Source organism: Maribacter sp. BPC-D8 (assembly GCF_035207705.1).
Classification (GTDB): Bacteria; Bacteroidota; Bacteroidia; order Flavobacteriales; family Flavobacteriaceae; genus Maribacter.
In genome coordinates this window covers 2,479,872-2,537,297 of the sequence record NZ_CP128187.1, presented here as the reverse complement: position 1 = coordinate 2,537,297, position 57,426 = coordinate 2,479,872, and the positions used below count along the sequence as shown (strand labels likewise).

Sequence of the window (57,426 nt, the reverse complement as noted above, 5' to 3'; positions counted from 1 at the left end):
ACTCGCCTACACAAAACCGTACAAAATTACTTTTTATGGCGTTGCTTTGGCTGCCATATTATTGTCTTGTTTTGCGATTCTTACTCCCCTAATTGTCAAGAAAATTATTGATGAAGCTATAAAAGAAAGCAATGCAGAAATGTTGCTTAATTTAACCATTGCTATGTTAGTGGTGTTACTTGGTCAAGTAATTTGTCAGCTAGCTTTTAATTATTATGCAAACTGGTTAGGCGAATCTGTAATTAAAGATGTTCGTATAAGTCTCTTCAAGAAAATGCTTTCTTTTAAAATGAAGTATTTCGATAATTCTTCGTTGGGCGTTTTGGTAACGAGAGCTGTTGCAGATATGCAACGAATTGGCGAGATATTTAGTCAAGGTTTTTTCGTGATTGTGGCAGATTTGCTAAAAATGGTGGTTGCCGCTATTGTTATGCTCTTTATAAATTGGAAACTCGCTTTAATAGTTTTTGCGCTGTTACCTATAATAATGTATGCTACAAGATGGTTTCAAAAGGCTATGAAAGTGGCTTTTACAGAAGTTAGGGCAGAGGTTTCTAATCTGAATTCTTTTGTACAAGAGCGTATTACGGGTATGAAAATAGTACAGCTATTTACTCGAGAAAAAATAGAAAGCGATAAGTTTAGAGAAATTAACGAAAAGCATAAAAAAGCTTGGTTAAAAACGGTTTGGTATAACTCCATTTTCTTCCCGATTGCTGAAATTGTTTCTTCACTTACCGTAGGATTAATTGTTTGGTATGGCGGATTGCAAAATGTTGCTAATATATCTACGGATATAGCAGGTACAATTTTCGCTTTTATTATGTTGATCGATTTGCTTTTTAGACCACTTCGTCAAATTGCAGATAAGTTTAATACTCTACAAATGGGGATGGTTGCTGCCAACAGAGTTTTTAAAATTTTAGATACCGATAGTCATATTCAAAATGTAGGTTCTTTTGAGAAAGATGTAGTTAATGGCGATATCAAATTTGATGATGTTCATTTTGGGTACTTAGAAGATGAAGAGGTTTTACACGGAATTTCATTCGATGTAAAAGCTGGGGAAACAGTTGCTATTGTAGGTGCTACAGGTGCAGGTAAGAGTACAATAATTAATTTATTGAACAGGTTTTACGAGATTAATTCCGGTTCTATTTTGGTTGATGGTGTAGATATTAAAGAGTACAATTTGTCATCATTACGCACGCATATAGCCGTGGTATTACAAGATGTCTTTTTGTTTGCCGATACGATTGCGAATAATATATCTTTAAAAAACCCTGCGATAAGTGTTTCTGATATTGAGAATGCTGCTAAAGCTATTGGTGTAGACGAGTTTATAACGAGTTTGCCAGGCGGTTATCAGTATAATGTGAAAGAGAGAGGTACCATGCTTTCAAGCGGTCAGCGTCAATTAATTGCATTTTTACGAGCTTATGTGAGTAATCCTAGCATACTAATCTTAGATGAAGCTACATCATCTGTAGACACGTATTCTGAGCAGTTAATTCAGTCGGCTACAGATAAAATTACGCAAGGGAGAACTTCAATAGTCATTGCCCACCGTTTGGCTACTATTAAAAAAGCGGATAAAATTATTGTGATGGATGCCGGTAATATTGTAGAGACAGGTACACACAAGCAACTGCTTAAAAAAGGTGGTTACTACAGTAATCTTTATGAAGCTCAGTTCTTAGCTGAGGAGGTAGCTTAATTACGGTGCCATTTTTTGAAATGAGTCTGTAAATAGAGCTATGTACACTGTGGCAATTATTATAATAATAAAAAATATTGCTGCGAATAAAACAAGAAATAGTAGCAGTTTTAATACTGTTTGCTTTATGGTCAGATTAAATAGTTTGTAAAATACCCAAGTAAAGAATCCTATTTGGAATATCATATTACCCATAGAAACATAATAAATAATTTTTGAGTTCCAAATGGTCAGTAAGTAGGCAATATTTATAATTATAGATAAATGTGAGTAAGCATAAATGTTAATTACAAAATGCTCACTTAAATTAAATTGCTTTTTATTGATAAATACAAGTCTAGAAATTAATGCCAAAAAGGGCAGCATAGCCATGTAAAAAAGACTTTGATATTTTATTAGGTAAGCATTCCATTGTTTTTGAAAATCCTGTCCTAATTTTTCTGCCTCGGTAATTGAATCTCCAGATTTATATAGAAAATCAAAATCTAGAGCATTTGGGAAAAACTCAGAATATACATAAGCAAATAACCCTCCAAGGGTAATGGCTATAGTAAAATAGCTAATGGGGTTTAAATACTTCTTTCTAACACCATTAATATAACCACCAATTACTTCGTCTGGTTTTGTAAACAGATGTTTAAAGGTTATAAGAAAGGTATTGTCAACATTGAAAAAACGTTCAGTGGCATCACTAATAAGATTCTTCACTGTAAGTCTGTTTCGAATTACCTTAGCTCCACAATCAGGACAATAACTGAAATCGGTTCTTAGGTTGGTATGGCAGTTTTTGCATTCCACTATATCAAATCTTGTTTAAGCATATTCCCTAATTGGGTGATGGAGTCGTACAGCACAAATTCTCCATTTTTTATATAAGAGATTAATCCGGTTTCTTCACTTACTACAATACTTAAAGCATCGGTCTTTTCACTTATTCCCACAGCAGCTCTATGTCGTAATCCGAAACGCAGCGGAATATTACGCTCGTTAGAAACAGGTAAAATTACTCTCGTAGCAACTATATAATTTCCAACAATAACAGCCGCTCCATCATGAAGTGTACTGTTCTTGTAAAAGATACTTTCAAGAATAGGTTGGTTAATCTCAATATTCATTCGATCACCTGTACTCTTTATAAAATCTAAGGAGTTGCTACGTTCAATAACCAAAATAGCACCTGTTTTGGTACTCGCCATTTTCTCGCATGCTTTTAATATGGCATCAACATCTGTGTCTGTCGATAAGCCTTCTTGCTTTAAGAATTTAAAATGCTTTACAAAATTTCTCTTGTTTGCGAAATTGGTAGAGCCTATCATTAATAGAAACTTTCTAATCTCTTGCTGAAAAACTATAATCAGTGCAATAAGTCCGACTTGCATAAATGCACCGACCATACTACTGATCATTTGCATGTCTAGCAATTCGGTCAGTTTCCAAAAAGCCCATACGATAACAATTCCGATAAAAATATTGATGGCAACTGATCCTCTAACTAGTTTATAGATGTAGTATAGCAGTACGGCAACAAATATGATGTCTAAAACATCTGTAATCTTAAAGTCAATAAAATTTAGAAAATCCAATCAGTACCGTTTTAGTAAAATTAAGAAAATTGATGACAACAAATTAATATAAACTTAGGCATTTAATTGTTCATAGAGTTTTACACATTCCATGGCTTCTTTAACATCGTGAACTCGTAATATTTTTGCTCCCTTTTGTAAGCAGACCATATGTAATGCCGTTGTTCCATTTAATGCTTGGCCGGCAGTGGTGTCCAATGTTTTGTAAATCATTGATTTTCTGCTAATTCCTGCTAATAATGGGTGTTCAATGATATTCATGACTTCCATATGATTCAAAAGCTCATAGTTCTGTTCTAGATTCTTTGCAAAGCCAAAACCTGGGTCAATGATAATATCTTTTATTCCTAAGGACTTAGCTGCAACTAATCTTTCAGAAAAAAATGAAAGAACCTCTTTCAAAATATCTGTGTAATCTGTTTGTTGCTGCATGTTTTGTGGCGTGCCGCGCATATGCATCATAATGTATGGTACGTATAATTTTGCTACGGTGGGTAACATATTGTCATCTTGTAATCCCGCAGAAATATCATTAATTATGGCAGCGCCATTTTCAATACATGCTTTGGCAATGCTGCTTCTAAACGTATCTATAGAGAGTATGGTTTCTGGAAAATTCTTAAGAATTAAACTTACAATTGGTACTATACGTTTTAACTCGGTAGCCTCGTCAACTTCTAAAGCACCAGGTCTTGAACTATAAGCACCAATGTCAATAAAACTAGCACCTTCGATCAGCATTTTTTCAACCTGATTTAGTATACTCTTTTCGTCTTTGTATTTTCCGCCGTCAAAAAAAGAATCGGGCGTAACGTTTAAAATACCCGTTACCTTGGGCTGATCTAATGATAAAAGTTTACCGTTGCAATTTATGGTCATTATCAATTTTTAAAAGGAATTTGTGGCATTTTCCAAGTTTAAACCGTCAATCTTGATGGTTCCAATTTTTTAAGCGAAATTTACACAAATTAGATAGAATTACATGCTAGATACGGCAAAGGAATACGATGAGGTTATTGAGGTTTGTTTAAATCTTTACCAGAAAAAAATGACAGATTATGGTAGCGCGTGGCGAATTTTAAGATTGCCGTCGCTAACAGATCAAATATTTATTAAGGCACAACGCATACGTAGTCTTCAAGAGAACGATGTTCGTAAGGTTGATGAAGGTGAACGTTCAGAGTTTATAGGGATTATCAATTATTCGGTAATGGCATTAATTCAATTAGAACTTGGTGTTGCTGATCAGCCCGATTTAAATACCGAAAAAGCGGTAGAATTATACGAAAAGCATATTAAGATTACCAAAGAATTGATGTTGAACAAGAACCATGATTATGGTGAGGCTTGGCGAGATATGAGAGTGAGTTCTCTTACAGATTTAATTTTACAGAAATTACTTCGAGTAAAACAGATAGAAGATAATAAAGGTAAAACTTTGGTAAGCGAAGGTATAGATGCCAATTATCAAGACATGATTAATTATGCTGTTTTTGCATTGATACATTTAGGTTCAGAATTAAAATAAGAATAAGGATGAGGTATTTAGTAGGTGTCGTAAGAATTTTTGTTGGTATACTTTTTATTATAAGCGGATTTATAAAACTGAACGATCCTGTTGGTTTTTCTTTTAAGTTAGAAGAGTATTTTAGTCAGGGTGTGTTAGATCTGCCTTTTCTAACTCCTTTTGCTTTGGCAATTTCAATTTTAGTGGTGATCGTTGAGGTTATGGTTGGTGTTATGCTAATACTGGGCTACAAACGAAAAATCACTATATGGACGCTGATCGCTATGATCGTGTTTTTTACATTTCTAACCTTTTATTCCGCTTACTTCAATAAAGTAACCGATTGTGGTTGTTTTGGCGATGCGATAAAGCTTACCCCTTGGGAGTCTTTTACGAAAGATGTCGTGCTGTTAGTACTTATTTTAATCATATATGTCGGTAGAAAATATATTACACCGTTAGTAAATTCGAAAGTATTGACGACAGTTTTAGCAACGTCGTTTTTTGCTTGTATTGGTTACGTGTATTATGTATTAAACCACTTGCCAGTAATAGATTTTAGACCTTATGAAATAGGTAAGAACATCGAAGATGGTATGAGTACACCAGATGACGCGCCTAAAGCTATTTTTGAATACAGATGGAAGTTCGATGTAAACGGTACTGAAGAAATTCATATTAGTAATGGAGATTACCCCACTGTAGATGGTGAGTTTATTGATGTTGAAACAGAAGAGATACAAGCGGGTTATGAACCACCAGTTCATGATTTTACCATCGAGCAGGCGGGAGAAGATTTTGCAAGTTCATTGTTGCAAGAACCTAAATTGGTTATGGTCATAGCCTACGATTTAAGAAAATCGAATTTAGAAGAATTCAAGAATATTAAAACAGTAGCCGACAAGGCTTTAAAAGCTGGATATAAAGTAATAGGTATGTCAGCCTCTGGACCAGATCAAACTGATGCTTTGGTGAAAGAGAATAACCTAGGTTTTGATTTTTACTTTACTGATGAGACGACACTGAAGACTATTGTTAGGTCTAACCCCGGAGTTTTGGTTTTAGAAAAAGGAACCATAAAACAGAAAGTACATTACAACGATTTAGAAGATTTAATCTTCAATTAAGATAATAAACTGAAATAGTATAATTACAAATAAAACAACATGAGAGCAAAGATAGTAGCAGGTAACTGGAAGATGAATAAGAATTTGGCAGAGACTGAAACACTTTTAGCAGAGCTATCGGCAAAATTGCCAGATACCAATGCAGAAGTTATGGTAGCGCCAACATATGTAAACTTGGCTAGTGCAGTACATGCTTTAGAAAGTTCTAAAATTGAAGTTATTGCACAAAACATGCATTATGCTGAAAGTGGTGCTTTTACTGGTGAAATTTCGGCAGATATGTTATTGAACATTGGTATTGATACTGCAATCATCGGACACTCTGAAAGAAGAGCGTATTTTGGTGAAGGCGATGAGATACTTTCAAAGAAAGTAATTACAGCTTTAAATAAAGGCATTCGTGTAATGTTCTGTTTCGGTGAGGAATTAGAAGATCGAAAATCTGGTAATCATTTCAATTTAGTTGAAAGCCAGTTAAAAAATGTACTTTTTAGTTTAGAACCATCAGCGTGGACTAATATTGTTTTGGCATACGAGCCGGTTTGGGCAATTGGTACGGGTGAGACTGCTTCTCCTGAACAAGCGCAAGAAATGCATGCATTTATTCGTAAAACTATTTCAGAAGCATTTGATGCTACTATAGCTAATAATGTAACTATTCTTTACGGTGGTAGTGTTAAACCAGGTAATGCAGAAGAGATTTTTTCTAAACCAGATGTTGACGGTGGTTTAATCGGTGGGGCTTCATTAGTTGCTGACGATTTTATTGCAATCATTAAAGCTATTTAAGCGAAGTATTTTAAAATGAGCGATACAGTATATATTGAATACCGTTTTACGGTAAAACCTAAAGGTCCGGCTTCAGATCTTCTCATTGCAGAATTGGGTGAAGTCGGTTTTGAAAGTTTTGTTGAAGAAGATGATGATGTGTTGGCATACATTCAAAAAACTGATTGGTCTGAAGGTATGTTAGAGGATCTTCCTATTTTAGAGAATCCTCGTTATAAATTTACTTACGACTATAAAGAAATAGAGCAAGAGAACTGGAACGCTACTTGGGAACAAAATTTTCAACCTATTATCGTTGATGATATTTGTATGATTAGAGCCCCTTTTCATGAGGCTATTGATGTGGATTATGACATTGTTATTGAACCAAAAATGAGTTTCGGTACAGGTCATCATGAAACAACTCATATGATGCTACAACATATTTTACAGCTAGATTTAAAAGGCAAAACTGTTTTAGATATGGGCAGTGGTACAGGGGTTTTAGCTATTCTAGCGGGTATGCGTGGTGCTACTACTATAGATGCCATCGACATTGATAATTGGTGTTATTTGAATGCTAAAGAGAATGTTGAACGAAATAACATGGACTTCATTTCTGTATATGAAGGTGATGTGGCATTGCTTGAAGGTAAGAAGTATGATTTGATCATCGCAAATATCAATAGAAACATTTTGTTGGCAGATATACCGAGCTATGCGAAATCTTTAAATGCAGGTGGTACTTTGTTATTAAGTGGTTTTTATACTGAAGACTTAGATATGATTACGCAAAAGTGTACGGAGTTAGCGTTAAAGTTTGAAAAAAACCTTGAACGTAATAATTGGGTTGCCGCAAAATATGTAAATTAGAAGGTATTAATTGGAATATGATGAGCACAAGAGAAGAAGTTTCCGAAGAATTACTTTTAGAAGAAGAAACAGTTCAGCAAAATGAAATCGTTCTTTTTAATGATGAGGTCAATACATTCGACCATGTTATAAATACATTAATGTCTGTTTGTGAGCATTCACCAGAACAGGCTGAACAATGTTCTTTAATAGTGCATTACAAAGGTAAGTGTACAGTTAAGACTGGTGAGTATGAAGAATTGAAACCACAATGTTCTAAATTACTACAAGCCGGACTTAGTGCAGAAATTGTTTAAATCAGGCTTCATAATTTATAGAAGAGTAAAATAGTATTGAAATAAAAAAATCCCTTGAACTTGGTTCAAGGGATTTTTTTATTTCAATTAAACTCTTAAAAGAAATTTCAATAAGTCTTTAAATCTACTAAGCTTATACTAAAGGTACTCCGTTCAATCGTTTTTCGATTTTCTTCTTTTTGACTGTAACTTCTTTCATTACATCCATTAAGTTAGAATCTTTAGTTTCCTTATAAATTTCATTAATGCTTAAAATAAGTGCTTTTGCCTCTCTCGACGCCTCTACTCGGTCACTAGTAGACATATTACTCATTTTTCGACCTATAAATTCCTGAGCTTTTTCAAGTAACTCCATTTGCTTCTTTTTTTTCAAAGTTAACATAATATTCAAATTACGCAATTCTTTGTCAATTGTATATAGTTATGAGGCTATTAGATAATAGTATTTATGAACAATTTAACGAAATAGGGGTGTTTTGACCACTTTTTTTCAATTTACATCTTAATTTTTGTTGTCCGATTGTTGTTTTTTCAAGCTTTTTTGATAAAGTATGAGAAAAATTATGTTTAATTCAGTGTATTTCTATCCTTGATTATGAAATATTTATTTTCCAGCATTCAAAATGTTTATAAACGTAATTTCAAGTGTAATTACTTGCTGAATATTTAAATTTAGATATATTTGTGTAATCGATTGCATTAAATTGAAGGTGACTTTTAAAGTTATTTCTAGCGCGCTCTTTATGTAAAAAAGCTCAGTTTTAGAATGTAAGTTTACTTTTTGTGTTGATTTGAATTTCTTTTTCAGAAATACAATCAATGGTCTTCAAGGTAAAATGTTATTGATATTTTAAAGTAATCATAAGTAGTATCAAGTGAAAACTGCAATAGAAGAATAATGATATGATAAAAAACAAAACCTTTATAACTAATGATTTTCTATTAGAAAATAAATTTGCGCAAAGGCTCTATCATGATTATGCTTCGCAAATGCCAATTATAGACTACCATTGTCATTTACCACCAGATGAAATTGCAAATAATCGACAGTTCGAAAATCTAACCAAGATTTGGAATGATGGCGATCATTATAAATGGCGTGCGATGCGAACTTTTGGTATTGATGAAAAATACATTACCGGTAACGCTCCAGATAAAGAGAAATTTCTTGAATGGGGTAAAGCGGTACCCTATACATTAAGAAATCCGTTATATCATTGGACGCATTTAGAACTTCAACGCTATTTTGACATTGATTTATTATTAAATGCCGAAACCGCTAGTGACATATATGATGAGGCAACAGCAAAACTTCAAACTTCAGAATATAGCTGTCATAGTTTAATTAAGATGATGAATGTAGAGGTTATTTGTACGACCGAAGATCCTATTGATAGTTTAGATCACCACGTTAAATTAAAGAATAGTAATTTCAATACAAAGGTAAGTACCGCCTTTAGACCAGATAAGGCTATTGTAATTTCTAATGATACATACCTTGAGTATTTAGAAAAACTTTCTGTTGTTAGCAATGTAAATATCGATTCTTATAAGTCATTGTGCGATGCGCTTTCCGTACGACTAGATTATTTTGCTGAAAATGGATGTACATTATCGGATCACGGTCTAAGCTATGTTCCGTTTAGAGCATTTACAGATGCTGAAATTGAAAATATTTTCCAAAAAAGAAAAGAGAAAAAGCAACTGTCTTTAGAGGAAGACGAAAAATTTCAAACTGCAATCTTATTATTTTTATGCGAGCAATACCATTCTCGAGGATGGATACAGCAATTTCACCTTGGCGCATTGCGAAATAATAATGCAAGAATGACCCGTATTTTAGGTCCGGATACCGGTTGGGATTCTATCGGAGATTATTCTCAAGCAAGAACCCTTTCCAGTTTTTTAAATGCTTTAGATTCTAAAGACAAGCTTACAAAAACAATATTGTATAACCTTAACCCAGCAGACAATGAAGTGTTAGCAACCATGATTGGTAATTATAACGATGGTAAGGTAAAAGGTAAAATGCAGTTTGGTTCTGGTTGGTGGTTTATGGATCAAAAAGATGGTATGACAAGGCAGCTAAATGCGTTGTCTAATATGGGGTTAATTAGTTGCTTTATAGGTATGCTGACAGATTCAAGATCTTTTCTTTCATACCCTAGACATGAGTATTTTAGACGAATTGTGTGTAACCTCTTTGGTCAAGAAATGCAACGTGGAGAACTACCACAAGATTTTGAACTAGTTGGTAAAATAATTCAAGATATCTGTTATAATAATGCAAAGGAGTATTTCAAATTTTAATCCCTCGTTTCCTAGGAGAGAAGTTGTTCATTTAAGAATTACGGAATTCATTAGCCGTTTAATCCAATACTATGAAAAGTATAAAAATACTATCACTCTTTATTTTGGTCGTAACCTTTTTAGGTTGTGAAATACAGACCGATGTAAAGACATTGCGTTTGGGTCACGGTCTAGATGTAAGCCACTCTGTACACAAGGCTATGGTGAAAATGGGTGAAGATTTGTTGGAGCGTTCTGGTGGTAAATTGAAACTTGAAATTTACCCAAGTCAACAATTGGGTACCGAGAGAGAATGTCTAGAGCTATTACAAATAGGTAGTTTAGATATGACTAAGGTGTCTGTTGGTGTATTAGAAAATTTTGCGCCTAAAATGAAAGTACTTGGTTTGCCATTTCTTTTTAGAGACCGTCAACATTCTTTTGATGTGCTTGACGGACCAATTGGTGAAATGCTATTAAACGAAGGTGAGAAATATTGGCTAAAAGGCTTAGGGTATTATGATGCAGGTAGCCGTAGTTTTTACACCATGAATAAACCTATTGAAAAACCAGATGATTTAATCGGTGAAAAGATTAGGGTGATGGAAAGTGCAACTGCCGTAAATATGGTGAAAGCGTTAGGTGGTTCTCCTACACCTATTTCATGGGGAGAATTGTATACCTCTTTACAGCAAGGTGTTGTTGATGGGGCAGAGAATAATCCGCCAAGTTTTTACTTGTCTAGACATTATGAGGTTTGCAAATACTATTCATTAGATGAACATACCGTACTACCAGATGTTTTATTAATCGGGACTTATGTTTATGATAAGCTGAATGAACAAGAAAAGAAGTGGCTGAATGAATCTGTGAAAGAATCGGTAAAGTATCAGCGTATTCTATGGGCAGAAGCAGAAGAGGAGGCTTTACGAGAAGTTCAAAAAGCAGGAGTAAAAATCATAAGACCAGATAAAACTCTTTTTGCAGAAAAAGTACAAAGCATTTTTGATGGATATAAAGAGGATGAGGAAATGTATTCGCTTATCAAACAAATTCAAGAAACCAACTAATTACTATGCGAAAAAAAATAGATTCCGTTTTAGGCAAGACCTTGGTATTGATCATGTCGGTTATGGTCATAAATGTACTTTGGCAAGTATTTACAAGATATGTAACGGGTAATCCAAGTTCATTTACAGATGAATTAGCTCGTTACCTTATGATATGGATCGGCGTTCTTGGCGCTGCATACGTCTCTGGGCAAAATCTTCATGTGGCTATTGATATTTTACCATTACGACAGAGTAAGAAAACACAGAAAAAATTAAAGGTTATTGTAACCACTTTTATTATTCTATTTGTCTTTTTTGCTTTTGTAATCGGTGGATCAAGGTTGGTGTATATCTCTTATGTTTTGGGGCAACAATCACCGGCACTGCAACTACCACTAGCAGTGGTTTATCTCATAATCCCTATTAGCGGCTTGTTGATTATGTATTACAAAATATCTGACCTAAAAAATATCAACTCATGAGTGAGCATCTACCGATTATTGTTTTAGTACTAAGCTTTATCTGTTTGTTATCTATAGGTACACCTGTAGCTTGGAGTATTGCAATTTCGTCATTATTGACCATGTTGGTGAGTATACCGGCAATGCCGGCATTCACTACAGTATCGCAGCGTATGGCGACCGGTTTAGATAGTTTTGCGTTGTTGGCAATTCCGTTTTTTGTGTTATCGGGAGAACTTATGAATAAAGGAGGTATAGCCCATAGACTTATCGCTTTTGCAAAGACTTTAGTTGGTTCTTTTCCTGGCGGATTGGCTTTGATAAACGTCATAGCAGCCATGTTAATGGGAGCGATTGCGGGTTCGGCAATGGCGTCTGCATCAGCCATGGGAAGCATCTTAGGTCCTGAGATGGAAAAAGAAGGCTATTCTAAAGAATTTGGTGCTGCAGTAAATATAACTTCGGCAACTACAGGATTAATAATTCCTCCGAGTAATGTATTGATTGTCTACTCTTTAGCAAGTGGTGGAGCATCTATTGCAGCGTTATTCTTGGCAGGATACATCCCTGGAATAATGACAGGATTATTTCTTATGATTGTCGCATCTTTTTGGGCAAAAAAGAAGAAATATAAAGTAGGTAAACGCAGTAGTTTGAAAGAGGTAGGTAAAACATTTATTGATGCCTTACCTAGTCTATTTATGCTGGTTGTGGTAATTGGAGGTATTGTTACCGGAATCTTTACTGCGACAGAGGCATCTGCTATTGCAGTATTATATAGCTTAATTCTTGGCTTTATTTACAAGGAGATTACCTTGCCGAAATTGCCTAAAATATTATTAGATTCTTCAGCAACTACAGCAATAGTTATGTTGCTGATTGGGTCATCTATGTGTATGTCTTGGGCATTGTCTTATGAAAATATTCCGCAAGATATCAGCTCCGGACTTTTAAGTTTAAGTGATAATAAGATTGTTATTCTTTTGATTATCAACGTGCTATTATTGTTCGTGGGTATTTTTATGGATATGACGCCTGCAGTGTTAATCTTTACTCCGATATTCTTACCAGTAGTGACCAAATTAGGACTAGACCCTGTACATTTCGGAATCATCATGGTATTGAATCTTTGTATAGGCTTGTGTACACCACCTGTAGGCTCGGTATTGTTTGTTGGGGTAGGTGTGGCTAAAACTACTATAGAGAAGGTATTTAAACCCTTGCTGCCGTTATTTATAGCAATGATTGTTGCGCTTTTCTTAGTTACTTATATTCCGCAATTAAGCTTATGGTTGCCAAGCTTATTTGATTTATAGAAACGCGCTATTTTAGTTAAAGGTCGATTTGAGATTGTAGGTATATAGATGAAGTTGTAGTTATGAATCTATTTAAGCTTGCTTGACGATTTTCTAATAATCAGTTTGGCAGGTAAAACAACGTTTTTGCTAATTGATACATTTTGGTCATTTTCAATCTGTTCCAAGAATACTTTTGCTGCCATTTTTCCCATTTCTACGGGTGACTGATCTACAGAGCTAATAGAAGGTTCTAAAAATTGAGTAAAGGGTTCGTTACTAAACCCTACTACACAAAAATCTTCAGGTATTTTTACAGCTATACTTTGTAGATATTTTACAGCTCCCAACAATCCATTATCCGTAGAAGAAAAAATAGCATCGGGTGGTACTGGTAAGTTCATGAGTTTTTTAGCAGCATCTTTACCTGCTTCCATATCATTTTTTAGTGTAATTACGTAATCGCTATTATAGGCTAAACCATGTTTTGATAGCGCATCTTTATAGCCTTTAAATCTACTGTTATATAGTTCAATATTTTGGTCAACATTGAAATGGGCTATCCTTTTACAGCCTTGGGTGATTAAATGCTCGGTTGCATCAAAGCCTCCTTGATAATCGTCTATAGTTACCGTACTTATATCATCAAAATGTAAAACACGATCAAAAAAAATAAAGGGTGACGTTTTTTTTAAAACCTGATGTAATTGATTTTTATTCTCATTTGTAAATGAGGTGGAGACTAGAATCCCATCTACTTGAGCATTTATTAAATTCTGTATAATTTTCTTTTCACGATCATTTTCCTCATGAGTTTGAGAGATAATAACATGAAATCCTTTAGGGTAGAGCTCTTCTTCAATACCACGAATAACAGAGGCAAAAAAGTTTTTATTGATAAATGGTACGACCACGCCTACATTATTACTCTTTCCACTTTTAAGTGCTACCGCAAGCCTATTTTGTTTGTAATTTAATTTCGTTGCAGCGGCAAGTACAAGATCACGGGTTTTCTCGCTAATTTTAGGATTGTTGTTTAAAGCCCTAGAGACAGTAGCTGCAGTAATATTCAGCTCTTTTGCAATATCGTAAATAGTGGCTTTTTTGCTCATAGATAATTGTAGGCAAATTTACGATTATTGAATTATAAGGTATCTGTAAATGGCTTAAATATTAGAGGTTTATTAAATTTTAAAGCAATAACCTTCTTCAACTTTCTTTTGATATTTATCTTCATCTACCTTAAATAGAAAAGCTCCTTTTTTAGATGAGCTCATATCTTTTTCCTTTGTTTTCTTTAAAAGATCGAAAGAATTAAATTTGTTGATAAAATTTCTTTTGTCAAATTCAGTATCTAAAATGGCCTCGTACATTTTTTGAAGTTGACGCATGGTAAACTTTTCTGGTAAAAGTTCGAATCCGATGGGTTTACTACTAATTTTATTTTGAAGTAATTTGAGAGCATCTTTAACCATATCATTATGGTCAAAAATTAATTCAGGACAATCTTTAAGATCAAACCATTTTATAGGGTTTTCCTTTAAAATATCTTTGCAATGATGGGCGATATCAATCAGCGCAAAGTATGATACCGATATGGTTCTTTCTTCGGGATCACGGTCTAATTTAGAATACGAATGAACCTGCTCCATGTAAATATTGTTCAAGCCCGTTAAATGATTAAGAATTCTTGTAGCTGCTATATCTAAATCTTCCTCTTTTTTAAGAAAACCACCTATAAGAGACCATTCTCCCTTTGCGGGTTCAAAATCTCTTTGAACGAGTAAAATTTTTAATTCTTCTTGATAAAATCCGAATATAATGCAATCTACAGCAAGTAAGACTTTGTCTTCTTTGCGATAATTATTCAAAACCATTTTTTAATTTTTCCGTGCCTAAATTAATAAGATTGAATGAAATAAAACTGTTTTAAATACGAAAAGGTTTGCGCACTTTTTTGCTATAGTTACCTATTATTAAATATGTTAATGAATTTTTTGATGTGAATTGCGGAATTTAATCTAAACGAAATGCTGCTGCAATATTACGTCAATAAGTGTAAAATACAGAGCGCATCAAATTTTAAGTAATACTGTCCATAACACTAATTTAACTTATTTCAAATATTTTATAATGAAGTTTAATTAATTTATAATTTTTTCAAACAAACTTTTTATAATCTATTATGAAGAATTAAATGTAGTTAGGTCAAAATAAAGTTTATCGATATATTTAAAATTCACCAAGCCAAAATAGTATGAGATTAGTAAAACATACCATACTTTCAATAGTAAGTTTAATTATTTTGATAGCGTATTTGTCTTGTAAAGAGAATGGGAAGAATAACTTAGTCGCGAAAAAAGAAAGTGTCATGCAAATCGAGAAAAGTAGTTATGGTATAACCACTAATAATGAAAAAGTTACACAGTTTAAACTGCGAAATAAAGACGGTATTGATGTGACTATTATTACTTACGGAGGTATAATTACAGAAATTATTACTCCCGATTCTGAAGGTAATATGAAAAATGTAACTCTTGGTTTTGACAGCCTTCAGCAATATGAAAAAGAGAACCCTTTTTTCGGAGCTCTTGTTGGTCGTTATGGAAATAGAATTGCAAAAGGAAAATTTAGTTTAGAAGGTGTAGATTATACTTTGGCAAAGAATAACGGGGAAAATTCTTTACATGGCGGATTAATGGGGTTTGATAAGGTTGTTTGGAAAGTAGAAGAAGTAAAAGAATCAGATTCGCTTGTCTCTTTAAAATTAAGCTACCTAAGTAAAGATATGGAAGAGGGTTTTCCGGGGAATTTAAATACTACAGTTACCTATACCTTGAATAAAGACAATAGCTTTGATATTTTGTATGAAGCGACTACGGATAAAACTACGATTGTCAATTTAACGCAACATTCTTATTTTAATTTATCAGGAGATTTCTCTGAATTAATTTTAGATCATGAAGTAGCGATTGATGCAGATAAATTTGTGCCTGTTGACGTAACACTAATACCAATGGGTGACATGGCTTTTGTCGAAGACACCCCTTTCGATTTTAGAAAGGCTAAGTTGTTAGGTAGTGAAATTAATGCAGATAATGAACAGATAAAAATAGGCGGAGGTTACGATCATTGTTGGGTGCTTAATAGTCAAGAAAAAGGATATCGTTCTGTTGCAAAAGCATATCACGCTGGGTCTGGGCGCTTAATGGAAGTGTTGACCGATCAACCTGGTATGCAGTTATATACCGGTAATTTTTTAGACGGAACTTTACCTATGCCTGGTGGTGGTACTTATACAAAAAGAAGCGGATTCTGCTTTGAAACACAGCATTATCCTGATTCTCCAAATCAACCGCAATTTCCAAGTACTACTCTAAAACCAGGTAAAAAGTATATCACTAAAACAACTTTTAAATTCTCTATAAAATAGGTAGCGCAGTTGAAATTAGATAATTGCTGTAGTTTATAGTACTACGATTATTTTAATAAGTATTATGAAATACCTAAATGGAGAAAATTTTCTATTCCTGCCATAATTTCCTTTTGTAAGTTGTAATTTTTACATGGATATGTCGTGCTAGTAATTTTGGTTATTGAGATAATCAAAATCATGATTATAGAATATTTTTATTCATCTAAAATGAAACATCATGCAAAAACCAAATAAAAGATTAGTAGGGCAAACCTGTATAGTAACCGGTTCTAGCGATGGTATCGGTGAAGCTGTTGCAAAAGCAATGGCGATGGAAGGCGCCAATATTGTCGTTAATTACCATAGTAGCAAAGAAGAGGCTGAAGAAGTTGCACACTGGATCAGTAAAAATTCTGATGCTGGTAGTGCCATTGTAGTTAAATGCGATGTTAGTAAAGAAGATGAGGTTAAAAGTATGTTCAAGAAAACAGTATCTGAATTTGGTACTGTAGATGTTTGTGTGGCAAACGCAGGTTTACAGTTGGATCACCCACTTCATGAAATGCCATTGAAAGATTGGCAAAGAGTAATTGATGTAAACCTTACGGGTCAGTTTCTTTGTGCTAAAGAAGCGATTATAGAATTTAAAAGAAGAGGAATGCGACCAGAAGTATCAAAATCTCTGGGTAAAATTATTCACATGAGTTCTGTGCATGAAGTTATTCCGTGGGCAGGTCATGCAAACTATGCTGCTTCAAAAGGCGGATTGGTCATGTTAATGCAAACCATTTGTCAAGAATATGGTCCAGATAGAATTCGATGTAACTCCATCGCACCAGGTGCTATAAAAACGGATATCAATAAAGATGTTTGGAGCACTCAAGAAGGTAGAGATGGCATGTTGAAATTAATACCATATAAGCAAATAGGAGTACCAGACGATATAGGTAGTGTGGCTAGTTGGTTAGCATCAGATGAATCTGAATACATCAACGGAACCACTATTTTTGTAGATGGTGGTATGACCTGCTATCCTGGGTTTACAGCTAATGGATAAGTGAAAACTAAAAAAGCCACCCAATGGGTGGCTTTTTTTATATCAAAAAATAAGATGAATTATTTCATCATTGGCTTGTAATCAAATTTTTGACCACCAACCGATGCATCTGCCATTAATCCTGCTTTTGGTAAAGCGAAAACGGCAACACCATCTCTATATTTAGCATTTACTGCAATTCCAGATTTTAAAGCCACGGCTGAAGCTTCTGCAGAAAATTCAAAATCTCCATCTTTAAACTCAGCTAAATCATCTGCTGTTTCAAAAAATATTACTTCCGTAATCGCTTGTCCGCCTGCTTGTAGACCTACACTTAATTTTTTTAAATCAGCCATACCTACCATAGTTCCGTTTTCGTATACAACACCATTACCTGATGCTCCGCCTATAATGAATCCGCCTTTACCGACATTTGGGAATATTACATACCCGGCAGAGTTAGTAAAGAACTGGTCTAAACCAACTTCCATAGTCATTAATTTTTCTTTCGCATTTTCTGAATCTTTAATGATTTTCTTGTCTTTAGTGCTTTGAGCGTTTACTCCAACAGCTAAGAATAATAAGGTTGCGAATGTTATTGATTTTAAAATTTTCATTTGTTCTAGATTTTATATGTTATTATAATTATTTCTTACATCAAAGGTATAATTAACATGTAGTATGGCTTATCCTGATAGCAATAAAATTTAGCTCAATACGATGTTAAATATATGTGAATCAGTTAATTATAAGTTAATAATTGAAATTAGTACAGTATATTTTTATCTAAATCATTTATAGAAAGCACTTTATCTCTAATTTCGATTTCTTAAAAATTTGTTAATTAATTACATTAGTTCTATATTCATGGAATATTAAAACCTAGAGGCGATGGATAATAACGAGAACTTTTTAGATTCAAAGATGATTGCAAACTTTCTTATTGCATTTGCATTACTATTTACAGCTATCTATTACTTTAATTATTCTGATGAAATTGAGGGTGAGGTTAATACGGTTATTGTTAATTCATTGAAAGATGTAAATAATAGCTTGGCAGAGCAAGAGACTGCCCGTAAGTAATTGAAATTTCTGACCATAACTATAGGCTGTCAATTCATTGTAATTGGCAGCTTTTTTTATGCCTAATTTTTATTAACGTTATCTCTTTCCAACAATAACATTTGCTATTAGTGCTGCTAAAATCATAACAATACCTAAAAGACTCCAAATCGAGTAAATATCTCCAAACCAGAAAACACCTACCAATATGGTGAAAATCACCTCAATGTATTTTAAAGGTGCGACCAAGTTGGTTTTAGCAATTTGAAACGCCTTGGTCATAAATACTTGACCGAAAAAACCGAATATACCTAAGCTTAGTAATAGTAACCAATCTACACCTACCGGGTTTACCCAATTATTAATACTTAGAATTCCGCCAATGACGGTACCAGTAAACATAAAGTAATTAACGATTACTAAAGGGTGATCGCTATTCCCAATTTTTCGAATTAGCACATATACCAATCCGCTGAAAACAGAAGCTGCCAAAACTAGAAGTAAACCAGTGGTATTAATATTGTTGTCGAATCCTTTTAAGACTAAAACGCCAGCAAAGGCAAACAAAAATAAAAACCATTGAATAGGTTTTAATCTTTCTTTAAGTAAAAAAACAGCAAAAATAGCGGCGTAGATAGGGGCAAGGTATCGCAATGAGACTGCCGTGCCGACAGGTAGATACTTTAGAGACATAAAGAATAAACTCATAGCTACTATGCCGGCAAGTGCCCTAAATATCATGAATTTACGATTATAGCCTAGTATGGGTATGCCCTTTATTAAAATATAAGTAGTAGCTAGAATCAGTGAACCAATGGTTCTGAAAAATACGATTTCAAAGGTGGGAAAATGATCTAGATATTTTACGAACGAGTTCATTATACTGAATGAAAACGTACTAATTATCATAAATAAAATTGCCTTCTTCATTGTCCAAAATTGTCTTAGCAAAGTTACTTGGGAGAATTAGAAATCTCTTAATCAATTTGTGATAATTGAGCTTGGACCTAAAGTTTTATGATTCTATTAATTAAATTGATTTAAATGTAGTTGTTCAGTGAGATAATGCGAGTTTATCGATAAAATTGAAAATTTAGGGGACTGTTTTTTACAATTTTCATTTTGATTAAAAAAATACTAAAAATTTGATATTCTCATCAAGGCGGCCCTTTAGTAATAAACACTCAAGTATTTGTTATAATAGATAAACAGTAGGGGTCGTTTTTTAGAAATCTCTTAACTTGCCCTAACAAAATATACTGTTAGATTTCAGCTCTTTTTTAGAGATTTAAATCTTATTGAAATTGTTTAAAAAAATATAAAAATGAACGAGTTACTTTCTCTGAATAATAAAAATTATGCCCTCTCTGGCGGGACAGGTACCCTAGGTGGTTCAATTGCCAAATATTTAGTAGAGAATGGTGCGACTGTGCTACTTCTGGGTAGGTCTGAAGATAAATTGAAGGATAAACAAAATGAGTTAAATACTTTAGTTCCTAATAGCACATTTATTTTCAAAGTAGATGTTATGGATGAAGCCGAACTGACCAATTTAAGGAACACCATAAAAAAGGAGTTTAATCATTTAGACGGACTAGTAAATTTAGCAGGTGGTAATATACCTGGTGCTACTGTACAACCAGATCAGACGGTTAGAGATATTGCTATGGACGATACTAGAAAAGTTGTCGATATAAATTTATTCGGTACCGTAATACCTACAGTTATTTTAAGTGAGTTAATGGTAGAACAAGGTTATGGCTCTATTGTGAATATTTCTTCTATGGCTGCTAAACAAACCATATCTAGGGTACTTGGGTACTCAATGGCTAAAAGTGCTGTTGATATTTTTACGAAATGGATGGCTAACGAACTAGCTTCTAAACATGGAGATAAAATTAGGGTCAATGCAGTAGCGCCTGGTTTTTTTATTGGTAACCAAAATAGACGTTTATTGACCAATGAAGATGGATCTTTTACAGAGAGAGGAAATAGTATTATTAAAAATACCCCAATGGGTCGTTTTGGCGATGCTTCTGAACTTAATGGTATGGTTCATTATCTTTTAAGTGATGCATCAAGTTTTGTTACAGGAAGCATATTTGATGTCGATGGCGGATTCACTTCATTTTCTGGAGTATAATTGATATTCCTGTTTATTCAAATTACACCTATTAAAAACTCTACGTTGCTTTTATATACCAGGCTTTTTATAGTATTAATTGTTAGTTGCGTTTTATGCTCTTGCGAAAAAACATCTAATAAAACCATAGTTTTATTAGATGGATATAGCATTGAGGACGGTTTTAATTTAGAGCTAATTGCTGCTGAACCGCTTTTAAAAGCCCCCGTTGCCATCGATTTTGATTCAAAAGGTAGAATTTGGGTGGCTCAGATGCCTGGTTATATGGATGACCTACAAGGCTCAGGTGAAGAAGATCCTTCTGGCAGTATCGTCATTCTTGAAGATTTGGATAATGACGGTATCGCAGATCATTCAAAAATTTTTCTAGATAGCTTGATAATGCCAAGAGCATTGGCTCATGTCTATGGCGGTTTGCTATATGCTGAACCTCCGTATTTATGGTTTGTAGATATTAAAGACGATAAACCGGTAAACAAAATTATGGTAGATTCTGTTTATGCGGTAGAAGGTAACCCCGAACATCAACCTAACGGATTAGAATTAAATATTGATAATTGGATTTACAATGCCAAATCGAATTTTAGATATAGAAGAGTAGCGGGAGTTTGGAAAAAGGAAGCTACAACGTTTAGAGGTCAATGGGGAATTACTCATGATAATTTTGGCAGGCTATATTACAATGATAATTCTAGAATTTTATTGGGAGATTATGTACTGCCGAATATCTTAATCGATAATAAATATTTTACACCTAAATCTAGTGTAGATAAATTATTGACTACTGATCAAAGGGTCTACCCAGCATTTGCTGGGTCAGTAAATAGAGGATATGCAAAGGGAGTTTTGAATGCAGATAGTATTTTGGTCAATGCGACCGCTGCCTGTAGTCCCTTAGTATATCGTGGTGGCAAGTTTACCCAATCTTACGATGAAAATGTATTTATCTGCATACCTGAAGGAAATTTAATTAAACGTGCGCTCATATCTTTTACAGGAGATTCTACCATCGCTAAACAAGCTTGGCAAGATAAAGAGTTTATAACCTCTACAGACGAAGGTTTTAGACCTGTAAGCTTAAAAAATGGTCCAGAAGGTAGTATGTATGTGGTAGACATGCATAGAGGTATGATCGGTCATCATGCTTATATGAGTCCGTACCTTAGAGGTAAGGCAAAAGCGAAGGAATTAGATACAATCGTAAATTTTGGAAGGATTTTAAAAGTGTCTCATGAAGATGCAAAAGTTGAGGTTATGCCAGATTTTGATGTTTTAAACGGAAGTGAATTGGCGTCATTATTAAAAAATTATAATGGGTGGATTCGTGATCGTGCCCAACACTTTTTAGTTTTCAAAGGATTTAAGAATACGATTGAAGAGGTAAAAGAAGTTGCACTCCATACAGATAATCAATGGAGTCAAATTCATGCTTTGTATGTGTTGGAAGGTTGGAATGAATTGTCATTTGATTTTTTGACCAATGTAATTATTAATAGCAATGATAATGTTGCTTCTCATGCTCTTGTGCTTTTAAAAGGATTTGTATCTGAAGAAAATGTAGAAAAAACAGCATCGATTTTCAAAACTGTTTTGGAGCGTGATACTATTGGTTTAGATCTTTACCTAGGTAATTTGGTAGGTAGTTATATTAAGATTGATGAAGAACGATTTTTACCTTTTATGATGGAAATTTTAAATAGAAGAGAAAACAATATTACCATTATAGAAGCTGTAATTGCTGGGTTAAGTACCGTTGATTCTGATACTTATGCCAATGCAATTGTAATGGATAGTCTAAAGCATACCCCTTTTGTAAACAAGCTGGCAAGAACTATTTCAGATAAAAAAGCAGGTAAAATGAATGCTATTTATACGAGAAAAGTTACCCATGAAGATACACGTACTAGCGGAGCTAAAATGTTCTTTCAAATCTGTGCTTCATGCCACGGTGCAAACGGAAAAGGAATAGAAGGTCTTGCACCACCGCTTATGAGCTCAGAGCATGTCAAAAATACGGAACGTTTGGCATTGATTATTTTACATGGTCTAGAAGGTCCGGTTCATGTTAATGGTGGAGAATACAATATAAACTTGGCAATGCCGGGTCTTATTAGAAATGAAACTATAAGCGATACCGACATTGCCAATATTATATCATATGTGACGAATGCTTTTTCAGATGAACCGAAAAGATTAAATACAAAACGAATACAAGAACTAAGGAGTGTGAAGTCTTCAACAGGAATGGAATTCACAGAAAAAGAACTTCAAGCACTCGATAATTAATTACATACTTTTTCTAATTCCCATTTCTAGTCCTCTCAATTCAGCTAAACCTCTAAGTCTACCAATACCCGAGTAGCCAGGGTTTGTTTTCTTTCTCAGGTCATCTAACATTTTATGTCCGTGGTCTGGGCGTAATGGCATTCTTGTATCTTTTCTGCCAGCTAATTTTCTTTTTTCTTGCTCAGCGATTAATGCTTTCATAACAGAAAACATATCTACATTACCTTCTAAATGATTTGCCTCATGAAAATTGCCATCGGCATCACGTTGTGTGCTACGTAGGTGAATAAAATGAATACGGTCACCTAAACGTTCTATCATTCCGGGTAAATCATTATCCGGTCTTACTCCGAATGATCCAGTGCAAAAAGTTAATCCGTTGTTAGGGCTGTCAACAGCATTATACAAATCAACAATATCTTGTTCTGTACTTACCACACGTGGTAAACCTAAAATCGGGAACGGTGGGTCATCTGGGTGTATACACATACGTATACCAGCCTTTTCAGCTACAGGTATGATTTCGGATAAAAACTCAAATAAATGTGCTTTTAATTCTTTAGAACCAATTGTATCATAAGTAGCTAAAATAGCATTAAACTCTTCTAACGAATAGCCTTCTTCAGCACCTGGTAATCCAGCTATAATATTGTTTATTAACTTCTTTTTACCTTCTTCAGAAAGATTATCGTAGTATGTTTTAGCGGTAGATTTTTGAGATGCTGAATATGTTTCTTCGGCACCAGGTCTTTTTAAAAGGAATAACTCAAACGCTGCGAAAGCAGCAGCTTCAAAACGAAGTGCTGTAGAGCCATCTTCAACTTCATAATCTAAATTTGTTCTGGTCCAATCTAGCACAGGCATAAAGTTATAGCAGACAGTATCTATACCACATTTACCTAAGTTGCTTAGTGTCTGCTTATAATTTTCGTAGTACGTTTTATAATCGCCTTTCTGTGTTTTAATTTGCTCGTGAATAGGTACGCTTTCTACGACAGACCAAGTTAAGCCTGCTGTTTCTATAATATTTTTGCGCTCCATAATATCGTTTATAGGCCACACTACACCATTAGGTATGCTGTGTAATGCACTTACAACACCTGTTGCACCTGCTTGTTTTATATCTGCTAACGATACTGGGTCATTTGGACCGTACCAACGCCATGTTTGTTCCATTAATTTATATTTTTCTAAGATGTGTTGTGGAATTAAATATCTTTAATTTCCCATCCTGGTTCATATGATCTTGACCATAACTTCATCGCTTCTCTATTAAAGATGCGACCCGTAGTTTCATCAATTTCAAAAGAGTCTTCTATTCTAGATGCAATATTAGCATAATGGGTTAACATTTGGCTAATAGCACCCTCGTCAATTGGAGAAGTTAATGCAGCTTTTCCTCTTATAGCATCAAAAAAGTTAACGGTATGCAACGTAGACATATCACCACCGCCGCCAAGTGCAGTGCCAGCTTCTTCGCCAGATGATAAGTTTACTTTGATTAAGCCTCCTTTTTGATCAAATAATTTATATCCACCACGATCTATGTAAGCTGTACCCTCAGATCCCGAAACTATAGTTCCTCTACCATATTTATTTCCATATTTATGATAACCAGATCTACTATTTCCATCCCATTTTATGGTTTTATATCCGGCAAATTTAAAAGTAGCCTCCATGGTATCATACATTTCCCAGCCATCGTCTTTGTAATGATATTTTCCTGCATCTACCGATACATGTTCAGGGTAGGTAACGCCCAATGCCCAACGGGCTATATCAAGCTCATGAGTTGCATTATTACCCATTTCTGCGGTACCATAATCCCATCCGTACCAATGCCAGTTATAATCCCAAGTGTTATCAGTATACGCTCTTCGTGGAGCAGGACCTTGAAAAAGGTCCCAATCTAGACCTTCTGGTGGGTTGGTTTTTGTTTGGTGAGGCACACGACCTCTTCCACTTATGTAAAATGCAGTTGCTTTATACACATCGCCAATAATACCATTGTGAATTTCTTTAATAATCTCTTGTGATTCTAATGCTGAGCGTTGTTGATTACCCATTTGAACCACCTTGTTGAATTTCTTTTGATAGGCAACTACCAATTCGCCCTCACGCGGATTATGGCTACATGGTTTCTCTAAATATACATGCTTGCCAGCTTGCATTGCCATACATGCACCCGGTGCATGCCAATGATCTGGGGTAGCCATAAAAATGGCATCTACCTCTTTATCATCTAGAATTTTACGTATGTCGTTCTCTAATTTTGGCTTGTTACTTAATTTATCACTTACTTCAATTAAAGCCTTATCGCGTTGACTTTTCATTACATCGCATAGATATGTTAGCTCTACATTATTTTTCTTATGCGCTATTGCTGGTATATATGCCGGATATCTTCTTCCTAAACCTTGAATGGCTACATGAATTCTGTCATTAGCACCGATTATTTTAGAATAACTTTTAGCCGTCATTGCATTTGCGCTAGTACTAGCGATTGTAGCACCTACGGCGCCAAGGGCAGTTTTTTTAATAAAATTTCTTCTGTTTGAACTCATGGTCGTTATTCTTTAGTGTTGTTGATGGAACGAATTTTTACATTTCTGAAGGATACAAGATCGCCGTGGTCTTGAAGTAAAATTTGACCCTTTTCTAGCTCTCCGAAATTTGGCCATTTCGCGTATTTACTTTCAGCTACTATCTTTCTGTACCCATCGCTCTTTCTTTCGTATTCAAGAACTTTTGTGCCGTTTAACCAATGCTCAACGTGATTGTTTTTAGAAATAATGTGCGCAGTGTTCCACTCTCCAATTGGTTGAATTGGCTTATTAACATCTGCCTGTATTAAATCATATAAAGAGCTTACGGTTCTACTGCCTTCATGGTTACCCAGTTTTGCATCGGGGTGAAGGTTATCGTCTAAAATTTGATATTCTAAACCTATAGAAGAGCCTTCACCTTTATTAATATTTGTATCCACATAATACTTAATGCCACTATTGGCACCAGGTGTTAATTTGAAATCTACTTTTAATTCAAAATCTCCATAAAGTTCTTTGGTTACAATATCTCCACCAGCAGTAGATTCTGCTCCGCCCGATGAAAGCACACTTAAAATGCCGTCTTCAATTTTCCATCCTTTATCAGGGAACTCTTCTAATTTGGCACCTTTCCATCCATTAGTTGTTTTTCCATCCCAAAGTAATTTCCATCCATTTTTCTTTTCATCGATGGTTAATTGATTTTTGGTGATAATAGGGGTTAGTGACGATGTTCTCGAATATTTAGACACACTATCGGTAACTATTTTTACATTTTTCCAAATGATATCTGTTCCTGCTTTTTGATCTTTAGAAATACTATGAACTTGTAAACTAATAAATCCCTTAGCGGTTTTGTCATCTATAAGGTATGCTGCAGGTACATCATTAACCCATGTTTTTATAGTATCGCCAATAGCTTCGATTCGGTAATGATTCCAATCATTTTGTTTAAAAGCTTTTTGTGCAGCAGGGTTATCTGTCATAGGATTTAACCATCCTCGTCTGCCCTCATCATATATTCCCCCACTCCATGCTCTTTCAGAGGGGTCGATTTCCACTTGATAGCCATGCACTCTGCCATTTTGATAATTTGGTATACTATTACTTCTAATTTGAATACCTGAATTCATGGTAGAATCAACCTTGTAATCCAATTCTAAAATAAAATCATCATATAATTTTTTTGTAGATAAAAAGGTGTTCGGCGTGCCATGTGTGGTCGTACCAACTATGGCACCATCTTTTATTGCGTAAGTGGCTTCGCCGCCAAGCTTTTGCCAACCATTCAAAGTTTCGCCATCAAAAAGGTCTACCCATGGGGTGTTATCTTTTGGGTTTTCTTTGCAGCTCGCAAAAATAAAAAGAATTAGTAAAGCAATTGTGTTTGCTGTTGTTCGCATCTTGTTCATTTTGTGTTTTAAATTTAAATATGGTTTGATTGTATTTTTGAAGTTAAATGAAGCTAGTAATTAATTTTAATGAGAAATATATAATATGTAATCGATATCTTATATGAATATTCTGCATTTTTGTTAAAAATATTGAAAATTTGATAATTTAAAAATATGTAATTTTTTATAGTTGAGTCTTACTATCGACATTATAATACTGTATGTTAACATGGTGTTAACAGTTTTTGACGGTGAGGAATATACAAGTGTTTTACTTTTTAATTAAATGAATGTTTATGCGTATAAATAAAATTTACAGTTTGTCTTTTTTGTTACTAGTATTGTTAATCTCCTGCAATGAGAATTCTAATAAAAAAGAAAGTACAAATGTGGTTTCTGTCGATTCTCTTTTACTAATCAGGTATCATAAGCTATTAGATTTTCCAGTAGATTCCGTTGCATTTCCTAGAAGTTATAATACCAAAACCAAAGAAGTATTTAAAGTTGCTTCTAGTGATTGGACAAGCGGATTCTACCCTGGTAATCTTTGGCAATTGTATAAGCTAACCGGCGATGAGGCTTTTAAAACAAAAGCAAAAGCATGGACCGCCTTTATGGAAAAAGAGAAAACCAACGGCGGTACGCATGATATGGGTTTTAAAATGTACTGTAGTTATGGAGAAGGTTATGAAGTTAACGGTATTGAAAAGTATAAAGAGGTACTTCTTGAAAGTGCTACTACACTAGCAACCCGATATAATGAAAAAGTAGGCAGTTTAAGATCGTGGGATTTTAATAAAGATATTTGGGAGTTCCCTGTTATTATTGATAATATGATGAATCTAGAGCTTTTGTTTGAAGCTACTAAGATTTCTGGCGATAGTACATTTCATAAAATTGCAGTACAGCATGCAAATACAACTTTAAAAAATCATTTTAGGGAAGACAACAGTAGTGTTCATGTTGTTGTGTATGATACTATCTCAGGGCAAGTGAAAGATAAAGTTACGCACCAGGGGTTCAATGATAATTCTGCTTGGGCTAGGGGGCAGGCATGGGGTATTTACGGATTTACAATGTGTTATAGATATACAAAGAATGTATTGTATTTAGAACAAGCAGAAAAATCGGCTGCGTTCTATTTAAACCATGATAACCTACCTGAAGACGGAATCCCTTATTGGGATTTTAATGATCCTAAAATACCTAATGTAGTTAAAGATGTTTCTGCAGCTACAATAACCGCGTCTGCATTGGTAGAATTATCTTCATACACCAATGATACTAGCTATCTTGATTATGCAGATAAAGTGTTGAATATATTGAAAAGCGAAGAATATATATTATCCTCAGAAATAGAAGCTCCTTTTATCTTGGATCATAGTACAGGAAATTGGCCTAAAAAGGATGAAATGGATGAGCCAATTGTATACGGAGATTATTACTTTTTAGAATTAATACTTAGAAGTGAAAAAATATAATGCTAAACGTCATTATTGAGTATAAAAAAACCCCATAAAATATGGGGTTTTTTTGTGACCTCGACTGGATTCAAACCAGTAACCTCTTGAGCCGTAATCAAGTGCGCTATTCAGTTGCGCCACGAGGCCGTTTTAATTTTTCCCTTAACGGGGTGCAAATATATTTCTTTTTACATTTACCACAAAATAAAGAACACAATATTAAATGGATTTTAAAAGTTTAATTCGAGATGTGCCCGATTTTCCTAAGGAAGGAGTGGTTTTTAAGGACATAACTTTGTTACTTCAAAACCCTAAAGCCCTTAAAGAAACGACAAATGCACTTTATGAGCTGCTAGATGGTCAAAAAATAGATAAAGTGGTTGGTATGGAAAGTAGAGGATTCATATTCGGACCCTTGCTAGCCGATAAGCTTAATGCCGGTTTCGTGCCCGTTCGTAAACCAGGTAAGTTGCCATCTGCGACCCTTAGGGAAACTTACGAATTAGAATATGGTACCGATACCTTAGAGATTCATATTGATGCAATAGAGAAAGGTGATAGGGTTTTAATACATGATGATGTTTTAGCGACTGGTGGTACAGCTAATGCAACTTGTAAGCTAATTGAAAAATTAGGTGGAGAAATTGTACAGTGTAATTTTCTTATTGAATTAACTTTTCTAGAAGGTGGTACTAAAATAAATTCTTACCCTGTAAAATCTTTAATTAAATATTAATCTAGTGCTTTTGTGGTAATCAAATAGCGCCAACCGATAAGAGCCATTTGCACCTTACTTGCCTTAGATAAATCTAACCGTTGTTTGCTATAAGAAGGTAGAAGAGCTTTGTTAAGCTTTGCAATAAGTTTGTAGAATTTCTTTTTCAATTTATAATTTTAACAAAAATACATAAATAACATAACGATTGATCAAATCGCTAGGTTTCTATGCTTTAGCAGTTGAAAGGTATTTAATGGTACACCAGAGTTACTATTATACTTAAAATTAGCATTACAAGAAGTTTTATTAGAGCAATCATATAGTAAAGTTTTAGTGGTTGATAAATATGTTTGATTGTTTTTGAAAGATATCATTGTAGTAGTATTTCTACAAGTGAAATTTGTTAAAATAATGAATTTGAATACGCATGTGTAAGTTGAAATATGTATTGTGTTATTGTTTATAACTACACTGCTACGTTTGTGTTTTAAATTGTAATCATTTTTTTATATTTAGTTATATTCGAGAAGAATTGTAGAGGGTTTTTTACTGCTTTTTAGAAATCGTAGACTTGAAATTCTGTAAAATTGATGAAAATGATCTGTTTCATTCCTAAATAAAAAAAATGACCAATTTTTTAGATGAATCTGGTTGAGGTAAAAAAAAGGAATGTTTTTAGTTTTCAGATGATATCATTTGTCATGTGCCAAGAAATATCTTCTATTTATATTTGCCAAAATTCTTTTCATGCAAGATTTCTTATTCATCGTTGGCGGACTCGTATTATTAATAGCAGGTGGAAACTGGTTGTTGAAAGCTGCGGTTGATTTATCGTTAAAGCTTAAGATTCCGAAAATAGTAATAGGTATGACAGTGGTGTCATTCGCAACATCAGCACCAGAGCTTATTGTAAGTATAAATGCAGCTCTGGACGGATTTCCAGATTTGGCACTTGGTAACGTAGTAGGGTCTAACATCGCTAACCTAGGTTTGGTGCTTGCTATTACTATTTTGTTGAGCCCTATAGATGTAAGTAAGAGTTTCTATACTACTGATTGGCCTGTAATGATGCTTGCTTCTTTATTATTTTTCTTCTTTATATATTTTGACGGAGTACTTGTGCAATATGAAGGTATAATAATGGTAGTCTTTCTTTTTCTATTCTTGGTATATCTGCTACGTTTTCAAAAGCCTGCGGTAATAGATGAAGAAGATGAGCCAGATGTTATGATGCCTACTTATAAGACCGCTTTGTTTTTAGGTTTAGGTGGTGGTGCTCTTTGGGGAGGTTCTGAGCTGTTAATTACTGGTGCAGTGGGTATGGCAACTGTATTTGGTGTAAGTGAGCGTGTAATAGCTATAACGATAGTTTCTGTCGGTACTAGTATTCCTGAACTGGCAGCGTCTATAATTGCGGTGATAAAGAAAGAAAAAGCAATCTCATTAGGGAATCTAATTGGGTCAAACATTTTTAATCTACTCGCTGTTTTGGGTATCACTTCTATAATCACCCCAATTACCGTTATGGATCAGGGGCTTTTAACAAATGATATCTTCTGGATGTTAGGTATCTCTTTTCTTATTCTTCCATTAGTTTTTATACCTAAAGGATTGAGATTGGGGTGGAGGGATGGCATAATACTTATAAGTATTTATCTGGCATTTATATATGTTACTATAGGATAAGTATACTTTCAATTAAAATAGTGCAAATAAAAAACGCCCTGGAAAAATTCCAAGGCGTTTTTAGTATAATCAACAATTAACTTGGTATTAAACCTTTGCAGTTTTAACCGTCTTAATAATTCTAGCTGCAATTTTATATGGATCAGCATTTGAAGCAGGTCTTCTGTCTTCTAACCATCCTTTATATCCTTTTTCAACAGCAATAATTGGAATACGTATTGAAGCACCTCTATCTGAAACTCCCCAAGAGAAATCTGTAATAGCTGCAGTTTCATGTAAACCAGTTAAACGTTGGTCGTTAAACTCACCGTATACAGCAATGTGTTCTTTAACAAACGGACGGAAAGATTCGCAGATAGCTGCGTAAGTATCTTTAGAGCCACAAGTTCTTAATGTCGTGTTAGAGAAGTTTGCATGCATACCAGATCCATTCCAATCCATGTCTTTTCCTAATGGTTTTGGATGGTAATCGATATAGTAACCATATTTTTCAGTCAACCTGTCTAAAAGGTATCTAGAAATCCAAATTTCGTCACCGGCTTTTTTAGCGCCTTTTGCAAATAATTGATATTCCCATTGTCCAGAAGCAACCTCTTGGTTAATTCCTTCAAAATTTAAACCTGCATCGATACAAAGGTCAGCATGTTCTTCAACTAAACCTCTACCATGCGTATTTTTACCACCTACAGAGCAGTAGTACATTCCTTGAGGTGCTGGGTAACCACCAATTGGGAAACCTAAAGGTAATTGTGTTTTGGTATCCATAATGAAATACTCTTGCTCAAAACCGAACCAGAAATCTTCATCTTCATCATCAATCGTAGCTCTTCCATTAGATACATGCGGAGTTCCGTCTGCATTCATAACTTCCGTCATAACTAAATAACCGTTTATCCTAGAAGGGTCTGGGTATATAGCTACAGGTACCAATAAGCAGTCAGATGATCCACCTTCAGCTTGTTTCGTTGAAGAGCCATCAAAAGACCAATTGTCTAATTCCTCTAATGTACCTTTGAAATCTTCGTGTTCTTCTACCTTAGTTTTGCTCCTCAGGTTTTGAGTCGGAAAATATCCATCTAACCAGATATATTCTAATTTAATTTTAGCCATAATATGTTCGTTATTTTTTAATAAAAGACAAACAAAAATATGTTTTTTATGATTTGGTTACGTTTTTTTAGGGGGTTAATGTTGAAAAATTAAATTTTCTGTTATCTACCCCTATTTTTTATTGGGTATTTTATCATATTTATATTTATTGAACGTAATTTTGTCAAATTAACAATGTATTTACATATGAAATCACCAAGATTTACTGCCATAGCCGAAAGTCAGAAGAGAAAAAGTATAGCAATTGAGGAGAAAGGTCGACGTTCTGAGTTGTTCGGAGTCAACGTTTTCAATGAAAAAAAGATGTTGCAATATCTTACCAAAGATGCCTTAGCGAGTTTAAAGGGCGCTATGATTTCAGGTTCTAAAATTGACAGAAAAATAGCTGATCAAGTGGCCGAGGCTATTAAAGGTTGGGCAATTACCATGGGTGCTACGCATTATACGCATTGGTTTCAGCCATTAACAGGTTCTACAGCAGAAAAACACGATGCATTTTTTGATCTCTTGCCAGATGGTACGGCTTTAGAAAAATTTGGAGGCGGACAATTGGTGCAGCAAGAACCAGATGCTTCTAGTTTTCCAAGTGGCGGAATTAGAAATACGTTCGAGGCAAGGGGGTATACCGCATGGGATCCATCTTCACCAGCTTTTATTTATGGTACCACATTATGTATACCTACTATTTTTGTTTCATATACAGGTGAAGCTTTAGATAATAAAGCGCCTTTGTTAAGGGCATTAGGTGCTGTTGATGATGCCGCTACAGCTGTTGCTAAATATTTTGATAAAACCGTCACTAAGGTAAATGCTACTTTAGGTTGGGAGCAAGAATACTTTTTAATTGATAAAGCTCTTGCACATTCTAGACCAGATATTATGATGACGGGTCGCACTTTGGTTGGTGAAACACCAGCAAAAGGACAACAGTTAGATGATCATTATTTCGGAGTAATACCTAGTCGCGTGTTAAGTTTTATGAGCGATTTAGAAAAAGAATGCACCAAGCTGGGTATTCCTGTTAAAACGAGACATAATGAAGTTGCACCGAATCAGTTCGAATTAGCTCCTGTTTTTGAAGAGGCTAACCTAGCTATTGATCATAACCTATTATTAATGGATGTGATGGATAAGATTGCAGATAAACATCAACTTAAGGTGCTCTTTCATGAGAAACCTTTTGCTGGTATTAATGGTTCTGGTAAACATAATAACTGGTCGTTAGCAACAGATACCGGAGTTAATTTATTGAGTCCGGGTTCTACGCCAATGAAAAATCTTCAATTTCTAACCTTTTTTATAAATACGATTAAAGCAGTTGATTCGTACGAAGAGCTTTTGCGTTCTTCAATTGCATCGGCAGGTAATGACCATCGTTTAGGGGCTAATGAAGCACCACCTGCTATATTTTCAATTTTTGTTGGCTCACAGTTAAGTAATGTACTAGATGAGTTGGAAGGTGTTTCTAAAGGGAAATTGTCACCTGAAGAAAAGACAGAGCTAAAGTTGAACGTTGTAGGTAAAATTCCTGAAATATTGATGGATAATACCGATCGTAATAGAACTTCGCCTTTCGCATTTACGGGCAATAAATTTGAGATGCGTGGTGTGGGTGCAAAAATGAATTGCTCTAAGCCGATGACCATTTTGAATACTATAGTTGCGAAGCAATTAAGAGATTTTAAAAAAGAGGTCGATGTATTGATCGATAAGAAAAGCTTGAAAAAAGACGAAGCTGTATTTAATGTGCTTCGTGAGTATATCAAGACTTCTAAAAGAATTCGTTTTGATGGTGACGGTTATAGTGCCGACTGGGAAAATGAAGCCAAAAGAAGAAAGTTAAGCAACAATAAAAATACGCCAGAAGCTCTTGAGGTATTGACATCAAAAAATAGTATTGCGCTATTTGAGTCAATGAACGTAATGAGCGAGGTAGAGGTTAGTGCTCGCCAAGAGGTAGATTTAGAAAATTATATTATGCATCTACAGATAGAGGGTAGAGTGTATAATGAGTTGGTGTATGGTTATATTATGCCGGCAGCGTTAGAGTATCAAAATAAGTTGATTAAGAACGTCTCGGGATTAAAAGAGATCTATGGTGCAGCTCATAAAAAATTCTCTGAGGGACAATTGACCATGATCGAAGAAATTGCAGAGCATGTAGTAGGTATTAAAAAAATGGTAGATGCTATGGCAGATGCTCGTAAAAAAGCAAATTCTTTAAAAGATACGAAGAAGAAGGCTGAAGCATATTGCCATAATGTAAAACCATATTTTGTTGAGATTAGAATGCATAGTGATAAACTAGAAAAACTGATGGACAATAACTTATGGCCGTTAACAAAGTATAGAGAATTATTATTTATTCAGTAAGTCAAATTCGTAATTGAAAAAATTGAGGGAATATTAAGCTGAACAGCAGTGGCAGTTTTAATGATTCCCTTATTTTTGCCACAAATCTAAATTATGTCCACATCAAGCAGTGAAAGATATCAGCAACGCGGCGTGTCAGCTTCAAAGGAAGATGTACACAATGCGATAAAGAATATTGACAAAGGTCTTTTTCCGAAAGCGTTTTGTAAAATCGTTCCTGATTATTTAACGGGAGATGAAGAGTATTGCTTGGTAATGCATGCAGACGGCGCAGGTACCAAATCTTCTTTGGCATATATGTACTGGAAAGAAACCGGAGATATCTCTGTGTGGAAAGGTATCGCACAAGATGCGTTGATTATGAATATCGATGATCTTATTTGTGTTGGGGCAACTGATAATATTATGCTTTCTTCTACCATAGGTCGAAATAAAAATAAAATTCCGGGAGAGGTTCTTTCAGCAATTATAAATGGTACCGAAGAATTGATCAATGATTTAGGTGAATTTGGTATTACCATTCATTCTACTGGTGGTGAAACTGCTGATGTCGGTGATTTGGTGAGAACCATTATTGTAGATTCTACTGTTACCGCTAGATTAAAAAGAACTGATGTTATTGACAACGCGAATATAAAAGCGGGTGATGTTATTGTTGGTTTAGAGTCTTTTGGTCAAGCCAATTATGAGAAGGAGTATAATGGAGGAATGGGAAGTAACGGACTCACTTCTGCCCGCCATGATGTTTTTTCGAATTACTTAGCTGAAAAATTTCCAGAAAGTTTTGATGCCGAAGTACCTAAAGATCTTGTTTATTCTGGTAATGTGAAGTTGACAGATACGGTTGAGAATTCACCTATCGATGCTGGTAAATTAGTATTATCGCCAACGAGAACTTATGCACCTATCGTTAAAAAAATACTTTCAAAATATAATTCAAGCGAAATCCACGGAATGATTCATTGTAGTGGAGGGGCGCAAACGAAAATTCTTCACTTTATTGATGAATTGCATGTGGTAAAAGATAATTTATTTGATGTGCCACCGCTTTTTCAATTGATTCAAGAACAGTCAGGTACAGATTGGAAAGAGATGTATAAAGTCTTTAATTGTGGTCATCGATTAGAATTTTATCTTCCTGAAGATGTAGCAAATGATATCATTGAAATCTCGAAAAGTTTTGGTGTAAATGCTCAAATTATCGGTAGGGTAGAGGCTTCAAATTCGAAAAAACTAACAATTTCAAGTAAGTATGGCACCTTTGTGTATTAGCACATACGATTAGGGTAAATAAATCGTTCTTTTTGTATAAACCTATCTTGCTATGGAAAGAAAAAAATTTTTACGAACACTTGGTGCCGGTGCAGCATTTGCAATTACTTTTCCTTGTTTAGGAAGCTGTTCAAAAGATAGCGATGTAGAAGGTGATATTGTAGCCCAACCAACCGATGTAGATTTTACAATCGATCTTGAGTCTTCTGAAGCTGCAAAGCTGGCTAAGAACGGAGGTTTTATTCTTAAAAACTTAGTAGTTGTCGTTAAAAATCTTGAAGGCGAATTTGTTGCTGCAACTCAAATCTGTAGCCACGAGCAATACGATCAAGTACGATTTGTAAATCAAGATGGAGGTATTTTTTATTGCGATGTACATGGGTCTAAATTTTCGCAAACCGGTACGCCGTTAAATGAAATTCCGAATAGTACTTCTAAGTCTTTAAAGATTTATAATACCAGCCTAGAGGGTTCTATATTGCGTGTTTTTGAATAAACATCACGCTACTAATTCGTAAACCATAACTACACCAACCTAACTTCTTTATTCTTTATGTCAATATTTACCACCAAATAGAGAAAATAAGTGAAGAAATTTTATGTCTTAATTTTATGTCTAATGACCTGCTTTGCGTACGGTCAAGAGAAACAGTACGTAACGGTTAAGAAATCTTACGAGGTAATGGGCGGTGAATTTGATATTACCGTAATTTCTGAAGATGAAGAACTAGGGTATATTTATATACTAGAGGCGTTGGCAGAAGTGCAAAGAATAGAAAAACTTATTTCTTCTTGGGATGAAGAATCTGAAACGAGCTTGGTAAATAAAAATGCAGGAATCAAACCTGTACCTGTAAGTTGGGAGCTGTATAAACTTATAGAGCGATCTATTCTATTATCTGAAATTACGAATGGTGCTTTTGATATTACGTTTACAACGTTAAACGATATTTGGAAACTCGATGGTTCTATGGATGCCATGCCAACTTCAAGTGAGATAAATGAAGTAAAGCGTAAAATTGGGTATAAGAACATTATACTAAATAGTAAAGAACAAACCGTTTATCTTAATAAAAAAGGAATGCGAATTTCTTTTGGTGGTATTGGTAAAGGTTTTGCTGCAGATAAGGTAAAAGCTTTATTAGTTTCTAATGAGGTAAAAGCGGGTATTATCAATATAGATGGCGATATTACTACTTGGGGTACAAAAGTAACAGGAGATAAATGGCTTATAGGTGTGGTGAACCCTGATTTAAAAGGCGGTATATCTTCCTGGATTCCTATTTTAGAATCTTCAGTAGCTACGACTGGTGGCGATGGTAATTTTATATTGTCAGGTAATGAAAAATACACTCATATTATAAATCCAAAAACTGGGTATCCGGCAACGGGTATTAATAGTGTTTCGGTTTTTTCCAAAAGTGCCGAAACATCAGATGCATTAGCTACTTCGATATTTGTAATGGGTCTTGATGCAGGGCTTGCACTAATTAATCAGTTGGGCGATACAGAGGTAATTATTGTGGATAGCAACAATAAAATGCATAAAAGCAATGGTATATTGCTTTATTAGATTTCATTTATACAGAATCACTTTCTCATTTTAAATTCTTACCGTAATAATCGCTTTAGTGTGTCTGTAATTTTATTGTAAATTTGCCATACAAGTGAAGTAAGCATATGATAGACAAGTTAAACATAGTAAAACAACGTTTTGATGAGGTTTCAGACCTTATAATTCAGCCAGGTATTATATCTGACCAAGAGAAATATGTAAAACTCACAAAAGAATATAAAGATCTTAGAGATTTAATGGATAAGCGAGAAGAATATCTTGAGCTTACCAATAATATTACCGAAGCCGAAGAGATTATTGCTGATGGAAGTGATGCGGAAATGATTGAAATGGCAAAAATGCAATTGGATGAGGCTAAAGGCGGATTGCCAAAGCTTGAAGAGGATATTAAGTTAATGCTGATCCCTAAAGATCCAGAAGATGCAAAAGATGTAGTAGTAGAAATCAGAGCCGGAACGGGTGGAGATGAAGCTAGTATTTTTGCAGGTGATCTTTTTAGAATGTACACAAAGTATTGTGAGAGCAAAGGATGGAAAACTAATGTAATTGACCTTAGTGAAGGTACTAGTGGTGGTTACAAAGAAATTCAGTTCGAGGTTTCTGGTACTAATGTTTATGGAACTTTGAAATTTGAAGCTGGTGTACACCGTGTACAACGTGTACCTCAAACAGAAACACAGGGTCGAGTACATACGAGTGCAGCTACAGTTATGGTTTTACCTGAAGCTGAAGAATTTGATGTGCAAATAGATCCTAAAGATGTAAGAATAGATTTTTTCTGTTCTTCTGGTCCTGGTGGTCAGTCTGTGAACACAACATATTCTGCGGTACGTTTAACGCACATACCAACCGGATTGATCGCGCAATGTCAAGATCAAAAATCGCAACATAAAAATAAGGACAAAGCTTTTAGAGTACTTCGTTCTAGATTATACGATTTAGAATTGGCAAAGAAGCAAGAAGAAGATGCTGCTAAACGAAACTCTCAAGTAAGTAGTGGTGACCGTTCTGCAAAGATTAGAACATACAACTACCCACAAGGTAGAGTTACCGATCACCGAATAGGTCTTACTTTATATGATTTGTCTAACATTATAGACGGTGACGTTCAAAAAATAATAGACGAATTAAGTTTTGTAGAAAATACAGAGAAATTGAGGGAGGCCTCTGAGATATTTTAATTTATGACCACTCAAGAGTTAGTAGATCAAATACATAAGAAACAATCTTTTTTGTGTATTGGTTTAGATACCGATTTAGAAAAGATTCCGGCTTTTTTATTAGAAGAAGAAGATCCTATTTTCTCTTTCAATAAAGCTATTATCGACGCTACTCATGAATTGTGCGTGGCGTATAAGCCAAATATTGCTTTTTATGAAGCTTATGGAGTACAAGGTTGGTCGGCATTGCGTAAAACGATTAAATATTTAAATGCTAATTATCCTGATATTTTTACCATTGCAGATGCTAAAAGGGGAGATATAGGTAATACTTCTACAAGATATGCTAAGGCATTTTTTGAAGATTTAAATTTTGATTCCATAACTATAGCTCCTTATATGGGGAGAGATTCTGTTGAGCCTTTTTTAGCCTTTGAGGATAAGCATACTATTTTACTGGCACTAACTTCAAATGAAGGTGCTTTTGATTTTCAGACAAAAAAGATAGACGGGGTAGAACTTTATAAAGAAGTGCTATCTGTTTCTACAACTTATAAGGGGTCTGAGAACTTAATGTATGTAGTAGGGGCTACCAAGGCTGAATATCTTAAAGAAATTCGCGAGATAGTACCTAATAGCTTTTTATTGGTACCTGGTGTAGGTGCGCAAGGCGGAAGCTTGAAAGATGTGTGTAAATATGGTATGACCAAAGATATTGGTCTACTAATTAATTCTTCACGCGGAATAATATATGCGTCTGATCAAGAAAATTTTGCAGATGCAGCCAAAGCTAAGGCTGAAGAATTACAAGAAGCTATGAAAATAGAGCTAGAAAAATTAAACTAATTCTTCTAGAGTTCTTTTGATTTTCTGTGCTTTTGATTCGAAAAATTCTCCTAATTGAGTGTTTGATTGAATATTTGAAGCTTTTTCTAAAAAAGTCTGATATTGATACTCCAATAAGCTGATGATATCATTATTTGCTTCCATTGGTGTTACCGATCCTACCTTACAATACTGCTTGTTCATTATACTAATTTTATGTTCTTACAAATATACGTTCAGAATCAAGTTTTGGACGTGGGTATGTTGAGCTATACATCTAATTAATAGGTAATATGTCTTTTTTTTAACATTTCTGCAGATTAAAACATAAAAGAGCGGCTGTTTTAATTGAATTTTGATTTTCCTAAATGCTATGTCAAAAAGAATTAATACATTGTAGATTAACTGAATTTTAAATAAACATTCAATTTGCTTCATTATATAACGTATCCACATGAAACTTCTACTACCTGGGTCACCTTTGTGCATGGTGCAGGTGGTAGTTCTTCTATATGGTATAAGCAAATTCGAGAATTTAAAAAGCATTTTAATGTATTGCTTTTAGATTTGCGAGGGCACGGTAATTCTAAACCTAGCCTTAAGAATGTTTTTGATGAAAAATATACCTTTGATGTTATTACTAATGATATCGTTGAGGTTATTGATCATGAGAAAATTGAGAAATCGCACTTTGTTGGTATTTCGTTAGGTACGATACTGATTAGAAATTTAGCAGAAAATCATCCTGAACGAGTAGAGAGTATGGTTATGGGTGGCGCTATTATGAAGCTGAACCTACGTTCTCAAATACTTATTAAACTTGGTGTCGTGTTTAAAACAGTTATACCTTACCTGTGGTTGTACAAATTCTTCGCAATTATTATAATGCCTAATAAGAATCACAGAGAGTCTAGATTGCTCTTTGTGCGTGAAGCAAAGAAATTGTATCAAAAAGAATTTATTCGTTGGTTCAAACTTACGTCAGAGATTAATCCGCTACTACAATTTTTTAGATCTGCAGATATTAAAATACCTACGCTTTATGTTATGGGTGAAGAAGATTATCTGTTTTTACCTAGCATTCGTAAAATAGCAAAATCTCATCAGCATTCTCAGTTAATCGTAGTTGAAGACTGTGGTCATGTAGTTAATGTAGAGCAGCCTAATTTTTTCAACGAGAAGGTAGTGGCTTATTTAGTGCAGCAGGGCTAATTGATTCTTGAATTATGTGATATTAGCTTTTTCGTTCTTTGAAAAAGTTTAAAACAAAAAAAACCGATGCTCCCACCGGTTTTTAACTAACTAACTAACTCAAAAAATAACTAACTCAAAAAATTGAAATTGAATGCTTTAATACTGTTCTCTAGTTTTTAACGCATAACTTTTTAAGTTATTGTAATAGTTTTAAAAAAACTACTTTTTATCTTGAAGTGCAAATACTTTTTTAAGTACATCTGTTGTTCTAGATGAGTATTTTGTTCTAATCTCCTCTTCTTCAACAGCTATCATTTTATATACACCTGAAAGAGCTTGTTCAGTAACGTAATCCGTTAAATCAGGATTAACATTATTTGTAAGTGGTATAGCATTGTATTTCGTAATTATCGAGCTCCAAATTTTATCTGCACCTACCTTTTTGAAAGACTCATTTATTACCGGATTGAATTTTGCATACAATTCAGTATTCGTTTTTGTTTCCAAATAAGAAGTTGCAGCGTCATTGCTTCCTAAAAGTATATTTTTGGCATCTACGAAAGACATGTCTTTTACAGCATTCACAAAAATTGGGGTTGCTTCAGAAACAGCATCTTCAGCTGCGCGATTTAAAACTTTTAATCCTTCATCTGCTAAGCTACCTAAGCCTATATCGCGTAAAGTCTTATCTACCTTCTGTAAATCTTCTGGTAATAATATTTTTACTAACTCATTTTTGTAGAAACCATCAGTTGCAGTTAGTTTGCTAACCTGTTTTTCGATACCGAGGTCTAATGCTTCTTTTAATCCGTTTGCAATGGCATCGTTACTTAAAACACCTTCTGTAGAAGTTGGTAATTGATTTACTACCTGTTGTAACTCTGCACATGAAACAGCTAGTAACATGCATATAGCTAAGCTTACTTTTTTTATCATCTTAATGAAATTTATTTAGGGTCTATTGTACTTACGAGAATATTACGGTTTTATTGTTGTAGACCATCGTTTTACGTGCAATATGAAGTTTTACACCTCTTGAAAGCACGATTTTTTCCAAATCTCTACCTTTGGCAATGAAATCTTCAATGGAGTGGGAGTGAGTTACCGTGGTTACATCTTGCTCAATGATCGGACCTGCATCTAGTTCTTCTGTTACATAATGACTCGTTGCACCGATAATTTTTACGCCTCTTTTAAAAGCTGCATGATAAGGTTTTGCTCCTGCAAACGCTGGTAAGAATGAATGGTGAATATTTATAATCTTATTAGGGAACTTATTGATAAGTGTTCCGCTAACGATTTGCATATATCTAGCCAATACAATGAAGTTGATATCATGCTTTTCTAACAGCGCCAACTGTTCCTTTTCTGCTTCAACTCTGTTCTCTTTAGTGAAAGGAACATGAAAGAAAGGAATATTAAATTGATCAGCTATGTGTCGTAGGTCATTATGGTTACTTAATATAAAAGGTATTTCAACCTCTAATTCACCAGAACGGTATCTACTTAATAAATCATAAAGACAATGCTTGTACTTAGAAACGAAAATAGCCATTTTAGGTAATTTATCGTCTGTGTGTATACTCCATTGCATGTTATATGTGGAAGCCAACTCTTTTTGAAAAAGGGCTTTAAAATGAGCTAAGTCAGAGAAGTCTTCTTCAAATTCTACCACGGTACGCATAAAAAATACGTTAGCTGGTTTGTCTACATGCTGATCAAGGTAAACAATGTTGCCCTTGTTTTTACTTATAAATCCGGTTACGGTGCATATAATACCTGCTTGATCCGGACAATGGATTAAAATTGTTGTTTTCAATGGAATTCTAATTATAGCATCAAAAATAGACCATAATTCTTAAAATGCCTGCTATAACTTGTATTTTCAGAAGAATTTAGATTGATTAAGAGTGTTCAGATTTCCAAACCTTATATGACTTTCTAAAACTTTTAATTTCTTTTCTAAGTAGATTAATATACTCCGTTTCTTTTACACCATGCTTCTCTAAACCCATACAGTACGAGTTGATATTTCTGATGATAATATTTATGTAAGAAATGGTTTCTAAACGTTCATTGCTACAATTAGAATACTCTACTTGTGCGATTTTTTGAGGTATAAGAATAGAATCGGTTAAAATAGAATTAGCCATTATATCTCTAAGGCTCTTCGATTCGCAAAGGCGCATGAGATCTTTATTGAAAGATACATACGAGGCAATCTCTCTGCTCATGGTGCAGAGTTCCAATGCTTTCCTATAAATAGGTAAATGTTTTAAACTTCGATATGCCATTATGTGGGGTGTAATTAGCGTCACATAAAATTACGTTAGTTATTTGTAAATTTTCTATCGAATACAAACGTAATTTGTATTTTTACCTTTGATAATAAAAAATTAAACAGAAAAACTTTTGAATCCAAAGATAGACGAGCTTAATTGGAAAATACTGAAACAATTGCAAAATAATGCTAGAGAATCATTTGCAAATATTGGGCGTACCGTAGGGCTCACAGCACCTGCAGTTGCTGAACGTGTTAAAAAAATGGAAGACCTTGGTATTATACAAGGTTATAAGGCTACCGTGTCTCATGCGTTGACAGGTCATCAATTAAAAGCCATTATAACATTGCGGGCTTTCATGGGAAAATTAAAACCATTTTTGTCTGTGGTTCTTACTTTAGAAGAAGTCATAAACTGTTATCGAATTACCGGAAATGAGAATATAGTCATGGAGGTTGTTTTAAAAGATCAGTTTCATCTAGAAAAATTTATTGATCAATTAATTCAATATGGTGAAACTAGAACGCATATTGTTTTATCGCAGGTAATTTCGAATGCCCCAATGCACAAGATAAAATAGAATTTTTATTTAATTGTTTTAACTAGCTTTAGGTAATTTGTAATTCAATTTAAAAAGACTGTTTATTGATAATTATTTTGGCTAGATTTTTGATGTAAAATAAATGATGAAAAAAATACTACTCCTTGCCTTCGTTTTAATTTCTTCGGTAGTGTATTCTCAAGAGCTTAGACTTTTGAGAGGTGCCATTACAGATAATTTAGTTGTAAATGATACTGTAAATGATACATACTCACTTTATTTACCTTCTAATTTTGAAGTGAATAGACCTTGGCCTGTTGCTTTTGTGATGGATTTGAAAGGGAAGGGAAAGGCAGCGGTGTCAATTTTAATTAATGCCGCTGAGCAAGAAGGCTATGTTTTGGCAAGTTCTAATAATCTTAGTGATTCACTTGCTATTTCTGAAAACGTGCTAATTGCAAACAGAATGTTTAATGCTGTTTTTAATACAATACCTACTGCAAAAAACCGCACATATACTGCAGGGTTTGGAAGTGGTGCAATGTTCGCATCTATTTTACCTACGTTTGTTCGAGAGATAAAAGGTGTTATTTCTATAGGGGCATCGGTTGGTAATGTTGAAATATTAAATACAAAACAACCTTTTCAGTTTATTGGTTTGGTCAATAGATCAGATTATAATTTTACTTCAATGTATAATACCAAGCAGGTGCTGAATAAATTAAAATTCCCAAATGAATTGTTGGTGTTTGATGGTGCTCGAAATCTACCAGAGAAAGAGATAATTGCGAAAGCATTTAGAATGTTGACATTGACCAGTATGGCTAAAGGTCATATACAGCGAAACGATAGTTTAATAAAAAGTTCATACGATGAGTTTTTGGTCGATGTAAATAAGAATGTATCAAACCAGAAACCACTTTTAGCTACATATCAAATGTTTGATATGGAGAAAATTTTCTATCCTTTAATGAAGTTAGATTCTTTAAAGGCTTCTCAAAAGGTTTTTAAACGTAGTACGTCTTATAGGCAGGCTAATAGAAGTCAAAATAGTTATTTTCTGAAGGAGTCATTCACGAAAGAAGATTACGGATATTATTTAGAGGAAGATATTATTTCCTACAACTATGCTAATTTAGGATGGTGGAATTTTCAGATGGAAGAATTAAATAAATTAGATAAGAGTTCTAATTTGTTCGAACGTCAAATGTCAAGTAGATTAAGAGGTTATATAAATGCCCTAGTTTCTGATAATATAGATTATATAGCTGCTGATGAGAAAGTAGATTTTGAAGCTTTAAATTTATTATACATGATAAAAACCATAACTGCACCTGCAGAACATGATGGTTATTTAAAGGTAATCTCAATGAGTTCAAAAATGGAAGATTACGGTACGGCCTTATTCTATTTAGAAGAACTTTTAAAAAACGGTTATACGGATAAAGAAGGGTTGTATGATATAGAGCACACATCATTGTTCAGAATAATGCCTGAATTCAATGAGGTGGTCGAAAAGTACCTGAAAGGTGCTAGATATGATGTTATTGAACAGTAAGGTGTGGCACTTTTTCTACATCCCAATCAATAACTAATCCTTTAGCTAGAGATTTGGCAATCTCTTTTCCATATAGTACTTCGCATAAATATAGTGCAGCTTCAAAGCTTTTGGCTCCGCCTGCAGAGGTAATATACTTTCCGTCGTGAACAAATAGTACGTTATCTTTTATATTCAGATTAGGAAACATTTTCCTGTAGTTTTCTACATCACTAGGGAAAGTCGTTGAAGCAACCGAATCTAAAATCCCCGTTTTTGCTAAAGGGAATGCTCCGTCGCAATGGCTAGTCATATATAGCGCACTTTTGTCAACCTTTTTGATAAAATCTAACATAGCCGTGTCTTTCAAATCGCTATCCATTGAATGCTCTGCGCTTGGCACTACCAATATGTCTATTTGAGGTAGATCGTCTTTCGTGTAATCATAATCTGGTAGAATGCGTACCCCTTCAAAAGTGGTTATGGGTTCTAAGGTGTTGGCAACAATAAAAGTGTTCATTGCCTTAATATTCTCTCTATATTTTGTATGCTGAAAAATATCGAAAGGTGCCGTAAATTCAGTATTGAAAGTACCATCCATAATAAGAAAAGCAACATTGTAGCTTTCAGGATTTAGCTCGGGCATTATTCTAGCATCTTCAGCGATTATTTCTTTTTCAACTGTAGATTTTTTCTCTTGACAGCTTATTAAGATGATAAGAAATAGTGGCAAAATATTGGTAAATTTCATATTCAAAATGTATAAGGTTCTAAAGTACGATTATAAGTAAAAAAAGTTACAACGAATAAATTGTATTTTTGAAGTGTAAAGTTAGAGATATGAGATTATGTATTGCGGTTTTAGTTTTAGGAATGTTTGTTTCATGCGGACAAGAAAAAAAATATCATGATGTAAAGAACGGTATAGCAGCTACGGTAACATCAGATAAATTAGCCGATATTTTATTGTTCCAAGAAGAATTGAATGCTGAATTTAAAGATCCTGAAACTTCTCCTTTAGCGGATCGTTTTCGAATTAAATTTGAAACTTTAGATTTTTTTGCGCCAGATACTAATTATGTAATTGAAGCACAGTTGGTAAGAACGCCCGAAGCATTGCCGTTTGCAATGCCAACTACTACAGGTAGAGAATCTACAGAGGTTGTTTATGGTGTCGCTAAGTTTACTATTAATGGAAAAGCATATGAATTGGAAATTTACCAATCTCCAGATTTAATTACTCAAGAAAAATACGTGGACTATTTGTTTTTGCCTTTTACAGATAAAACAAATGGCGAAGAGACTTATGGTGGTGGTCGGTACTTAGATTTAAGAATACCAGATGGCAATACGATTGTTCTAGATTTCAACAAAGCATATAATCCGTATTGCGCTTATAACAAGAAATTCAGTTGTCCTTTGGTGCCAGCTGTAAATAATTTGAATACTGAGATTAGGGTAGGGGTAAAAGCTTTTGATCATTAGTTTTTGTAAATAAAAAAACCTCGGCAGGTATTGCCGAGGTTTTAAAACTTAAACTATAAAATCAACCATTAATATTATCAACTACTTAGAAAGAGTAGATAGCTGCTATTGCAAAAGTAGATAGGCTATTAGTTGTGCCGATACCATCACTTTCTATAAATGGCTCAACGTCATTACCAAAACTATCTAATCTAATTTCTGGCTTAATAATCAAATTATCTTTTGTAAAACTTCCTGTAAGAGTTAATCCAAGTACAGGAACATCATCATCTAGTAAATCATCAGTGAATGCAATATATTCTCCTCTTAAACCAATAGCAAAACTTTCTGAAGTTGTTAATTGTGGGTAAATCGCTGCTCCATAAAAACCAGTTCCAGTTTCTGAGTTATCATTGTAAGCCGCATTTATTCCAAAGAAGAAATCTTCAGAAATATCAAATCCACCAGTATAATCAATTTCAAAACCTAGACCACCATTACTACCACTATCGTAGTATAAGTTTAGGTATTGGTCAAAAGCACCTAATTGAGTACCAAAAGCATAATCTCCTGTAGAACTTGTGTCATTAACATCCCAAGGATTTGAAACCGATAACATTAAGCTAACATCATCTGATAAAGCGATATCAGCTTTAACACCTAGGTGAGAAAAAGGTCCATTTGAAAATAAATAAGAAACACTATAGTTAAAATTGGCAGCAGGTGCTATTACCTCGTAACCTAAAAATGTATTCCAACGACCAGCTGTAAGAGTTACTTTGTCAGAGACATTCCAGTAAGCATAAGCTTGGTTGATAACACCATTTAAAACGTCGTTTTCAAAAGTAGCTTCTGTTCCTCTAGGTCCAAAAACTAAATCTACTACAACACCGGTATTTTCCATTTCATAGCTACCTATAATATTTGCCATACCTAATGCAAAACCAGTTTGGTTAGCAAAAGAAGTTCCCGTAGCTGTGGTTGCAGCTCCACCATCTTTAAAAGCTGTTCTCCAATAGGCATCAACAGAACCGCTAATGCTTATCTTTTTCTCTTCTTCCTCTTCTTGAGCTACTACGCCAGCAGCTGCAAAAAGCATAAGACCTGTTGCGAAAATATTTTTTACGTACTTTGTATTAATAATCGTTTTCATAAATTTTGATTTTTACCCCGTAGGGGATGAATTAATTTGAGTAATTTATTGATAGGTTATGTAACGGAGCGTTCTGCAAAACGCTCCGTATTTTTTATTTGTCGCTTGATATATGTTCTGGATAAGCTTCTAATCCATGCTCGGTAAGATCTAATCCTTCAATCTCATCTTGTTTTGAAACACGTAATCCGATTGTTTTCTTTAATATAAATAGTACAACGAACGTTCCAAAGGCAGCCCAAAGAATATAGGCAAGAGAGCCATAAGTTTGTACCCAAAGAAGACTAGCTCCACCGCCATATAATAGACCGCCATCTAAAGCGAAGACTCCTACTAATACGGTTCCAAGAAAACCACATGTACCATGTACAGAAATTGCTCCAACAGGATCATCTATCTTTAATTTTTTATCTAATAGTTCGATAGAAAGTACTACTGCTAAACCACAAACTAAACCAATGGCAATTGCACCATATGCGTTTACTGCTCCACAACCAGCGGTTATACCTACTAAGCCTGCAAGTGCGCCGTTCAAAGTCATTGAAAGGTCTGGTTTTCCATATCTCAACCAAGTCAAGAAAAGTGCTGCAATAGCACCGATTGCTGCAGATAAATTAGTGTTTATAATTACACTACCTGCTGCTATAGTATCATCACCACCCCAAGCTAATTGAGATCCACCGTTGAAACCAAACCAACCTAACCATAGTATAAATACACCAAGTGATCCTAATAACATATTATGACCTGGTATAGCTTTTACTTCTCCGTCAACATATTTGCCAATTCTAGGGCCAACCATAATAGCAGCTACCAAGGCAGCACCGCCACCAACAGCATGTACTACTGAAGATCCTGCAAAATCTATAAAACCAGCGGCGTTCAACCATGCATCATCATCAAATGGCCAGTACCAACTACCAGATATAGGGTAGATTAGTGTTGTTAATACGGCTGATAAAATTAAATATGTTGAAAATTTAGTACGTTCTGCAACTGCACCAGATACAATTGTAGCTGCTGTAGCACAAAATACAGTTTGAAAGAATAAATTGTACCAGTCTGTAGCACTAAAAAAGAAATACCCTTGATCTGTTGGGCTAGATCTAAATAATCCTCCTAATACTAAATCACTTCCATACATTATACCATAACCTACAGCCCAAAACAAAAGAGATCCAATTGCAAGGTCCATTAAGTTTTTCATGATAATATTTCCGGTATTCTTACTTCTGGTAAAACCAACTTCTACCAAAGTAAACCCAGCTTGCATAAAGAAGACTAAAATACCGGCGAGTACAATCCATAATGCCCCCATGTCGGCATTTATGGCTTCCAAAGCCTTGTCCATCGATTCTTGTGTTACTTCATTCATATTTGTAATTTTTTGAGTGATTTATTTTTAAGATTAGTTAATTCCTGCCAAGCCTTTTTCCTTAGTTCTAATTCGGTAAGCTTCCTGAACCTCAGAAACAAATATTTTACCATCGCCGACATTACCAGAATATGCAGATTCAAGAATTGAACTCACTGTTTTGTCAAGAAAGTCGTCAGATACTACAATAGATAAATACCTGCGTTGTATGTCTGTAGTGCTATATGAAATGCCACGATAAACATGACCTTGTTTTTCATTTCCTACTCCTGTTACATCCCAGTAACTAAAGAAGTTCACTTCAATATTGTGCAACGCCTCTTTGACATCGTCAAACTTTGATTTTCTGATAATTGCCTCGATTTTTTTCATTTGAATAAGTTTTTGATACTGCCAAATATATGTTAAAAACATTCAGACCCTAAAAATAATAGGGTCTGAATACTGATTTTTATCAGTATGATAATATATACCCCTAAAAAATTAGGGTATTGTTATTTAAAGATGATAATACTGAAGATACCAAGAAGTGGAAAAGGTGATTTGGTCTATATCATAGAATAATCGTCAGGAAATTGTGCGATTATCTAACGATTGTTTAATAAAACAGCAAATACTTAAAAAAATGAATAAAAATAAAATAGTGGATGGTGAATGTTAAATCTATAACATTCTGCAAATCCATAGCCCTAATGATATGGCTAGTATACCAATCGATACACTTAGACCCATATATAAGGATGTTTGAAGTAATGAAGATTCTTTAAAAAGAATGTTGCTTTCTAATGCGAATGTAGAGAAAGTAGTAAAGCCCCCGCAGAAACCGGTGGCTAATAGTAAAGTTTGATTTTCTGAAATGTAATTGTTCTTGAGAGAGAGACCTATTAATATACCTATAAGTAGGCAACCAATAATATTGACTAGAAATGTACCTAGATAGAAATTTGAATAGTAGGCATTCAGGTTCTTTGATATATAGTATCTTAAAATACTACCAAACCCTCCGCCTATAAAAACCAGTAAAAATTGTTTCATACCTTATAAAGGTAAAAACTAAACTGCTTTCTTGTAGCTAGTAGTAAGTAAATCTAACGGATAGATTACAGAAGTTGGTTGTTTAGCCGATTTTTGAGATGGTGTTTTCGCTTTTTGAGAAACACTTATCAAACTAATCGCTACCAAGGCAATGTTAATACCTACTAATACTAAGAAAATTGTAAGAAATGTCGTCATAATATATTACATCTTATAGATGAATAACGCAAAATTACGGTATTTGGTATATTAAACGCCGATAATCAGTGTTTTGTTGTGAAAATGTTAATTTTTGTGGTGTAGGAAAAAAATTAACTATTCCTTTAGGAAAAACTTTATAAATAATAGGAATGCTACGAATAGTGTAAAGAAAACACCAATCCATTTAACACCTTTATAATTCTTTTGGTGTAATTTGAAGTCTTTTTTATAAGTGATGACAATAATAATGGCGAAAACCACTGCAAATGCGATTGCAAAAATGATTTGTCCGGTGCTAAACATATTTCATATTTTTACGCAAAGCTAACGGAAAACGGTATAATAAAGATGAAAAACAAAATCAAAGCAGTAGAAGAGTTTCATAATTCTTTTGGTCTAGGTGTTTCAGAAGATATGATTGCAGATTTAGGGGCGGCGAAGAATACGTTGCGTTTCAATTTAATGGATGAGGAGAATAAAGAGTATTTAGAAGCAGCTCAGAATAATGACCTAGTTGAGGTTGCTGATGCCTTAGGTGATATGTTATACATATTATGTGGTACTATTTTAGAGCACGGTATGCAGTATAAAATTGAAGAGGTATTCAATGAAATACAAAGAAGTAATATGAGTAAGCTTGGTGAAGATGGTAAACCTATTTACCGGGAAGATGGTAAGGTTTTAAAAGGACCTAATTATTCGAAACCGAATATTGGTGTAATATTAGATAAATAAAAAAAGGGGGCGATTCGCCCCCTTTTTTTTATGCTTCTACTTTAAAGCGCCATCCGAACTTATCTTCAGACTTGTTGTACTGTATATCTGTTATAATTTTCTTTAGTCGTTGTGCATAGCTATTATCTAACTCTGGCAACTCATAATCTGTATCTCTAAATCCGAAACCGGCAATAGGCGAAATAACGGCTGCTGTACCAGCACCGAACATTTCTTTTAAAGAACCATCTTTAGCTGCTTCAACTACTTCTTTGACCGTAATTTTTCTAACCTCGGTTTTTATACCTTGGTCTTTAGCGATATCTAAAATACTTTTTCTGGTGATACCATCAAGAATACGATCACTCGTAGGTCCTGTTAATAAGGTATCATTAATTCTAATGAAGATGTTCATTGCACCCGCTTCTTCAATATATTCATGGGTAGTGTCATCTGTCCAGATTACTTGGTTGTATCCTTTTGCTACTGCTAATTGAGTAGGGTAAAATTGACCTGCATAATTACCGCCAGCTTTTGCGAAACCAACACCACCGTTTGCTGATCTAGAATATTTCTCTTCAATAAGTACTTTTACTTTACCAGAAAAATATGCCCCAGAAGGTGCACACGCGATAATGAATTTATATTCATCGGCAGGTGAAGCATGAAAACCATTACCAGAAGCGAACATAAAAGGTCTTATATATAATGAACTACCTTCTTGGGTAGGTATAAAATCTTTATCTAGGTTAAGTAACGTGGTAAGCCCTTCCATAAAGTAATCTTCAGGAATTTGAGGTATACACATTCTTTCCGCAGAAATATTAAAACGCTTGTGGTTTTCTAATGGTCTAAATAGGTAGACATCATTCTTTTCATCCTTATAGGCTTTCATACCTTCGAAAATAGATTGTCCGTAATGAAAAATCTTCGAAGATGGATCTAGCGTAATTGGCTGGTAAGGCGTTATTGTTGGCATTTCCCAAGCACCATTTTTGTAGGTACAGACCATCATATGGTCTGAAAATACAGAACCAAAAGCAAGATTGTCAAAATCTACTTGGTCAATTTTAGAGGTTTTTACCTTTTCTATTGTGATATCTTTCGTTGCAATACTCATGAAATACGTAACTTTAGTTGATTAAAATTAAACAAATATCCCTACTAGCACTTCTTTTTTAGTTTTAAATTGATGAGTTTTGCAGGTATATCAACATTTTTAGGATTTATGAAAGGATTTAACATATTACTTGTGTTTTTATTTGGGTTTTTTACTTGTCTTGCACAGCAAGATGTGGCTAATAGTTCATCAAAATTTTATGGTGATGAATTTAAAATCACCGAATTAAGTAGTAAAGATGATGTCATGAAGAAATTTGCTTCAATGCCTGTAGCTGACTCTTTGAACCTTCAATTTAAAACTAAGGTTAAAGAGGTTTGCAAAGTAAAAGGTTGTTGGATGATTGTTGAGCTACCAGAAGGTGAGCAAGCAATGGTGCGTTTTAAAGATTACGGATTCTTTATGCCGGCAGATATTCTAGAGAAAGAAGTTGTTTTAAATGGATTGGCATTTGTGGAAGAAATGAGTGTTGGTGATCAACAGCACTATGCTAAAGATGGTGGTAAGACAGAAGAAGAGATAGCAAAAATTACAACTCCGAAAAGAACATATAGTTTCGAAGCATCGGGAGTGTTAGTTCCAAATTAATTTGAAAAGAGAAATTATTACTACAGGCGATGGTTCTAAAACCATTCAGATTATGGACTGGCAAGAACAGTACCACTCAAAACATGGTGCTATTCAAGAAGCTTACCATGTATTTATTAAGTCTGGTTTAGATTTATTCAAAGACCAAGAAATTCAAATTCTAGAAATTGGTTTTGGTACAGGGCTAAATGCGTTTATCACACTTATTGAATTTGAAAAACGCAATCTGCAAATAAAGTATGCAGGTGTAGAGGCTTATCCGGTTTCAAATGAAGAGCTCGAACAATTAAATTATTTAGAAGAATTAAAATCACTTTCTAGAAAAGATGATTTTGATTTAATGCATTCATCGCCTTGGGGGCAAGAAATAGAAATTGCTGAAAATTTTAGTCTAAACAAGCAACAGAAATTTTTTAAAGAGATTGATGCGCTAAATACTTACGATCTCATTTATTTTGATGCTTTTGGCGCTCGCGTACAGCCAGAATTATGGACGGTAGAAATTTTTCAAATCATGTTCAATGCTATGAAGAGTGGTGGGTATTTGGTTACTTATGCAGCTAAAGGTAGTGTTAGGCGGGCTATGTTAGAAGTAGGTTTTCTTGTAGAGCGACTTCCTGGACCTCCTGGTAAAAGAGAAATGCTGAGGGCTAAAAAACAATAATAAATTTCTTGTTAATATAACTTTAACACCTTGTACATCAATAGGTTTGGCGACAATGTTAAATCGGAATTAAATAGTGTATCAAGAACCTTCAAAAATGATACCTTTATTCCATGAAAGTATTGATAACAGGTGCGACAGGTTTAGTGGGTAGCGAGTTGGTATCTCAATGCCATAAAAAGGGTTATGCCGTTAATTACCTAACCACACGTAAAAACAAAATTGTTTCAGAAGATAATTACAAAGGTTTCTTCTGGAATCCAAAGGCTGGTGAAATAGACGCTAAGTGTTTAGATGGTGTTTCTGTTATCATCAATTTGGCTGGTTCTAGTATTTCTAAACGATGGACGAGTAGTTATAAGAAAGAAATTATAAATAGTAGGGTAAATACCTTAGAGTTGCTAAAGAGTACACTTTTAGCAAATGAAAATCATACCGTAAAATCACTTATTTCTGCATCTGCAATTGGCATTTATCCCGATTCGGTAAGCAACTACTATACTGAAGATGAAGCAGCTGTTGATGATAGTTTTTTAGGAGAGGTGGTCGCTATTTGGGAAAAGAAAATTAATGAATTCAAACCCTTAGGATTAAAAGTCGCTAAGGTACGTATAGGTCTTGTAATGTCTAAAGATGGTGGGGCGTTACCAGAAATGGCAAAACCGGTTAAGTATTATGTAGGTGCTGCTTTTGGTTCTGGTCAACAATGGCAATCGTGGATTCACATAACAGATTTGGCAGCTATTTTTCTACATATAACAAAGTATGAATTAAAAGGTACATTTAATGGTGTTGCGCCAAACCCTGTAACTAATGTCAAGCTCGTAAAAGAAATTGCGAAAGCATTAGATCAACCACTTATATTGCCAAATATTCCGAAGTTTGTCATGTATGCCGTACTTGGTAAAATGGCATATATCTTATTTGCAAGTCAGCGTGTAAGCAGTAAAAAAATAGAAGAAGAAGGTTTTATTTTTCAATACGCTAATATTTGTCAAGCACTCGGGTCAATTTATAATACAAACACCGAATGTATTGATTCTAAAAATAAAGTGACAAAACAATTTGTGTCTTAAAGCTTAAACTATTTGTCAGCTATAATTAAATCCGCTTTTGGCGGATTTTTTTTTAAACTTTTGTGACATTTTGACATTTTTAAAGAATTGGCAGTACTTTTGCCTGCTTTTAATCAGCGATTTAAATTACAATATATTATGAGTGATAAAGAAAACACTTTGGATGATGAATTCTTGGATGATGAGCTATTAGAAGGTCAAGAGCAAGAACAAGAGAATGAAGAGGAAGAGGAAGAAAAGTCGGTAGAAGAAACGCTTAGCGATGAACTAGCGAAAGAGAAAGATAAGTTTTTAAGATTGTTTGCAGAATTTGAGAATTATAAAAGACGTACTTCTAAAGAACGTATGGAGTTATTTAAGACTGCAGGGCAAGAAGTTATCGTTTCATTATTACCAGTTTTAGATGATTTTGATAGGGCTATGAAAGAATTGGCAAAATCAGAAGATAAAGAAACTTTTACCGGTATCGAGCTAATTAATGTTAAGCTTAGAGAGACTCTAAAGGGCAAAGGTTTAGAAATGGTCGAAGCTAAGGCAGGTGATGTTTTTGATGCAGATATACATGAAGCAATAACTCAAATACCAGCACCTGACAAGAAGATGAAAGGTAAGATTATCGACGTTATCGAAAAAGGGTTTAAGTTGGGCGACCGTATTATTAGGCATCCAAAAGTAGTAGTAGGAAATTAAAAAATTGGAATGAAGGAAGATTATTATGAAGTATTAGGCATCAGTAAGAGTGCAACTGCTGCAGAAATAAAAAAAGCATACCGTAAAAAGGCATTGCAGTATCACCCAGATAAAAATCCGGGAGATAGTTCCGCCGAAGAGAAGTTCAAGAAATCTGCTGAAGCTTATGAAGTATTAAGCGACGCCGATAAGAAAGCTCGTTACGATCAGTTTGGTCATTCTGCCTTTGAAGGCGGCGGTGGCGGCGGCGGTTTTGGCGGCGGCGGTATGAATATGGATGATATCTTCAGCCAATTTGGCGATATTTTCGGTGGCGGCTTCGGCGGCGGAGGCTTTGGTGGCTTCGGCGGTGGCGGTGGTCAACGAAGAGTAAAAGGAAGTAATCTTCGTATTAGGGTAACATTGACCTTAGAAGAGATTGCAAATGGTGTAGAGAAAAAAGTTAAGGTAAAACGAAAAGTTCAAGCCGAAGGCGTTACCTATAAAACATGTACTACTTGTAATGGTAGAGGGCAGGTGACAAAAATTCAGAACACGATACTTGGTAGAATGCAAACAGCAGCTGTTTGTAGTACTTGTGGTGGTAGTGGTCAAATTTTAGACGGTAAACCTGGCGATGCAGATGCACAAGGACTAAAAGTTGCTGAAGAAACGGTGTCTATTAATATACCTGCAGGTGTAGAAGAAGGTATGCAGTTAAAAGTGCCTAATAAAGGTAATGATGCCCCGGGTAACGGAGTGCCGGGAGATTTATTAGTTGCCATAGAAACCCAAGAGCATAGCACGCTTAAAAGAGAAGGTGATAATTTACATTATGATCTTTACGTAAGTATTTCTGAAGCTGTTTTAGGAACTTCAAAAGAAATCGATGCCGTTGGTGGTAAAGTTCGTATTAAGCTAGAAGCAGGTATACAATCTGGTAAAATATTGAGACTTAGAGGTAAAGGTATTACAAGTTTAAATGGATATGGTGCTGGTGATATATTGGTACATGTAAACGTTTGGACACCTAAAGAGTTGAATAAAGAACAGAAAGAATTCTTTGAAAAAATGCAGGGCAATGACAATTTTGAGCCTAAACCAGAGAAATCTGATAAGTCATTTTTTGAAAAAGTTAAAGATATGTTCTCGTAAGTTCTAAATAACTCGTTTTTAAATAAAAAACGTATATTTGAGATAATATTGGGCAACCAATATTAATTTTCTTTTTCATAGCAATTTTTTTCCCATCCTTGATTTATCAAGGGTGGGTTTTGCTTTTTAGGGCAAAAAAGTTTTTACTTTATAAGCTTTGTAATTCGTATTCTATAAAGGAATCATAAAGAGTATAGCTAGTCAAAACAATTCAATATCTTTGTAGAAATTGAGTACATGAGTCATATTTTGGTTGCTAATGATGTCACCAAACAGTTTGGGAGCCATACGGCATTGAAAAACGTTTCCCTTGAAATTCCTAAGAATAGTATCTACGGTCTACTTGGACCGAACGGGGCGGGTAAGACAACGTTAATTCGTATCATAAATCAAATTACATATCCTGATCAAGGTTCCGTTTATTTTGACGGGGAGCTACTTAAACCAGAACATATTGCGCAAATTGGGTATCTGCCTGAAGAACGTGGTCTTTATAAAAGTATGAAGGTTGGCGAGCAAGCACTTTATTTAGCACAACTAAAAGGATTGTCTAAAGCTGAAGCTAAAAAGCGCCTAAAATATTGGTTCGAAAGATTGGAGATCGGCGATTGGTGGAACAAAAAAATACAGGAGCTATCTAAAGGTATGGCGCAAAAAATACAGTTTGTTGTAACTGTATTACATGAGCCTAAGTTGTTAATTTTCGATGAGCCTTTTAGTGGTTTTGATCCTATCAATGCCAATATTATTAAAGAACAGATTTTAAGTTTAAAAGAGAATGGCACGTCTATTATATTCTCAACGCATAGAATGGAGTCTGTAGAAGAGCTGTGTGAATATATTGCTTTGATTCATAAATCAGAGAAAATATTAGATGGCAAATTAACTGACATCAAGAAAGCATACAAAAACAACATTTTTGAAATAGGTTTAGAGACAGCTAATGAGCAGTTGCTGCTAAATGATATGCAAGATAAATTTCAAGTGCTATCTCAAGATTATGATAGTATTGAAAAACAGTTGAACCTTAGGGTGCAATTGCCATCAAATGAATCTAGAGATATTTTAGCCTTTTTAGGTTCGCGTGCAAACGTAAATGGTTTTAAAGAAACGATTCCGTCTGCAAGTGATATTTTTATAAAGACCATTCAAAATAAAAATATCGACAATGAATAAATTACGACTTATAATTAAAAGAGAATACATAGCTAAGGTGCGTAATAAGTCGTTTGTGGTTATGACTTTTTTGAGTCCTTTTTTAATGGTAGGTATGATATTATTGATAGCATACTTAACTCAATTAAATGACACTGAAAAAAAGGTCATAGGGGTCTTGAATGAAAGTGGCTATTTCGCGAATGAATTTATAACTACTGATGCTACTTCTTATATCAATTTTAAAGATATTTCATTAGAACAGGCAAAGGACTCAACAGTTAGTTTAGGTTTTTATGGTCTAATTTATTTACCTAACGAACCTAATTTAGAACAAGTAGCGCAAAGAGCTTTCTTTTATAGTAAAGATGCGCCCAGTGCTACCGTTTTAGATAAATTAGAAAGTTCTATTACAGGTAGATTGCGGCAAGAAAGATTACGTGAGCTAGGCATGTCTCCAAAAGAATATG

Annotated in this window: 60 protein-coding genes and 1 tRNA gene (2 of these 61 running past the window's edge); 36 read left to right on the top strand and 25 right to left on the bottom strand. The window is 34.4% G+C overall.

Translation table 11 applies throughout. From position 1 onward, the window contains the following. Positions 1-1,717, top strand: the 3' portion of a protein-coding gene (locus tag QSV08_RS11220; RefSeq protein WP_324023367.1) for an ABC transporter ATP-binding protein. Its footprint begins 50 nt before the window's first position; the window shows 1,717 of its 1,767 coding nt (coding positions 51-1,767); its start codon lies off the left edge, out of view; its stop codon occupies positions 1,715-1,717. On the opposite strand, the gene QSV08_RS11215 is transcribed toward QSV08_RS11220, so the two are convergent. The 3 genes from QSV08_RS11215 to folP are packed head-to-tail and all read right to left on the bottom strand — an operon-like array spanning position 1,718 to position 4,179. Next, positions 1,718-2,515 (bottom strand): DUF3667 domain-containing protein, encoded by a 798-nt coding sequence (locus tag QSV08_RS11215; RefSeq protein WP_324023365.1) that lies wholly within the window; start codon positions 2,513-2,515, stop codon positions 1,718-1,720. Then, on the bottom strand, positions 2,515-3,300 hold the full coding sequence (locus tag QSV08_RS11210) for a diadenylate cyclase (RefSeq protein WP_133686639.1): 786 nt from the start codon (positions 3,298-3,300) through the stop codon (positions 2,515-2,517). Before QSV08_RS11210 ends, QSV08_RS11215 begins: the two co-directional genes overlap by 1 nt. Positions 3,301-3,354: 54 nt before the next feature. Then, positions 3,355-4,179: a dihydropteroate synthase gene (folP, locus tag QSV08_RS11205; RefSeq protein ID WP_324023363.1), complete on the bottom strand. Its 825-nt coding sequence runs from the start codon at positions 4,177-4,179 to the stop codon at positions 3,355-3,357. Between the two features lie 103 nt (positions 4,180-4,282). Between folP and QSV08_RS11200 the strand changes: the two genes are divergently transcribed. The 5 genes from QSV08_RS11200 to QSV08_RS11180 are packed head-to-tail and all read left to right on the top strand — an operon-like array spanning position 4,283 to position 7,871. After that, on the top strand, positions 4,283-4,828 hold the full coding sequence (locus QSV08_RS11200) for a DUF1599 domain-containing protein (RefSeq protein WP_324023361.1): 546 nt from the start codon (positions 4,283-4,285) through the stop codon (positions 4,826-4,828). Positions 4,829-4,836: 8 nt separating this feature from the next. Next, positions 4,837-5,934: a BT_3928 family protein gene (locus tag QSV08_RS11195; protein ID WP_324023359.1), complete on the top strand. Its 1,098-nt coding sequence runs from the start codon at positions 4,837-4,839 to the stop codon at positions 5,932-5,934. Between the two features lie 39 nt (positions 5,935-5,973). Then, on the top strand, positions 5,974-6,723 hold the full coding sequence (tpiA, locus tag QSV08_RS11190; RefSeq protein ID WP_324023357.1) for a triose-phosphate isomerase: 750 nt from the start codon (positions 5,974-5,976) through the stop codon (positions 6,721-6,723). Between the two features lie 15 nt (positions 6,724-6,738). Further along, on the top strand, positions 6,739-7,575 hold the full coding sequence (gene prmA, locus QSV08_RS11185) for a 50S ribosomal protein L11 methyltransferase (protein ID WP_324023355.1): 837 nt from the start codon (positions 6,739-6,741) through the stop codon (positions 7,573-7,575). A 20-nt stretch (positions 7,576-7,595) separates the two neighbouring features. After that, positions 7,596-7,871 (top strand): ATP-dependent Clp protease adaptor ClpS, encoded by a 276-nt coding sequence (locus tag QSV08_RS11180; protein ID WP_303598247.1) that lies wholly within the window; start codon positions 7,596-7,598, stop codon positions 7,869-7,871. Positions 7,872-8,004: 133 nt separating this feature from the next. Here QSV08_RS11180 and QSV08_RS11175 read toward each other — a convergent pair whose 3' ends face one another. Continuing rightward, positions 8,005-8,226: a hypothetical protein gene (locus QSV08_RS11175; RefSeq protein WP_036157855.1), complete on the bottom strand. Its 222-nt coding sequence runs from the start codon at positions 8,224-8,226 to the stop codon at positions 8,005-8,007. A 548-nt stretch (positions 8,227-8,774) separates the two neighbouring features. On the opposite strand from QSV08_RS11175, the gene uxaC reads away from it, so the two are divergent. The 4 genes from uxaC (at position 8,775) to QSV08_RS11155 (ending at position 12,989) form a co-directional block, all read left to right on the top strand. Beyond that, complete coding sequence (gene uxaC / locus QSV08_RS11170) at positions 8,775-10,181, top strand: glucuronate isomerase (RefSeq protein WP_324023353.1); 1,407 nt, start codon at positions 8,775-8,777, stop codon at positions 10,179-10,181. Between the two features lie 71 nt (positions 10,182-10,252). Beyond that, positions 10,253-11,230, top strand: coding sequence for a TRAP transporter substrate-binding protein (locus QSV08_RS11165; protein ID WP_324023352.1), 978 nt, complete (start codon positions 10,253-10,255; stop codon positions 11,228-11,230). Between the two features lie 5 nt (positions 11,231-11,235). After that, on the top strand, positions 11,236-11,694 hold the full coding sequence (locus QSV08_RS11160; protein ID WP_324023350.1) for a TRAP transporter small permease: 459 nt from the start codon (positions 11,236-11,238) through the stop codon (positions 11,692-11,694). Continuing rightward, the gene (locus QSV08_RS11155; RefSeq protein ID WP_324023348.1) at positions 11,691-12,989 is read left to right on the top strand and encodes a TRAP transporter large permease; all 1,299 of its coding nucleotides are present in this window, start codon (positions 11,691-11,693) and stop codon (positions 12,987-12,989) included. Before QSV08_RS11160 ends, QSV08_RS11155 begins: the two co-directional genes overlap by 4 nt. A 68-nt stretch (positions 12,990-13,057) precedes the next feature. Here QSV08_RS11155 and QSV08_RS11150 read toward each other — a convergent pair whose 3' ends face one another. After that, complete coding sequence (locus QSV08_RS11150) at positions 13,058-14,080, bottom strand: LacI family DNA-binding transcriptional regulator (RefSeq protein WP_324023347.1); 1,023 nt, start codon at positions 14,078-14,080, stop codon at positions 13,058-13,060. Between the two features lie 72 nt (positions 14,081-14,152). Beyond that, positions 14,153-14,845 (bottom strand): NUDIX hydrolase, encoded by a 693-nt coding sequence (locus QSV08_RS11145; RefSeq protein ID WP_324023345.1) that lies wholly within the window; start codon positions 14,843-14,845, stop codon positions 14,153-14,155. Positions 14,846-15,225: 380 nt separating this feature from the next. Between QSV08_RS11145 and QSV08_RS11140 the strand changes: the two genes are divergently transcribed. Together QSV08_RS11140 and QSV08_RS11135 are read left to right on the top strand one after the other, a co-directional pair. Continuing rightward, a complete protein-coding gene (locus tag QSV08_RS11140) occupies positions 15,226-16,401 on the top strand; it encodes an aldose epimerase family protein (protein ID WP_324023344.1) in 1,176 nt (391 codons plus the stop codon). Between the two features lie 220 nt (positions 16,402-16,621). Beyond that, positions 16,622-17,440, top strand: coding sequence for an SDR family oxidoreductase (locus tag QSV08_RS11135; RefSeq protein WP_324023342.1), 819 nt, complete (start codon positions 16,622-16,624; stop codon positions 17,438-17,440). 59 nt (positions 17,441-17,499) lie between these two features. On the opposite strand, the gene QSV08_RS11130 is transcribed toward QSV08_RS11135, so the two are convergent. Further along, entirely contained in the window at positions 17,500-18,036 is a 537-nt protein-coding gene (locus QSV08_RS11130) for a lipid-binding SYLF domain-containing protein (RefSeq protein ID WP_324023340.1), read from the bottom strand. 274 nt (positions 18,037-18,310) lie between these two features. Between QSV08_RS11130 and QSV08_RS11125 the strand changes: the two genes are divergently transcribed. Beyond that, on the top strand, positions 18,311-18,502 hold the full coding sequence (locus QSV08_RS11125; protein WP_324023338.1) for a hypothetical protein: 192 nt from the start codon (positions 18,311-18,313) through the stop codon (positions 18,500-18,502). 78 nt (positions 18,503-18,580) lie between these two features. Here the strand turns inward: QSV08_RS11125 and QSV08_RS11120 are convergent, their stop codons facing one another. Further along, the gene (locus QSV08_RS11120) at positions 18,581-19,411 is read right to left on the bottom strand and encodes a DMT family transporter (RefSeq protein ID WP_324023336.1); all 831 of its coding nucleotides are present in this window, start codon (positions 19,409-19,411) and stop codon (positions 18,581-18,583) included. Positions 19,412-19,805: 394 nt separating this feature from the next. On the opposite strand from QSV08_RS11120, the gene QSV08_RS11115 reads away from it, so the two are divergent. After that, positions 19,806-20,624, top strand: a complete 819-nt coding sequence (locus QSV08_RS11115) for an SDR family oxidoreductase (protein WP_324023334.1) — start codon at positions 19,806-19,808, stop codon at positions 20,622-20,624. A 45-nt stretch (positions 20,625-20,669) separates the two neighbouring features. Next, positions 20,670-22,910 carry a DUF7133 domain-containing protein gene (locus QSV08_RS11110; RefSeq protein ID WP_324023332.1) on the top strand — a complete coding sequence of 747 codons (2,241 nt, stop codon included), beginning with the start codon at positions 20,670-20,672 and terminating at the stop codon, positions 22,908-22,910. On the opposite strand, the gene uxuA is transcribed toward QSV08_RS11110, so the two are convergent. From uxuA to QSV08_RS11095, 3 genes are read right to left on the bottom strand one after another with little or no spacing between them, the layout of a single operon-like run. Next, entirely contained in the window at positions 22,911-24,086 is a 1,176-nt protein-coding gene (uxuA, locus tag QSV08_RS11105; RefSeq protein ID WP_324023330.1) for a mannonate dehydratase, read from the bottom strand. It abuts the gene before it with no gap. Positions 24,087-24,118: 32 nt separating this feature from the next. Further along, a complete protein-coding gene (locus tag QSV08_RS11100) occupies positions 24,119-25,474 on the bottom strand; it encodes a Gfo/Idh/MocA family protein (protein ID WP_324023328.1) in 1,356 nt (451 codons plus the stop codon). A 5-nt stretch (positions 25,475-25,479) separates the two neighbouring features. Then, complete coding sequence (locus tag QSV08_RS11095; protein WP_324023326.1) at positions 25,480-26,859, bottom strand: 3-keto-disaccharide hydrolase; 1,380 nt, start codon at positions 26,857-26,859, stop codon at positions 25,480-25,482. A 287-nt stretch (positions 26,860-27,146) separates the two neighbouring features. Between QSV08_RS11095 and QSV08_RS11090 the strand changes: the two genes are divergently transcribed. Beyond that, positions 27,147-28,331 carry a glycoside hydrolase family 88 protein gene (locus QSV08_RS11090; protein ID WP_324023325.1) on the top strand — a complete coding sequence of 395 codons (1,185 nt, stop codon included), beginning with the start codon at positions 27,147-27,149 and terminating at the stop codon, positions 28,329-28,331. Between the two features lie 55 nt (positions 28,332-28,386). On the opposite strand, the gene QSV08_RS11085 is transcribed toward QSV08_RS11090, so the two are convergent. Beyond that, positions 28,387-28,460: transfer RNA gene (locus tag QSV08_RS11085), tRNA-Arg, on the bottom strand. A gap of 76 nt (positions 28,461-28,536) precedes the next feature. Between QSV08_RS11085 and QSV08_RS11080 the strand changes: the two genes are divergently transcribed. After that, positions 28,537-29,049, top strand: a complete 513-nt coding sequence (locus QSV08_RS11080) for an adenine phosphoribosyltransferase (protein ID WP_324023323.1) — start codon at positions 28,537-28,539, stop codon at positions 29,047-29,049. On the opposite strand, the gene QSV08_RS11075 is transcribed toward QSV08_RS11080, so the two are convergent. Continuing rightward, complete coding sequence (locus tag QSV08_RS11075) at positions 29,046-29,198, bottom strand: SsrA-binding protein (RefSeq protein ID WP_324023321.1); 153 nt, start codon at positions 29,196-29,198, stop codon at positions 29,046-29,048. The genes QSV08_RS11080 and QSV08_RS11075 overlap by 4 nt on opposite strands. Positions 29,199-29,778: 580 nt before the next feature. Between QSV08_RS11075 and QSV08_RS11070 the strand changes: the two genes are divergently transcribed. Beyond that, positions 29,779-30,717: a calcium/sodium antiporter gene (locus QSV08_RS11070; RefSeq protein ID WP_324023319.1), complete on the top strand. Its 939-nt coding sequence runs from the start codon at positions 29,779-29,781 to the stop codon at positions 30,715-30,717. Positions 30,718-30,804: 87 nt separating this feature from the next. On the opposite strand, the gene QSV08_RS11065 is transcribed toward QSV08_RS11070, so the two are convergent. Continuing rightward, positions 30,805-31,827, bottom strand: coding sequence for a glutamine synthetase beta-grasp domain-containing protein (locus QSV08_RS11065; RefSeq protein WP_324023317.1), 1,023 nt, complete (start codon positions 31,825-31,827; stop codon positions 30,805-30,807). Positions 31,828-32,013: 186 nt separating this feature from the next. On the opposite strand from QSV08_RS11065, the gene QSV08_RS11060 reads away from it, so the two are divergent. From QSV08_RS11060 to pyrF, 6 genes are all read left to right on the top strand, one after another. Then, complete coding sequence (locus tag QSV08_RS11060) at positions 32,014-34,200, top strand: glutamine synthetase III (RefSeq protein WP_324023315.1); 2,187 nt, start codon at positions 32,014-32,016, stop codon at positions 34,198-34,200. Positions 34,201-34,293: 93 nt separating this feature from the next. Further along, positions 34,294-35,472 carry an AIR synthase related protein gene (locus QSV08_RS11055; protein ID WP_324023313.1) on the top strand — a complete coding sequence of 393 codons (1,179 nt, stop codon included), beginning with the start codon at positions 34,294-34,296 and terminating at the stop codon, positions 35,470-35,472. Positions 35,473-35,524: 52 nt separating this feature from the next. After that, a complete protein-coding gene (locus QSV08_RS11050) occupies positions 35,525-35,968 on the top strand; it encodes a ubiquinol-cytochrome c reductase iron-sulfur subunit (RefSeq protein ID WP_324023311.1) in 444 nt (147 codons plus the stop codon). A 123-nt stretch (positions 35,969-36,091) separates the two neighbouring features. Next, positions 36,092-37,045 carry an FAD:protein FMN transferase gene (locus QSV08_RS11045; RefSeq protein WP_324023309.1) on the top strand — a complete coding sequence of 318 codons (954 nt, stop codon included), beginning with the start codon at positions 36,092-36,094 and terminating at the stop codon, positions 37,043-37,045. A 107-nt stretch (positions 37,046-37,152) separates the two neighbouring features. Continuing rightward, entirely contained in the window at positions 37,153-38,229 is a 1,077-nt protein-coding gene (gene prfA / locus QSV08_RS11040) for a peptide chain release factor 1 (RefSeq protein WP_324023307.1), read from the top strand. A gap of 3 nt (positions 38,230-38,232) precedes the next feature. After that, on the top strand, positions 38,233-39,054 hold the full coding sequence (gene pyrF, locus QSV08_RS11035; protein WP_324023305.1) for an orotidine-5'-phosphate decarboxylase: 822 nt from the start codon (positions 38,233-38,235) through the stop codon (positions 39,052-39,054). Here the strand turns inward: pyrF and QSV08_RS11030 are convergent. Beyond that, a complete protein-coding gene (locus QSV08_RS11030; RefSeq protein WP_073243216.1) occupies positions 39,046-39,237 on the bottom strand; it encodes a hypothetical protein in 192 nt (63 codons plus the stop codon). The two genes, pyrF and QSV08_RS11030, sit on opposite strands and share 9 nt — an antisense overlap. 225 nt (positions 39,238-39,462) lie before the next feature. On the opposite strand from QSV08_RS11030, the gene QSV08_RS11025 reads away from it, so the two are divergent. Next, positions 39,463-40,245, top strand: a complete 783-nt coding sequence (locus QSV08_RS11025; RefSeq protein WP_324023303.1) for an alpha/beta fold hydrolase — start codon at positions 39,463-39,465, stop codon at positions 40,243-40,245. A 201-nt stretch (positions 40,246-40,446) separates the two neighbouring features. On the opposite strand, the gene QSV08_RS11020 is transcribed toward QSV08_RS11025, so the two are convergent. The 3 genes from QSV08_RS11020 to QSV08_RS11010 form a co-directional block, all read right to left on the bottom strand. Beyond that, positions 40,447-41,163 carry a DUF4197 domain-containing protein gene (locus tag QSV08_RS11020; RefSeq protein WP_324023302.1) on the bottom strand — a complete coding sequence of 239 codons (717 nt, stop codon included), beginning with the start codon at positions 41,161-41,163 and terminating at the stop codon, positions 40,447-40,449. Between the two features lie 31 nt (positions 41,164-41,194). Then, entirely contained in the window at positions 41,195-42,046 is an 852-nt protein-coding gene (gene purU / locus QSV08_RS11015; protein WP_324023300.1) for a formyltetrahydrofolate deformylase, read from the bottom strand. Between the two features lie 85 nt (positions 42,047-42,131). Further along, positions 42,132-42,461 carry a hypothetical protein gene (locus QSV08_RS11010; RefSeq protein ID WP_244534027.1) on the bottom strand — a complete coding sequence of 110 codons (330 nt, stop codon included), beginning with the start codon at positions 42,459-42,461 and terminating at the stop codon, positions 42,132-42,134. A 178-nt stretch (positions 42,462-42,639) separates the two neighbouring features. Between QSV08_RS11010 and QSV08_RS11005 the strand changes: the two genes are divergently transcribed. Together QSV08_RS11005 and QSV08_RS11000 are read left to right on the top strand one after the other, a co-directional pair. Then, positions 42,640-43,089 (top strand): Lrp/AsnC family transcriptional regulator, encoded by a 450-nt coding sequence (locus QSV08_RS11005; protein WP_073243226.1) that lies wholly within the window; start codon positions 42,640-42,642, stop codon positions 43,087-43,089. A gap of 103 nt (positions 43,090-43,192) precedes the next feature. After that, a complete protein-coding gene (locus QSV08_RS11000) occupies positions 43,193-44,608 on the top strand; it encodes an alpha/beta hydrolase (protein WP_324023298.1) in 1,416 nt (471 codons plus the stop codon). Here QSV08_RS11000 and QSV08_RS10995 read toward each other — a convergent pair. Beyond that, on the bottom strand, positions 44,595-45,338 hold the full coding sequence (locus tag QSV08_RS10995; RefSeq protein ID WP_324023297.1) for a DJ-1/PfpI family protein: 744 nt from the start codon (positions 45,336-45,338) through the stop codon (positions 44,595-44,597). The genes QSV08_RS11000 and QSV08_RS10995 overlap by 14 nt on opposite strands. Before the next feature lie 89 nt (positions 45,339-45,427). Between QSV08_RS10995 and QSV08_RS10990 the strand changes: the two genes are divergently transcribed. Continuing rightward, positions 45,428-46,072: a DUF1684 domain-containing protein gene (locus QSV08_RS10990; protein WP_324023295.1), complete on the top strand. Its 645-nt coding sequence runs from the start codon at positions 45,428-45,430 to the stop codon at positions 46,070-46,072. Between the two features lie 85 nt (positions 46,073-46,157). Here QSV08_RS10990 and QSV08_RS10985 read toward each other — a convergent pair whose 3' ends face one another. The 5 genes from QSV08_RS10985 to QSV08_RS10965 form a co-directional block, all read right to left on the bottom strand. Beyond that, positions 46,158-47,204, bottom strand: a complete 1,047-nt coding sequence (locus QSV08_RS10985; protein WP_324023294.1) for an outer membrane beta-barrel protein — start codon at positions 47,202-47,204, stop codon at positions 46,158-46,160. A gap of 94 nt (positions 47,205-47,298) precedes the next feature. Further along, complete coding sequence (locus QSV08_RS10980) at positions 47,299-48,579, bottom strand: ammonium transporter (RefSeq protein ID WP_324023293.1); 1,281 nt, start codon at positions 48,577-48,579, stop codon at positions 47,299-47,301. Between the two features lie 33 nt (positions 48,580-48,612). After that, positions 48,613-48,951, bottom strand: coding sequence for a P-II family nitrogen regulator (locus QSV08_RS10975; protein WP_324023291.1), 339 nt, complete (start codon positions 48,949-48,951; stop codon positions 48,613-48,615). Positions 48,952-49,242: 291 nt separating this feature from the next. Further along, positions 49,243-49,614 carry a fluoride efflux transporter CrcB gene (crcB, locus tag QSV08_RS10970; protein WP_324023290.1) on the bottom strand — a complete coding sequence of 124 codons (372 nt, stop codon included), beginning with the start codon at positions 49,612-49,614 and terminating at the stop codon, positions 49,243-49,245. Positions 49,615-49,632: 18 nt separating this feature from the next. Then, positions 49,633-49,812: a hypothetical protein gene (locus QSV08_RS10965; RefSeq protein ID WP_324023288.1), complete on the bottom strand. Its 180-nt coding sequence runs from the start codon at positions 49,810-49,812 to the stop codon at positions 49,633-49,635. 351 nt (positions 49,813-50,163) lie between these two features. Between QSV08_RS10965 and QSV08_RS10960 the strand changes: the two genes are divergently transcribed. Continuing rightward, positions 50,164-50,550, top strand: a complete 387-nt coding sequence (locus tag QSV08_RS10960; RefSeq protein WP_324023286.1) for a nucleoside triphosphate pyrophosphohydrolase family protein — start codon at positions 50,164-50,166, stop codon at positions 50,548-50,550. Positions 50,551-50,578: 28 nt separating this feature from the next. Here the strand turns inward: QSV08_RS10960 and QSV08_RS10955 are convergent, their stop codons facing one another. After that, positions 50,579-51,649, bottom strand: a complete 1,071-nt coding sequence (locus QSV08_RS10955) for a branched-chain amino acid aminotransferase (protein ID WP_324023284.1) — start codon at positions 51,647-51,649, stop codon at positions 50,579-50,581. 72 nt (positions 51,650-51,721) lie between these two features. On the opposite strand from QSV08_RS10955, the gene QSV08_RS10950 reads away from it, so the two are divergent. From QSV08_RS10950 to QSV08_RS10920, 7 genes are all read left to right on the top strand, one after another. Continuing rightward, positions 51,722-52,237 (top strand): DUF4920 domain-containing protein, encoded by a 516-nt coding sequence (locus QSV08_RS10950; protein WP_324023283.1) that lies wholly within the window; start codon positions 51,722-51,724, stop codon positions 52,235-52,237. Between the two features lies 1 nt (position 52,238). After that, a complete protein-coding gene (gene mnmD / locus QSV08_RS10945; protein WP_324023282.1) occupies positions 52,239-52,901 on the top strand; it encodes a tRNA (5-methylaminomethyl-2-thiouridine)(34)-methyltransferase MnmD in 663 nt (220 codons plus the stop codon). A gap of 113 nt (positions 52,902-53,014) precedes the next feature. Beyond that, positions 53,015-53,977, top strand: coding sequence for a TIGR01777 family oxidoreductase (locus QSV08_RS10940; RefSeq protein WP_324023280.1), 963 nt, complete (start codon positions 53,015-53,017; stop codon positions 53,975-53,977). Positions 53,978-54,115: 138 nt separating this feature from the next. Further along, positions 54,116-54,667: a nucleotide exchange factor GrpE gene (locus tag QSV08_RS10935; RefSeq protein WP_324023279.1), complete on the top strand. Its 552-nt coding sequence runs from the start codon at positions 54,116-54,118 to the stop codon at positions 54,665-54,667. Positions 54,668-54,676: 9 nt separating this feature from the next. Next, on the top strand, positions 54,677-55,801 hold the full coding sequence (gene dnaJ, locus QSV08_RS10930) for a molecular chaperone DnaJ (RefSeq protein WP_073243251.1): 1,125 nt from the start codon (positions 54,677-54,679) through the stop codon (positions 55,799-55,801). A gap of 237 nt (positions 55,802-56,038) precedes the next feature. Then, on the top strand, positions 56,039-56,977 hold the full coding sequence (locus QSV08_RS10925) for an ABC transporter ATP-binding protein (RefSeq protein WP_324023277.1): 939 nt from the start codon (positions 56,039-56,041) through the stop codon (positions 56,975-56,977). Beyond that, on the top strand, positions 56,970-57,426 hold the 5' end (the start) of the coding sequence (locus QSV08_RS10920) for an ABC transporter permease (RefSeq protein WP_324023276.1). Its footprint extends 887 nt past the window's final position; only the first 457 of its 1,344 coding nucleotides appear in the window; its start codon is at positions 56,970-56,972; the stop codon falls past the right edge of the window. The genes QSV08_RS10925 and QSV08_RS10920 overlap by 8 nt, the downstream gene beginning before the upstream one ends.

What these genes read in the sequence shown, in the direction of transcription:
- folP (WP_324023363.1), bottom strand. Translation starts at nt 4,179, where the DNA reads ATGACCATAAATTGCAACGGTAAACTTTTATCATTAGATCAGCCCAAG.
- QSV08_RS11200 (WP_324023361.1), top strand. Translation starts at nt 4,283, where the DNA reads ATGCTAGATACGGCAAAGGAATACGATGAGGTTATTGAGGTTTGTTTA.
- QSV08_RS11195 (WP_324023359.1), top strand. Translation starts at nt 4,837, where the DNA reads ATGAGGTATTTAGTAGGTGTCGTAAGAATTTTTGTTGGTATACTTTTT.
- tpiA (WP_324023357.1), top strand. Translation starts at nt 5,974, where the DNA reads ATGAGAGCAAAGATAGTAGCAGGTAACTGGAAGATGAATAAGAATTTG.
- prmA (WP_324023355.1), top strand. Translation starts at nt 6,739, where the DNA reads ATGAGCGATACAGTATATATTGAATACCGTTTTACGGTAAAACCTAAA.
- QSV08_RS11180 (WP_303598247.1), top strand. Translation starts at nt 7,596, where the DNA reads ATGAGCACAAGAGAAGAAGTTTCCGAAGAATTACTTTTAGAAGAAGAA.
- QSV08_RS11175 (WP_036157855.1), bottom strand. Translation starts at nt 8,226, where the DNA reads ATGGAGTTACTTGAAAAAGCTCAGGAATTTATAGGTCGAAAAATGAGT.
- uxaC (WP_324023353.1), top strand. Translation starts at nt 8,775, where the DNA reads ATGATAAAAAACAAAACCTTTATAACTAATGATTTTCTATTAGAAAAT.
- QSV08_RS11165 (WP_324023352.1), top strand. Translation starts at nt 10,253, where the DNA reads ATGAAAAGTATAAAAATACTATCACTCTTTATTTTGGTCGTAACCTTT.
- QSV08_RS11160 (WP_324023350.1), top strand. Translation starts at nt 11,236, where the DNA reads ATGCGAAAAAAAATAGATTCCGTTTTAGGCAAGACCTTGGTATTGATC.
- QSV08_RS11155 (WP_324023348.1), top strand. Translation starts at nt 11,691, where the DNA reads ATGAGTGAGCATCTACCGATTATTGTTTTAGTACTAAGCTTTATCTGT.
- QSV08_RS11150 (WP_324023347.1), bottom strand. Translation starts at nt 14,080, where the DNA reads ATGAGCAAAAAAGCCACTATTTACGATATTGCAAAAGAGCTGAATATT.
- QSV08_RS11145 (WP_324023345.1), bottom strand. Translation starts at nt 14,845, where the DNA reads ATGGTTTTGAATAATTATCGCAAAGAAGACAAAGTCTTACTTGCTGTA.
- QSV08_RS11140 (WP_324023344.1), top strand. Translation starts at nt 15,226, where the DNA reads ATGAGATTAGTAAAACATACCATACTTTCAATAGTAAGTTTAATTATT.
- QSV08_RS11135 (WP_324023342.1), top strand. Translation starts at nt 16,622, where the DNA reads ATGCAAAAACCAAATAAAAGATTAGTAGGGCAAACCTGTATAGTAACC.
- QSV08_RS11130 (WP_324023340.1), bottom strand. Translation starts at nt 18,036, where the DNA reads ATGAAAATTTTAAAATCAATAACATTCGCAACCTTATTATTCTTAGCT.
- QSV08_RS11125 (WP_324023338.1), top strand. Translation starts at nt 18,311, where the DNA reads ATGGATAATAACGAGAACTTTTTAGATTCAAAGATGATTGCAAACTTT.
- QSV08_RS11120 (WP_324023336.1), bottom strand. Translation starts at nt 19,411, where the DNA reads ATGAAGAAGGCAATTTTATTTATGATAATTAGTACGTTTTCATTCAGT.
- QSV08_RS11115 (WP_324023334.1), top strand. Translation starts at nt 19,806, where the DNA reads ATGAACGAGTTACTTTCTCTGAATAATAAAAATTATGCCCTCTCTGGC.
- uxuA (WP_324023330.1), bottom strand. Translation starts at nt 24,086, where the DNA reads ATGGAACAAACATGGCGTTGGTACGGTCCAAATGACCCAGTATCGTTA.
- QSV08_RS11100 (WP_324023328.1), bottom strand. Translation starts at nt 25,474, where the DNA reads ATGAGTTCAAACAGAAGAAATTTTATTAAAAAAACTGCCCTTGGCGCC.
- QSV08_RS11095 (WP_324023326.1), bottom strand. Translation starts at nt 26,859, where the DNA reads ATGCGAACAACAGCAAACACAATTGCTTTACTAATTCTTTTTATTTTT.
- QSV08_RS11090 (WP_324023325.1), top strand. Translation starts at nt 27,147, where the DNA reads ATGCGTATAAATAAAATTTACAGTTTGTCTTTTTTGTTACTAGTATTG.
- QSV08_RS11080 (WP_324023323.1), top strand. Translation starts at nt 28,537, where the DNA reads ATGGATTTTAAAAGTTTAATTCGAGATGTGCCCGATTTTCCTAAGGAA.
- QSV08_RS11070 (WP_324023319.1), top strand. Translation starts at nt 29,779, where the DNA reads ATGCAAGATTTCTTATTCATCGTTGGCGGACTCGTATTATTAATAGCA.
- QSV08_RS11065 (WP_324023317.1), bottom strand. Translation starts at nt 31,827, where the DNA reads ATGGCTAAAATTAAATTAGAATATATCTGGTTAGATGGATATTTTCCG.
- QSV08_RS11060 (WP_324023315.1), top strand. Translation starts at nt 32,014, where the DNA reads ATGAAATCACCAAGATTTACTGCCATAGCCGAAAGTCAGAAGAGAAAA.
- QSV08_RS11055 (WP_324023313.1), top strand. Translation starts at nt 34,294, where the DNA reads ATGTCCACATCAAGCAGTGAAAGATATCAGCAACGCGGCGTGTCAGCT.
- QSV08_RS11050 (WP_324023311.1), top strand. Translation starts at nt 35,525, where the DNA reads ATGGAAAGAAAAAAATTTTTACGAACACTTGGTGCCGGTGCAGCATTT.
- QSV08_RS11045 (WP_324023309.1), top strand. Translation starts at nt 36,092, where the DNA reads ATGACCTGCTTTGCGTACGGTCAAGAGAAACAGTACGTAACGGTTAAG.
- prfA (WP_324023307.1), top strand. Translation starts at nt 37,153, where the DNA reads ATGATAGACAAGTTAAACATAGTAAAACAACGTTTTGATGAGGTTTCA.
- pyrF (WP_324023305.1), top strand. Translation starts at nt 38,233, where the DNA reads ATGACCACTCAAGAGTTAGTAGATCAAATACATAAGAAACAATCTTTT.
- QSV08_RS11030 (WP_073243216.1), bottom strand. Translation starts at nt 39,237, where the DNA reads ATGAACAAGCAGTATTGTAAGGTAGGATCGGTAACACCAATGGAAGCA.
- QSV08_RS11020 (WP_324023302.1), bottom strand. Translation starts at nt 41,163, where the DNA reads ATGATAAAAAAAGTAAGCTTAGCTATATGCATGTTACTAGCTGTTTCA.
- QSV08_RS11010 (WP_244534027.1), bottom strand. Translation starts at nt 42,461, where the DNA reads ATGAGCAGAGAGATTGCCTCGTATGTATCTTTCAATAAAGATCTCATG.
- QSV08_RS11000 (WP_324023298.1), top strand. Translation starts at nt 43,193, where the DNA reads ATGATGAAAAAAATACTACTCCTTGCCTTCGTTTTAATTTCTTCGGTA.
- QSV08_RS10995 (WP_324023297.1), bottom strand. Translation starts at nt 45,338, where the DNA reads ATGAAATTTACCAATATTTTGCCACTATTTCTTATCATCTTAATAAGC.
- QSV08_RS10990 (WP_324023295.1), top strand. Translation starts at nt 45,428, where the DNA reads ATGAGATTATGTATTGCGGTTTTAGTTTTAGGAATGTTTGTTTCATGC.
- QSV08_RS10985 (WP_324023294.1), bottom strand. Translation starts at nt 47,204, where the DNA reads ATGAAAACGATTATTAATACAAAGTACGTAAAAAATATTTTCGCAACA.
- QSV08_RS10980 (WP_324023293.1), bottom strand. Translation starts at nt 48,579, where the DNA reads ATGAATGAAGTAACACAAGAATCGATGGACAAGGCTTTGGAAGCCATA.
- QSV08_RS10975 (WP_324023291.1), bottom strand. Translation starts at nt 48,951, where the DNA reads ATGAAAAAAATCGAGGCAATTATCAGAAAATCAAAGTTTGACGATGTC.
- crcB (WP_324023290.1), bottom strand. Translation starts at nt 49,614, where the DNA reads ATGAAACAATTTTTACTGGTTTTTATAGGCGGAGGGTTTGGTAGTATT.
- QSV08_RS10965 (WP_324023288.1), bottom strand. Translation starts at nt 49,812, where the DNA reads ATGACGACATTTCTTACAATTTTCTTAGTATTAGTAGGTATTAACATT.
- QSV08_RS10960 (WP_324023286.1), top strand. Translation starts at nt 50,164, where the DNA reads ATGAAAAACAAAATCAAAGCAGTAGAAGAGTTTCATAATTCTTTTGGT.
- QSV08_RS10955 (WP_324023284.1), bottom strand. Translation starts at nt 51,649, where the DNA reads ATGAGTATTGCAACGAAAGATATCACAATAGAAAAGGTAAAAACCTCT.
- QSV08_RS10950 (WP_324023283.1), top strand. Translation starts at nt 51,722, where the DNA reads ATGAGTTTTGCAGGTATATCAACATTTTTAGGATTTATGAAAGGATTT.
- QSV08_RS10940 (WP_324023280.1), top strand. Translation starts at nt 53,015, where the DNA reads ATGAAAGTATTGATAACAGGTGCGACAGGTTTAGTGGGTAGCGAGTTG.
- QSV08_RS10935 (WP_324023279.1), top strand. Translation starts at nt 54,116, where the DNA reads ATGAGTGATAAAGAAAACACTTTGGATGATGAATTCTTGGATGATGAG.
- dnaJ (WP_073243251.1), top strand. Translation starts at nt 54,677, where the DNA reads ATGAAGGAAGATTATTATGAAGTATTAGGCATCAGTAAGAGTGCAACT.
- QSV08_RS10925 (WP_324023277.1), top strand. Translation starts at nt 56,039, where the DNA reads ATGAGTCATATTTTGGTTGCTAATGATGTCACCAAACAGTTTGGGAGC.